At 59.1% G+C, this 57,318-nt stretch carries 54 protein-coding genes (1 of these 54 only partly in view); 23 read left to right on the forward strand and 31 right to left on the reverse strand.

Annotation, left to right across the window (positions count from 1 at the left end; translation table 11 throughout):
- Positions 1–70: 70 nt before the first annotated feature.
- From HY028_07495 to HY028_07515, 5 genes are all read right to left on the reverse strand, one after another.
- Positions 71–445 (reverse strand): flagellar protein FliT, encoded by a 375-nt coding sequence (locus HY028_07495; GenBank protein MBI3344677.1) that lies wholly within the window; start codon positions 443–445, stop codon positions 71–73.
- A complete protein-coding gene (fliS, locus tag HY028_07500) occupies positions 442–876 on the reverse strand; it encodes a flagellar export chaperone FliS (protein MBI3344678.1) in 435 nt (144 codons plus the stop codon). Before fliS ends, HY028_07495 begins: the two co-directional genes overlap by 4 nt.
- A 50-nt stretch (positions 877–926) precedes the next feature.
- On the reverse strand, positions 927–2,987 hold the full coding sequence (gene fliD, locus HY028_07505; protein ID MBI3344679.1) for a flagellar filament capping protein FliD: 2,061 nt from the start codon (positions 2,985–2,987) through the stop codon (positions 927–929).
- Between the two features lie 103 nt (positions 2,988–3,090).
- The gene (locus HY028_07510; GenBank protein ID MBI3344680.1) at positions 3,091–3,447 is read right to left on the reverse strand and encodes a flagellar protein FlaG; all 357 of its coding nucleotides are present in this window, start codon (positions 3,445–3,447) and stop codon (positions 3,091–3,093) included.
- Positions 3,448–3,542: 95 nt separating this feature from the next.
- Entirely contained in the window at positions 3,543–5,018 is a 1,476-nt protein-coding gene (locus HY028_07515; protein MBI3344681.1) for a flagellin, read from the reverse strand.
- A 262-nt stretch (positions 5,019–5,280) separates the two neighbouring features.
- Between HY028_07515 and HY028_07520 the strand changes: the two genes are divergently transcribed.
- The gene (locus HY028_07520; protein MBI3344682.1) at positions 5,281–5,607 is read left to right on the forward strand and encodes a DUF3579 domain-containing protein; all 327 of its coding nucleotides are present in this window, start codon (positions 5,281–5,283) and stop codon (positions 5,605–5,607) included.
- A 324-nt stretch (positions 5,608–5,931) separates the two neighbouring features.
- On the opposite strand, the gene HY028_07525 is transcribed toward HY028_07520, so the two are convergent.
- The 9 genes from HY028_07525 to HY028_07565 all read right to left on the reverse strand — a co-directional run bounded on the left by HY028_07525 (position 5,932) and on the right by HY028_07565 (position 12,596).
- Positions 5,932–6,447: a transposase gene (locus tag HY028_07525; GenBank protein MBI3344683.1), complete on the reverse strand. Its 516-nt coding sequence runs from the start codon at positions 6,445–6,447 to the stop codon at positions 5,932–5,934.
- Positions 6,448–6,609: 162 nt separating this feature from the next.
- Positions 6,610–7,005, reverse strand: coding sequence for a type II toxin-antitoxin system VapC family toxin (locus HY028_07530; protein MBI3344684.1), 396 nt, complete (start codon positions 7,003–7,005; stop codon positions 6,610–6,612).
- On the reverse strand, positions 6,992–7,231 hold the full coding sequence (locus HY028_07535) for a type II toxin-antitoxin system prevent-host-death family antitoxin (protein MBI3344685.1): 240 nt from the start codon (positions 7,229–7,231) through the stop codon (positions 6,992–6,994). The genes HY028_07530 and HY028_07535 overlap by 14 nt, the downstream gene beginning before the upstream one ends.
- Positions 7,232–7,297: 66 nt before the next feature.
- Positions 7,298–9,184 carry a DNA topoisomerase IV subunit B gene (parE, locus tag HY028_07540; protein MBI3344686.1) on the reverse strand — a complete coding sequence of 629 codons (1,887 nt, stop codon included), beginning with the start codon at positions 9,182–9,184 and terminating at the stop codon, positions 7,298–7,300.
- 1 nt (position 9,185) lies between these two features.
- On the reverse strand, positions 9,186–9,719 hold the full coding sequence (locus HY028_07545) for a CNP1-like family protein (protein ID MBI3344687.1): 534 nt from the start codon (positions 9,717–9,719) through the stop codon (positions 9,186–9,188).
- Between the two features lie 9 nt (positions 9,720–9,728).
- On the reverse strand, positions 9,729–10,313 hold the full coding sequence (locus HY028_07550) for a DUF3501 family protein (GenBank protein ID MBI3344688.1): 585 nt from the start codon (positions 10,311–10,313) through the stop codon (positions 9,729–9,731).
- Between the two features lie 52 nt (positions 10,314–10,365).
- On the reverse strand, positions 10,366–10,665 hold the full coding sequence (locus HY028_07555; GenBank protein MBI3344689.1) for a ferritin: 300 nt from the start codon (positions 10,663–10,665) through the stop codon (positions 10,366–10,368).
- Between the two features lie 10 nt (positions 10,666–10,675).
- Positions 10,676–12,013 (reverse strand): Fe-S oxidoreductase, encoded by a 1,338-nt coding sequence (locus tag HY028_07560; GenBank protein MBI3344690.1) that lies wholly within the window; start codon positions 12,011–12,013, stop codon positions 10,676–10,678.
- Between the two features lie 163 nt (positions 12,014–12,176).
- On the reverse strand, positions 12,177–12,596 hold the full coding sequence (locus HY028_07565) for a rubrerythrin (protein ID MBI3344691.1): 420 nt from the start codon (positions 12,594–12,596) through the stop codon (positions 12,177–12,179).
- A 217-nt stretch (positions 12,597–12,813) separates the two neighbouring features.
- On the opposite strand from HY028_07565, the gene HY028_07570 reads away from it, so the two are divergent.
- Positions 12,814–14,136 carry a hypothetical protein gene (locus tag HY028_07570; GenBank protein ID MBI3344692.1) on the forward strand — a complete coding sequence of 441 codons (1,323 nt, stop codon included), beginning with the start codon at positions 12,814–12,816 and terminating at the stop codon, positions 14,134–14,136.
- 95 nt (positions 14,137–14,231) lie between these two features.
- Here HY028_07570 and HY028_07575 read toward each other — a convergent pair whose 3' ends face one another.
- Entirely contained in the window at positions 14,232–14,624 is a 393-nt protein-coding gene (locus HY028_07575; GenBank protein MBI3344693.1) for a hypothetical protein, read from the reverse strand.
- Positions 14,625–14,852: 228 nt separating this feature from the next.
- Here HY028_07575 and HY028_07580 point away from each other — a divergent pair, with 228 nt between their 5' ends.
- Together HY028_07580 and HY028_07585 are read left to right on the forward strand one after the other, a co-directional pair.
- Positions 14,853–16,181: a thioredoxin domain-containing protein gene (locus HY028_07580; GenBank protein ID MBI3344694.1), complete on the forward strand. Its 1,329-nt coding sequence runs from the start codon at positions 14,853–14,855 to the stop codon at positions 16,179–16,181.
- A gap of 90 nt (positions 16,182–16,271) precedes the next feature.
- Positions 16,272–17,372, forward strand: a complete 1,101-nt coding sequence (locus tag HY028_07585) for a c-type cytochrome (GenBank protein MBI3344695.1) — start codon at positions 16,272–16,274, stop codon at positions 17,370–17,372.
- Between the two features lie 92 nt (positions 17,373–17,464).
- Here the strand turns inward: HY028_07585 and HY028_07590 are convergent, their stop codons facing one another.
- The 7 genes from HY028_07590 to HY028_07620 all read right to left on the reverse strand — a co-directional run bounded on the left by HY028_07590 (position 17,465) and on the right by HY028_07620 (position 26,504).
- The gene (locus HY028_07590; GenBank protein MBI3344696.1) at positions 17,465–18,568 is read right to left on the reverse strand and encodes a fructose-bisphosphate aldolase class II; all 1,104 of its coding nucleotides are present in this window, start codon (positions 18,566–18,568) and stop codon (positions 17,465–17,467) included.
- Between the two features lie 63 nt (positions 18,569–18,631).
- Positions 18,632–20,092 carry a pyruvate kinase gene (gene pyk / locus HY028_07595; GenBank protein ID MBI3344697.1) on the reverse strand — a complete coding sequence of 487 codons (1,461 nt, stop codon included), beginning with the start codon at positions 20,090–20,092 and terminating at the stop codon, positions 18,632–18,634.
- Positions 20,093–20,202: 110 nt separating this feature from the next.
- Entirely contained in the window at positions 20,203–21,390 is a 1,188-nt protein-coding gene (locus HY028_07600; protein MBI3344698.1) for a phosphoglycerate kinase, read from the reverse strand.
- A 101-nt stretch (positions 21,391–21,491) separates the two neighbouring features.
- On the reverse strand, positions 21,492–22,502 hold the full coding sequence (gap, locus tag HY028_07605; protein ID MBI3344699.1) for a type I glyceraldehyde-3-phosphate dehydrogenase: 1,011 nt from the start codon (positions 22,500–22,502) through the stop codon (positions 21,492–21,494).
- A 146-nt stretch (positions 22,503–22,648) separates the two neighbouring features.
- Positions 22,649–24,646 (reverse strand): transketolase, encoded by a 1,998-nt coding sequence (tkt, locus tag HY028_07610; protein MBI3344700.1) that lies wholly within the window; start codon positions 24,644–24,646, stop codon positions 22,649–22,651.
- Positions 24,647–24,727: 81 nt separating this feature from the next.
- A complete protein-coding gene (locus HY028_07615) occupies positions 24,728–25,651 on the reverse strand; it encodes a phosphoribulokinase (protein ID MBI3344701.1) in 924 nt (307 codons plus the stop codon).
- Between the two features lie 286 nt (positions 25,652–25,937).
- Positions 25,938–26,504 carry a thioredoxin family protein gene (locus tag HY028_07620; GenBank protein ID MBI3344702.1) on the reverse strand — a complete coding sequence of 189 codons (567 nt, stop codon included), beginning with the start codon at positions 26,502–26,504 and terminating at the stop codon, positions 25,938–25,940.
- A 132-nt stretch (positions 26,505–26,636) separates the two neighbouring features.
- Between HY028_07620 and HY028_07625 the strand changes: the two genes are divergently transcribed.
- From HY028_07625 to HY028_07640, 4 genes are all read left to right on the forward strand, one after another.
- Positions 26,637–27,806 (forward strand): methionine adenosyltransferase, encoded by a 1,170-nt coding sequence (locus HY028_07625; GenBank protein MBI3344703.1) that lies wholly within the window; start codon positions 26,637–26,639, stop codon positions 27,804–27,806.
- Positions 27,807–27,919: 113 nt separating this feature from the next.
- Positions 27,920–29,233, forward strand: a complete 1,314-nt coding sequence (locus tag HY028_07630) for an adenosylhomocysteinase (protein MBI3344704.1) — start codon at positions 27,920–27,922, stop codon at positions 29,231–29,233.
- Between the two features lie 94 nt (positions 29,234–29,327).
- On the forward strand, positions 29,328–30,179 hold the full coding sequence (gene metF, locus HY028_07635) for a methylenetetrahydrofolate reductase [NAD(P)H] (protein ID MBI3344705.1): 852 nt from the start codon (positions 29,328–29,330) through the stop codon (positions 30,177–30,179).
- 94 nt (positions 30,180–30,273) lie between these two features.
- A complete protein-coding gene (locus HY028_07640; GenBank protein MBI3344706.1) occupies positions 30,274–31,623 on the forward strand; it encodes an adenosylmethionine--8-amino-7-oxononanoate transaminase in 1,350 nt (449 codons plus the stop codon).
- 46 nt (positions 31,624–31,669) lie between these two features.
- Here the strand turns inward: HY028_07640 and mrdA are convergent, their stop codons facing one another.
- The 4 genes from mrdA to HY028_07660 all read right to left on the reverse strand — a co-directional run bounded on the left by mrdA (position 31,670) and on the right by HY028_07660 (position 36,166).
- Positions 31,670–33,535 (reverse strand): penicillin-binding protein 2, encoded by a 1,866-nt coding sequence (gene mrdA / locus HY028_07645; protein MBI3344707.1) that lies wholly within the window; start codon positions 33,533–33,535, stop codon positions 31,670–31,672.
- Between the two features lie 51 nt (positions 33,536–33,586).
- Complete coding sequence (mreD, locus tag HY028_07650) at positions 33,587–34,075, reverse strand: rod shape-determining protein MreD (protein ID MBI3344708.1); 489 nt, start codon at positions 34,073–34,075, stop codon at positions 33,587–33,589.
- Positions 34,072–35,052, reverse strand: coding sequence for a rod shape-determining protein MreC (mreC, locus tag HY028_07655; protein ID MBI3344709.1), 981 nt, complete (start codon positions 35,050–35,052; stop codon positions 34,072–34,074). Before mreC ends, mreD begins: the two co-directional genes overlap by 4 nt.
- Before the next feature lie 67 nt (positions 35,053–35,119).
- Positions 35,120–36,166: a rod shape-determining protein gene (locus HY028_07660; GenBank protein MBI3344710.1), complete on the reverse strand. Its 1,047-nt coding sequence runs from the start codon at positions 36,164–36,166 to the stop codon at positions 35,120–35,122.
- A gap of 122 nt (positions 36,167–36,288) precedes the next feature.
- Between HY028_07660 and gatC the strand changes: the two genes are divergently transcribed.
- The 3 genes from gatC (at position 36,289) to gatB (ending at position 39,579) form a co-directional block, all read left to right on the forward strand.
- Entirely contained in the window at positions 36,289–36,576 is a 288-nt protein-coding gene (gene gatC, locus HY028_07665) for an Asp-tRNA(Asn)/Glu-tRNA(Gln) amidotransferase subunit GatC (GenBank protein MBI3344711.1), read from the forward strand.
- A gap of 105 nt (positions 36,577–36,681) precedes the next feature.
- Positions 36,682–38,136 (forward strand): Asp-tRNA(Asn)/Glu-tRNA(Gln) amidotransferase subunit GatA, encoded by a 1,455-nt coding sequence (gene gatA / locus HY028_07670; protein ID MBI3344712.1) that lies wholly within the window; start codon positions 36,682–36,684, stop codon positions 38,134–38,136.
- Positions 38,137–38,142: 6 nt separating this feature from the next.
- Positions 38,143–39,579, forward strand: coding sequence for an Asp-tRNA(Asn)/Glu-tRNA(Gln) amidotransferase subunit GatB (gatB, locus tag HY028_07675; GenBank protein MBI3344713.1), 1,437 nt, complete (start codon positions 38,143–38,145; stop codon positions 39,577–39,579).
- A 285-nt stretch (positions 39,580–39,864) separates the two neighbouring features.
- Here the strand turns inward: gatB and HY028_07680 are convergent, their stop codons facing one another.
- Positions 39,865–40,824, reverse strand: a complete 960-nt coding sequence (locus HY028_07680) for a hypothetical protein (GenBank protein ID MBI3344714.1) — start codon at positions 40,822–40,824, stop codon at positions 39,865–39,867.
- A gap of 151 nt (positions 40,825–40,975) precedes the next feature.
- Between HY028_07680 and HY028_07685 the strand changes: the two genes are divergently transcribed.
- Positions 40,976–41,446, forward strand: a complete 471-nt coding sequence (locus HY028_07685; protein ID MBI3344715.1) for a helix-turn-helix domain-containing protein — start codon at positions 40,976–40,978, stop codon at positions 41,444–41,446.
- Positions 41,447–41,548: 102 nt separating this feature from the next.
- Here HY028_07685 and HY028_07690 read toward each other — a convergent pair whose 3' ends face one another.
- The 3 genes from HY028_07690 to HY028_07700 are packed head-to-tail and all read right to left on the reverse strand — an operon-like array spanning position 41,549 to position 44,749.
- Entirely contained in the window at positions 41,549–42,871 is a 1,323-nt protein-coding gene (locus HY028_07690) for a sigma-54-dependent Fis family transcriptional regulator (protein MBI3344716.1), read from the reverse strand.
- Between the two features lies 1 nt (position 42,872).
- Positions 42,873–44,501 (reverse strand): ATPase, encoded by a 1,629-nt coding sequence (locus tag HY028_07695; protein MBI3344717.1) that lies wholly within the window; start codon positions 44,499–44,501, stop codon positions 42,873–42,875.
- Between the two features lie 14 nt (positions 44,502–44,515).
- Positions 44,516–44,749 (reverse strand): hypothetical protein, encoded by a 234-nt coding sequence (locus HY028_07700; protein MBI3344718.1) that lies wholly within the window; start codon positions 44,747–44,749, stop codon positions 44,516–44,518.
- Between the two features lie 80 nt (positions 44,750–44,829).
- On the opposite strand from HY028_07700, the gene sucC reads away from it, so the two are divergent.
- The 4 genes from sucC to HY028_07720 are packed head-to-tail and all read left to right on the forward strand — an operon-like array spanning position 44,830 to position 49,001.
- A complete protein-coding gene (sucC, locus tag HY028_07705; GenBank protein MBI3344719.1) occupies positions 44,830–46,041 on the forward strand; it encodes an ADP-forming succinate--CoA ligase subunit beta in 1,212 nt (403 codons plus the stop codon).
- Between the two features lie 48 nt (positions 46,042–46,089).
- Complete coding sequence (gene sucD / locus HY028_07710; GenBank protein MBI3344720.1) at positions 46,090–46,983, forward strand: succinate--CoA ligase subunit alpha; 894 nt, start codon at positions 46,090–46,092, stop codon at positions 46,981–46,983.
- Positions 46,980–48,602, forward strand: a complete 1,623-nt coding sequence (locus HY028_07715) for an NAD+ synthase (protein ID MBI3344721.1) — start codon at positions 46,980–46,982, stop codon at positions 48,600–48,602. The genes sucD and HY028_07715 overlap by 4 nt, the downstream gene beginning before the upstream one ends.
- A gap of 60 nt (positions 48,603–48,662) precedes the next feature.
- Entirely contained in the window at positions 48,663–49,001 is a 339-nt protein-coding gene (locus HY028_07720; protein ID MBI3344722.1) for a P-II family nitrogen regulator, read from the forward strand.
- A gap of 112 nt (positions 49,002–49,113) precedes the next feature.
- On the opposite strand, the gene HY028_07725 is transcribed toward HY028_07720, so the two are convergent.
- Positions 49,114–49,908: an outer membrane protein assembly factor BamD gene (locus tag HY028_07725; protein MBI3344723.1), complete on the reverse strand. Its 795-nt coding sequence runs from the start codon at positions 49,906–49,908 to the stop codon at positions 49,114–49,116.
- 54 nt (positions 49,909–49,962) lie between these two features.
- On the opposite strand from HY028_07725, the gene rluD reads away from it, so the two are divergent.
- The 7 genes from rluD to argJ all read left to right on the forward strand — a co-directional run.
- Positions 49,963–50,937 carry a 23S rRNA pseudouridine(1911/1915/1917) synthase RluD gene (gene rluD, locus HY028_07730; GenBank protein MBI3344724.1) on the forward strand — a complete coding sequence of 325 codons (975 nt, stop codon included), beginning with the start codon at positions 49,963–49,965 and terminating at the stop codon, positions 50,935–50,937.
- Positions 50,915–51,688, forward strand: coding sequence for a peptidoglycan editing factor PgeF (gene pgeF / locus HY028_07735; protein MBI3344725.1), 774 nt, complete (start codon positions 50,915–50,917; stop codon positions 51,686–51,688). Before rluD ends, pgeF begins: the two co-directional genes overlap by 23 nt.
- Positions 51,689–51,775: 87 nt before the next feature.
- The gene (locus HY028_07740) at positions 51,776–52,543 is read left to right on the forward strand and encodes a ZIP family metal transporter (protein MBI3344726.1); all 768 of its coding nucleotides are present in this window, start codon (positions 51,776–51,778) and stop codon (positions 52,541–52,543) included.
- Between the two features lie 65 nt (positions 52,544–52,608).
- The gene (gene clpB / locus HY028_07745; GenBank protein ID MBI3344727.1) at positions 52,609–55,191 is read left to right on the forward strand and encodes an ATP-dependent chaperone ClpB; all 2,583 of its coding nucleotides are present in this window, start codon (positions 52,609–52,611) and stop codon (positions 55,189–55,191) included.
- A gap of 504 nt (positions 55,192–55,695) precedes the next feature.
- Complete coding sequence (locus tag HY028_07750; protein ID MBI3344728.1) at positions 55,696–55,929, forward strand: CopG family transcriptional regulator; 234 nt, start codon at positions 55,696–55,698, stop codon at positions 55,927–55,929.
- Complete coding sequence (locus HY028_07755) at positions 55,916–56,188, forward strand: type II toxin-antitoxin system RelE/ParE family toxin (protein MBI3344729.1); 273 nt, start codon at positions 55,916–55,918, stop codon at positions 56,186–56,188. The genes HY028_07750 and HY028_07755 overlap by 14 nt, the downstream gene beginning before the upstream one ends.
- Positions 56,189–56,231: 43 nt before the next feature.
- Positions 56,232–57,318 carry the 5' portion of a bifunctional glutamate N-acetyltransferase/amino-acid acetyltransferase ArgJ gene (gene argJ, locus HY028_07760; protein ID MBI3344730.1) on the forward strand. 134 nt of this gene lie beyond the right edge of the window, so the window shows 1,087 of its 1,221 coding nt (coding positions 1–1,087); its start codon is at positions 56,232–56,234; its stop codon lies beyond the right edge, outside the window.

Raw genomic sequence — 57,318 nt, forward strand, 5'->3', positions numbered from 1 at the left:
CACCTGTTTCTAACGCCTCACGCCTAACTCCTCACGCCTCACCTGTTTCTAACGCCTCACGCCTAACTCCTCACGCCTCACCTGTTTCTAACGCCTCACTAGCGTTTTTCCCATAGGCCTGCTGCGCCCGCCGTCCAATACTAATCCCGGCCAACTCAGCTTGGCAAGTCTGCTGGGCCTGCTCCAGCATCGTCATGATGCGTTGATTGATGGAGAAGGTCTGGGTCAGCACGGGGATCAGCGCTGCATCGTCCAGCGCGTAAAACGCATCGGCAAACAACTCCGCCAGCACGCCGGCCCGCTGGTCTTCCAGTTCCGCCAATCTATCCCACTGTTCCGCCTCGGCTACTGTAAGCATGGCCAGGTTCAACGCGGTCAGCGCGGTCAAACGCTGCGCCTGGCCAGTGTAACTCTGAACCGGCGCTATCGCATAGGTGTTCTTCACGAAGCTGCCTGAACGTGTAATTCGGCGGTCTTCGCTGAGCCGGCGCTATCGGCGATGGCGTCCCACGCGCCTTTAATCTCTTGCAGCAAGCCTGCAACCTCGTCCAGCGGGTGCGCATCATTTTCGTAGTTGGCCCGCAGCAACTGCCGCTCCAGATAATCGTACAGACTGTCCAGGTGTTCCGCGATGTCGCCCGCCGACTTGTCCAGACTCATACGCAGGCCGCCGACAATGGCCATCGCCGCGCTGATCTGACCGGCCTTCTGCGCCAACTCGCCGCGCAGCATGTGGCCCTTGGCGCTGGCGATCTTGTCGAGCGCGCCCTGAAACAGCATTTGGATCAGCCGGTGCGGGCTCGCATAGGCCACACTGCTGCGTGCTTTCACCTCGCTATATTGATTCAAGGCGCTATTCGGTCTGCTATAACTCATGCTCTCATCCTTTTTATTCAAGTGTTTGTCATGCTCAGTTAGGCGCGCACTTAACGCGTGGACGTGCTCGCCAACTGTCGTGTTAGAAAATCGCTGGTGCTTTTCAGCTTGGCCACCAAACTATCCATGGCCGCGAATTGCGCCCGCAGTCTCTGCTCCACACCCACCAGCCGCTGATTGATGGCGTCGCGCTGCTTACCGATACCCGTGATGCTTTTATTGATCCCTTCCGTGCGGCTGGTGATGGGACCCGAGGTCGCCAGTAGGTTATCGGCCAATTTATCCAATTGATAAGCATAACCTTGAGAATAATTTACCGTACCGCGGGAAACGCCGACGGCGCCTCCGATAATCTGTAATCTGAGGCCTTCGACCGCATTGCCTGCGGCCCCGGTCAGAAATTGGCCTGAGCCGGTAGCAGCCGCACCGTTGATAGTGCCGGCCACGTCCTGACCGGCGGTGCCGGCCCCTACAGAGAATCCGAGCGTGGACGCGGTTCCAGTACCCACGGCGGTAAACTCTACAGTGGAGGCTAAACCGTAGCGGCCGGAAACGATCTTCAAGGTATCGGTGGGACTGTCAAAGTTCACTGCTACCGATACGCCCGCATTCTTCAGGGCTCCGTCGCCATTGATTCTGGATTTGATCTCCGCCAGCAGCAAGGCGGCGGTCGTATACGTGCCTTGCGCCAAGGTGACGGTCCCCGACTGTACGCCGTCCACCTTGAGGGCCAGGGTGTTGTTGGTGGCGTCTATCACGAATGGGGTGGTAAAGGTTCCCGAACCGGGAGCGCCATCCGCCAGCGCGGCCGTCGCCGCACCCGCCTTAAAGCCCTGGGTAGCCAAGGCGCTTACCGAGACAGCATAGCTCCCGGGCTTGGTCTTATCGGTTGCGCCGGCATAGCTCACCAACGCGTCGGTGGGCTTGCCGAGCGCGGCAAACAGCCCGGCGATGTCGTTAAAGTTGTTGTCTATCGCCGTTTGTAATTTGGCCGAATCCAGCTTCAGGCTCCCGTCCGTTTGCACGCTTACCCCGATCTGTGAAAGCACGGTGAGACTACCGCCGGAGAATTGCAGCGCATTGGTCAAAATAGAGCGGACCTGCCTTTGTATGGAAAGCGCCGACGGATCGCCTTGCAGGAGCGCGGCCTGCTTGGTGGCGGCATTGTAGGAGGTCAAATCCTTCAGCGTCTTGCTGATGTCGTTGTACGCCTTTACAAAGGCCTCGACGTTGGACTTCACGGAGGCCGTGTCCTTTACGACCGCAAGATTCACCGTAGTCGTGGGCGCCTCCTTCAGCAGATTGAGCGTCACCCCCTGGATGACATCGGTAATGGTATTGTTCGACTTGCTGATACCGATGATGCCATTGACATCAAGCAGGGCGTTTTGCGCGGCCACCGTTTGCACCAGGTTTTTACCGCTCCCGACGACGGCGTTCGGGTCATAGGCCAGTTGCGACAGGCCGCTGGTGTCGGTATGGGTCGTGTCGTCATCGGTCACAGTGACCTTGAGGCTGTTGTTGACACCGGTATCTTTGGAAGTAAACACCAGCTTATTGGGAGTTCCCGCACTGCCGTCGTTAACAATGATCGCGGTCACGCCTATATTCGCGGCGTTGACGGCGTCCCGGATACCGCTCAAGGTGTTTTGCGATGGACTGATCGTCACAGTCTGTGCGGTTTTGTCCGGATTCAGCGCAAAAGGGTTGCTCCCCAGGGTACCGTATTGGAAGGTCAAGGTGCCGGAACCGACTGCACTCGTGAGGTCGGCAAAACCCCCCGAACGCAGGCTGTGCGTCTGCGCCAACTGGGTAACCTTCACGGCATAATTACCCGGTACGGCGGAGCCGCCCGCCGTGGCGGTGTATACGGTAGTATCGGCGGGGGTCGCCTTGAGGGTTTGAAACCTGGATATATCGCTCAAACCGAGCACGGCGGTCTGAAAGGAGGACAGCGCACCTTTAATGTTGCCGTAGGCACTGATCTTGGCCTGAAAGACCGCCTCTTTCTTGTCCAGTGCGGTCAGGGGTAACCGCTCCACCGCCAACAACTGACTGACGATGCTGTTGACATCGAGACCGGAGCCGATACCGGGTGCTGTGATGGCCATAGTTGTATACCTTAAAGAATATAGGCAGTGTCCGTAGTATGCAGGCCGGATTAGCCCGCTCTTACCGCCTATAGCCTAAATAGGCAATTTCCGCGCCAGTTAGTTAGGCCTGGGCCCGCAAGATGATACCTTGACTCTTCTCCAGGCTGCGCGCCAGGGCCAACACCTCTTCAGACGGAATCTGACGGATCACCTCTTGAGTCTCGGAATCAACCACCCTAATGATGGTCCGATCCGTTTCCTCATCGATGGTAAAGTGCAAATCGCGGCGCAAGGTCTGGATATAGCTATTGATGGCGCTTACGGCCTTGCCGATTTCTGTAGTGCGTACTGCCTCAGGCGCCGGCGCATTTTGCCCCTCGACAGACAAACTTTGCCGCGGCTCCACTCTCGCCGGCGCGTTTGCCGGTTTGGGCGCAGACCCCTGCGTCAGAGACGCAGTAGTTAAATTAGTGGGCATAGTAGTTACCTCTGTGTGGCTGTGGCATAAAAGACGTCCGGGACGATGTCATCCCGGACGCTTTCTTCATGCTTATACTGATTACCTCTCGTCCTTTACCGTAGCAGTGACAACACCTGTTGCGGCAGGGCGTTGGCCTGCGCCAGAATCGCCACACCGGCCTGTTGCAGCACCTGGTTACGGGTGAGCGAGGCGGTTTCCGCTGCGAAGTCGGCATCCTGAATACGGCTGCGCGATGCACTCAGGTTTTCCGAGGTCGTCTGCAGGTTGGCGACCGCCGAGCTGAAGCGGTTCTGAACCGCGCCGAGGTCGCCACGCGAGACGTTGACCTGGCCCAGCGCCGCATCGACTATCCCCAAGGCGAGCTGGGCATTCGCGGCGCTGGTGAGGCTCACGCTGGCCAGGGATGAAAATGCGCTGGACTGGGTCGCCGAGGTGAAGACATCCGTGTTGGCGTTGGTCAGGGTGATGGACCCTTTGCTGCTGCTAAGCGACACCACGCCACTCTTGATGGAGGAGTCGGTCGCGGCACCGCCGGTCAACGTTACACCGGAGAAGACAGCGGTCTTGGTGGCACCTGAATTGTTAAAGTCCAGGATGCTGATATCGCGCCCGTCGGTGGTCGACAGGGTCAGACTGGCTTTTGACGAGGTGCTAGTGAAGCTTGCAGTCACCCCAGTGGCGCCCTGCGCACCGTTGATGGCGCCCGCCAGTGCAGTGAGATCGGTGGGATCAGCCACTGCCACTGAGATTGCGCTGCCGTTGAGCGTGAAGCTGACGGTGCCGGCACTCGCGATACCGCTCAATGTAGCACCGTTCGAGGCAGTAGCGGTGACACCGACGCCGCTCGCAGCGCCGTTGATGGCAGCGGCGACAGCCGCGGCATCGGAGTTGGCGGCGTAGCTAATGGCGGCCGTGGTGCCGCCGCCTGTCGTAGTAATCGTCAGGTTGGTTTCGGCGCCGACGGTATTGCCACCGGTAAGGTCTGCCGCAGCCGCCTTGGTGGCACCTACGCCACCCGCGCCAATGACGGTTCCCTGCCCCTGCAGGATATTGCTGCCCAGTGCGGTCGAGCGCGAATCGGAAATCGAGTTGACGGAAATCGTCTGGTTGGCGTTGGCGCCGACCTGGAAGCTCTGAGCGGTAAAGGAACCGTCCAGCAGGTTAAGGCCGTTGAAGGAGGTCTGGCTGGAAACGCGGGTGATTTCCGCAATCAACTGGGCCGATTCTGCATCCAGCGAAGCACGGTCGCTGGCGCTGTTGGTGGCGTTGGCCGACTGCACCGCCAGTTCGCGAATACGCTGCAGGTTGTTGCCGATTTCGCCCAGTGCGCCTTCAGCGGTCTGCGCCAGTGAGATGCCGTCGTTGGCGTTACGGGCGGCCTGGTTGAGGCCGCGAATCTGCGCGGTAAACCGGCTGCTGATGGCGAGACCCGCCGCATCGTCACGTGCGCTGTTAATGCGCAGGCCCGAGGACAAGCGTTGCAGAGAGGTAGCCAACTGAGTTTGTGAGGTATTGAGGTTGCGCTGAGCATTCAGCGACGCAATATTGGTATTAATAATTTGAGCCATTTGAGTTTCTCCTGTTTGGGCTTAGCGCAGTGTCTGGGGTTGAGCTATAAGCTGGTTGACCCGTCTGCTAACTAAGTTAAGTTAATAAAAGCGTCTTTAATGTTCGGCTAGGCCGACCTTTTTCACGTTAGTTAATAACGTTTCCGAGAAGGTTATCGGGTAGGGGGAGGGAAACTTTAGCCCGTGACTGCCACTTTTTTGGCATTCGGCTTGGCACGGCTTATGCTACGTCTATAGAGAGACTGTGTTAGAGGTTATTTTTATGTATACGGAACAAAAAGATACATTGATCGTGGAAAGCGTGAGGGAAGACGGCCGGGTATTCCGCCCCAGCGATTGGGTGGAACGCATCTCCAGTCAACTGGCCACCTACGGCCGCGACCACCGGCTGCACTACTCCGATCACGTACACCCGTGCCTGATCCAGGGCGCGAATTGCCTGGTGGTGAAGAAGTCGCTACAGGACGAAAACCCAAAAGCCTACCAGTTCATCCTCAAGTTCGCCGCCGACAATCAACTGCGCGTCCAGGACGACCGCCGCAGCCAGTCCGCCCTGGTACCCACCGAACGGCGCGGCACCCTCTCGTAGGTCAGGCTGCGAAGCTGCCTGACAAGCCGTCAGGCAGGCTAACGCCAACCTGACCTACAAACCCATGCATGAGCACTTCCCGTAGGTCAGGTTGCCGAAGGCTACCTGACTAACCCATCCACAACCAAAAACCGTCAGGTAATGCTACGCACAACCTGACCTACAAATTCAAAAACTACCGTAGGTCAGGCTGCGAAGCTGCCTGACAAGCCGTCAGGTAGGCTAACGCCAACCTGACCTACAAACCCCTTCATTCGCCAAACCGTCAGGGTACGTAGTTTCGTAGCTCCGTCCGTAGCTTCGCAACGTGACCTACCAGGACCCTCACTCAAAATCCATCCGCTTAATTTCTGCGGGTTCGGCCTCTCCCCAATTCTCGGCATAATACTCCTTGGCGACATACGCCCGGAATGACGACCAAGGGTAATCTAAAGGTAACCCCGCGCAACCGTGTTTTACCGGGTTGTAATGGACATAATCCATGTGCCGTTTCAAATCATCCTCATCACGAATGACGTGGTCCCAAAAGCGCCTTTGCCAGGCGACAAAATTACCCTCGATGCCATGTTCTGCCTTGTAAAGATGAGTAAATCCGAGCTTGAGCGATTGCATAACTGCTGAGAAGTTCCCATCGCCGCCGGGCTTTATCATCCAGTGGAAATGATTATCCATAATCACGTACGCCTCCATTTTATAAGGATTATCCGCTTTGATCTCGCGCATCACCGACAAAAGTAATTCTTTATCAGTATCTTGTTTGAGCAGTGGCTGACGCTGATAACACACGGACGTGATGAACACTATCGAACCAGGGCGGTAATAGCGTCTGATATTTGTCATTAATGAAGTTCCCCCAGAACGTCAGGTAGGCTAACGCCAACCTGACCTACGCGCCTAAGATGGGAATTTCCCGTAGGTCAGGTTGCCGCAGGCTACCTGACGTTTCATCCGACACCAAAAACCGTCAGGGTGTGCTACGCACAACCTGACCTACAAATCTTCTTACCAGATCGTTTTGACCAAACCGGCGCCGGTTAAATTATTGTCACACGTCACCAGCGCAGCGTTTAGGTGTATCGCAGTTGCGACAATAATCCGGTCCGCCGGATCGTTATTAAGGGAAGATGAGAACGATACAGCCAGATCTGCGATTTCAGGGGCAATCTCTTTTACTTGAATGGCTCTGGCGGCCAACACCGTCTTGATAAAACTGAGATAGTCGGTTCCCGGGTCCAGGCGTTTTTTAGAGATCAGCATGGCGATCTCCCATAGGGAAATATCGCTGCAAACGAGTTGCTTCTGTTGTTCGCCTTGAGCAATGGCCCGGCGCGCTGCCGGGCTCAGCCTTTTCGGTTCCAGCGCATCGTAAATGATTGCGCAGGTATCAAAGACTATCATCCAGTACCTGCCACGGGGCATTGATAGGCGAGGTCACGTCACCCACCCTGCACTTCTTGCGCAGCGCTCTTAATTGCTGTAACGCTACCGCTTTAGTCTCTATCGGGGGAACGATGCGTGCGATAACTCGCCCGTGCGAGGTAACCAATAATTCTTCACCCGCGCTCACCTTGGATAAAAAGTCGGGTAGATGCGCCCTAAGCTCGGTTACGTTAATTTTGCTCATGTTACACCTGCTCGCTATATGTACATTGATAATGTACATATAGCGAAACGGCTTGTCAAGCTGGCCCTACACCTCCGCCAAATCCCCCTTCTTTTCCAGCCAGGTCTTGCGGTCGGCGGCGCGTTTTTTGGCGAGCAGCATGTCCAGGAGATTTCGGGTCTCGTCGCCGGTCTCGATGGTGAGCTGAATAAGCCGCCGGGTATCGGGGGCGATGGTGGTCTCGCGCAACTGCTGCGGATTCATCTCGCCCAGCCCCTTGAAGCGCTGCACGCTGATCTTGCCCTTGATGTTTTCAGCGGCGATGCGATCCAGCACGCCGCGTTTCTCGGATTCGTCCAGGGCGTAGAAAATTTCTTTACCGACATCAATGCGGTAGAGCGGCGGCATCGCCACGTGGACATGGCCGTTCGCCACCAGCGGCGCGAAGTGGCGCATGAACAGGGCGCACAACAGGGTGGCGATGTGCGCGCCGTCGGAGTCGGCATCGGCGAGGATGCAGATCTTGCCGTAGCGCAGCCCATCAATATCGCCGGAACCGGGGTCCACGCCAATCGCCACGGCGATGTCATGCACCTCCTGCGAGGCCAGCACCTCGGCCGATTCCACCTCCCAGGTGTTCAGGATCTTGCCCCGCAGCGGCATGATGGCCTGGAATACGCGATCACGCGCCTGCTTGGCCGAGCCGCCCGCCGAGTCGCCCTCCACCAGGAACAGCTCGGTGCGCGCCGGATCTTGCAGGGTGCAGTCGGCCAGCTTGCCGGGCAGCGCCGGACCGCTGGTGACCTTCTTGCGCGCCACACTCTTCGCGGCGCGCAAACGGCCTTGAGCATTGTTGATGGCGAGCATGGCCAGACGCTCACCGGCCTCGATGTGCTGGTTGAGCCACAGGCTGAAGGCGTCCTTGGTGACGCCGGCCACAAACACCGCGCACTCGCGCGAGGACAGGCGCTCCTTGGTCTGGCCGGAGAATTGCGGTTCCAGCAGCTTGACCGAGAGGATGTAGCAGCACTTGTCCCAGACATCCTCGGAGATGAGTTTGACGCCGCGCGGCAACAGGTTGCGAAACTCGCAGAATTCGCGCACCGCTTCGGTCAGCCCGCTGCGCAGGCCGTTGACATGGGTGCCGCCGAGTGGGGTGGGAATCAGATTGACATAACTTTCGGCAATCACCTCGCCGCCCTCGGGTAGCCACGCCACCGCCCAGTCGGCCGCCTCGCTATTGCCTTGGAGGCTGCCGACGAACGGCTCTTCGGGGATGGTCTCGGCGCCTTGCAGCGCTTCATTCAGATAGGCCTTCAACCCGTCTTGATAACACCATTCCTCTTGTTCGCCGTTCGCCTCATCGGTAAAGCTGACACGCAAGCCGGGGCACAACACCGCCTTGGCGCGCAATACATGCTTGAGCCGCGACACCGAAAATTTCGGCGAATCAAAAAATTCCGGATCGGGCCAAAAACGTACCGTGGTACCGGTGTTGTGTTTTCCTACCACACCCACTTCCTTCAACTTCGAGGTCTTTTCCCCCGAGGCGAAGGACATGTGATATTCCTTCCCCCCGCGCCGCACCCACACTTCCAGTTTTTTGGAGAGCGCGTTCACCACCGACACACCCACCCCATGCAGGCCGCCCGAAAACTGGTAATTCTTCTGGGAGAATTTGCCGCCGGCGTGCAGCCGGGTAAGGATCAGCTCGACGCCGGTGACCTTTTCTTCGGGGTGGATGTCCACCGGCATGCCGCGGCCATCGTCGCGCACCTCCAGCGAGCCGTCCTGGTGCAGCGTGACCTCGATGTGTTTGGCATGGCCCGCGATGGCCTCGTCCACGCTGTTGTCCACCACCTCCTGGGCGAGGTGATTGGGGCGCGTGGTGTCGGTATACATCCCAGGCCGGCGCCGCACCGGGTCCAAGCCGGTCAGTACCTCTATGGCAGAGGCGTCGTAGACCGTGGCCATCCTAAAACCCGGGATTGGGCGTGGATGAAAAATCGGGAGGATGTTGCAAACGCTTGAGGATCTGAACCGGTTGCAGCGGGATACGCAGGCTGTCGCATAGATAATAGTTCAACAGATCTCTGCGAAAACGGGCGGGACCCTGGCTCTCGATCTTGCGCCACTCGGATCGCTCCAGCGCCGCCAACGTCAGCTCCGGCGTCCCGTAGCCATAGGTCTTGTATTGATTGGTGGCGCAGCGTAGCCCCTCGCGCAACACATTGGTAGTACCGGTGCGGCTGGTCAGTACTACCGTATAGTGCACCACGCTATCGCCGGCCAACAGCAGGGATTTTGAATCTATGCGATATTCGAAAGCGGAACCCGGCCCATCGACCTTGAACTCCAGCAGATCAGCGTCTTGAGGGTAAGACGGTAGCGCCTGCTGACTCTCCTTCCAGGGCGCGGGCTCATCAAACTCAATCTCGGGGGCCGCAAACAACGGCCTGGTCAGACTGAGTGCGCCGAATACTATTAGACAGAGTGTTTGCTTCACCATGCTCGCCGGCTAATCGAGGTCTAGAGCCAGGGAATCGCGCACCCCGTCAGGAATAGGGTCCACCTGATGGCAATACGCCTCATGCTCTATGCCCACTCCAATAGCCGCTCCCGCCTTGACCGCCGCGGCCATCTCGGGGCTGAGCTGAAACCGCAAAAAATGCACGGAGGAGGTCTTCTCTTCATTCGAGCGCGCGAGATCTTCATCGGCGATCGCCCACACGTGGTCAAACCCAGCCACCTTGACCCACACCCGGTCTTCGAGCCTTATCATCTTGGCCAAGGCCGAGCGGCGTTCGCCGATGTCATCATACTCAAGCATGAAGGTCGCCTTCCAATTGCCGCCGTCAGGAATCAGCGGATTGTAGGCATCCAGCTCCTCGGCAATGCCTTCCGGTTCGAAGATGCGCTCGGCGCGCAGCATCTCCTGCACCTGATACTGCATGGTCAGCCGGTCCTCAAAGTACAAACGGGCGTGCGGGCCTATCTGCACCTGACGGTTCTTCTTATGCTCCATGACCTTGGCGCGGAAGTCATTGCGGATGCGGGCGTAGTGTTCCAGCGAGTAGAGTTTGTCGGGAGATAGTTTTTCCATCGTTACCCTTAGGTTGTCGGATTGTCAGGAGACCGGCCGAATGAATTCGGCCCTACTTATGCTTCTCTAAATCCACTAACGGTTTATCCGTAAACAAATAATCCCGTAACTGTTTATCAAACTTCGGATCGTGGCGCCGGATCCACTCCAGCACCATCGCCGCATGCTCCTTTTCTTCGTCACGGTTGTGCGCGAGGACGGCGCCCAATTCTTTATCCTTACAGACATCCACCCGCTGGTTGTACCAGTCCACGGCCTCCAGCTCTTCCATCAACGAGACAATGGCGCGATGCATGTCGCGCGTCGAGTCGCTGAGCTCAGTTATTGCTTCGTGATAGCCTTCGTTGGACATTTTTTCTCCTTCAGATCCCGTAGGCAATGCGCAGCAGCGTCAACGGATGCGTCGGCGGCTTGCCGCTGTGCATCCCTTCTTCCAGATGATGGCCCGCTATTGGGCAGTCGCTGGTGTAAAAATCCGGTGCGGCCTTGGCGATGCGGTCCATGACGGGGCTGCCGATCTTCATCGCAATTTCGTGATATTCGCGTTTCACCGCATAGGCGCCGTTGTGCCCTGAGCAGCGCTCGATCGGTTCGACTTGGGTATCGGGCACCAGTTCCAGCGCCTCGCGGGTTTTCAGACCGATGTTCTGCACCCGCAGATGGCAGGCGACATGGTAGCTCACCTTGCCGAGCGGGCGCTTGAAGTTCTTATTGAGCATCCCGTCCTTGTGGCGCAGCATCAGGTATTCAAACGGATCGAAGACCGCATCGCGCACCTTGGCGACTTCCGGGTCGTCGGGAAACATCAGGGGCAACTCCTGCTTGAACATCAACACGCAGGACGGGACGGGCGCGACGATGTCCCAGCCTTCGTCCACCAGCTTGGCCAGCACCGGGATGTTGGCCTCCTTGGCGCGCGCGACCGCTTCGAGATCACCGAGTTCAAGCTTGGGCATGCCGCAGCATTGCTCCTTTTCGGCGAGCCGCACCGGGATGCCATTGTGCTCAAAAATCGCAATGAGGTCCTGACCCAGTTGCGGCTCGTTGTAATTGCCGTAACAGGTGGCGAACAACGCCGCCTTTCCGCGGGTAGCGGATGAGGGCCGTGCGCTGACAGGCTTCGAAGCCGTGCGCGGCGCCTCACGTTTACGCAGCGTATCGCTGTGGTATTCGGGAATAAAGGCGTCGGGATGCACGCCTAATGTCTTGTCTAAAATTTTGCGCGCAGCCTTGTTTTTGTTCGCGGCGTTCACCGCTTGCACTACTACCGGTATGCCGGCGAGTTTACCGACGGCGTCGGTGCTGGTGAGGATCTTGTCGCGCGTCCTGACCTCGCCCTTCTTAAACTTGACCGACTTGCCGCGCAACATGAGATGCGGAAAGTCCACGTTCCAGGGGTGCGGCGGCACATAGGGACATTTGGTCATGTAGCACATATCGCAGAGATAGCAGTTATCCACCACCTCCCAATACACCTTCTTGTCCACCCCGTCCAATTCCAGTGTGGGAGACTCGTCAATGGCGTCAAACAGGACGGGAAAGGAATTACACAGATTAAAACAGCGCCGGCAACCGTGGCAGATGTCGAACACCCGCTCCAACTCCTGGAGCAGCGACGCCTCGTTGTAGAACTCCGGATTTTTCCAATCCAGCGGGTGCCGGATGGGCGCCTCCAGACTGCCTTCGCGTTGATCTTCCATATAACCTCAGAGAAAAGATACAAGAGAAAAGATACAAGTTACAAACTATTACCCTAGTCTTGTCCCTGACATCTTTCTTTTGTAACTACCTTTAAACAAATACGGGGCCGTACAAAACGGCCCCGTTTTTACTTGTGACTTGCAACTTGTATCTGCCTTTAACTTACTTGCCTAACGTATCCAGCGCCTTCTGGAAACGGTTGGCGTGGGAGCGCTCGGCCTTGGCCAGCGTCTCGAACCAGTCGGCGATTTCGTTAAAGCCTTCCTGGCGCGCGGCCTTGGCCATGCCGGGGTACATGTCGGTGTACTCGTGGGTCTCACCGGCGATCGCGGCCTTCAGATTGTCCGCCGTGGCGCCGATAGGTAGATCAGTGGCCGGATCGCCGCAGGCCTCCATGTACTCCAGGTGACCGTGCGCGTGGCCCGTCTCGCCTTCGGCCGTCGAGCGGAATACCGCCGAGACATCGTTGTAGCCTTCCACATCGGCCTTGGCGGCGAAATACAGATAACGGCGGTTGGCCTGGGACTCGCCAGCAAAGGCGTATTTCAGATTTTCGTGGGTTTTGCTTCCTTTAAGTTCCATAGGTAAATTCCTCATCTTTAATGGTTAAATCATGACTTTAATATTAAGATCCAAAATTTAGACTTTGTCTAAATCTGTTTACTATCTTACAAGCCCCCGCCAGGAAGTGTCAAGCATCTCGGGTTATACGCCTAATAGATGCATGCAAGGAGATGAACTTGGTATTATTGACACCCACTCTTTTAGCCTACTTATCCACGATCAGTCCTGCAAGCGAATGTTAAACGAAAACAAAACGGACAGCGCAGGCTCCGATGAACATTATCTGGACCACCTTGCCACCATCAATAAAGATCGTGATGTGGTGGCCATCCAAGACATCTACAATACCAGCGGGGCGCTGCTGGTGCGGCAGGGGGCACGGATTGATTATGCCACCGCCAGGCGCCTTACTCAGCATAAATCGTCCAAACCCGTAGAACACCAGCTCCAAATCGAAGGTGGCTTAACCACCGATGGTCTGAACCAGCAGCTGCAGAAATTCCTGGAACAGCATGAGGATCTGGCAACTGTCCAGCGCAGCCTCGGGGCGGACGATGATCTCGCCGTGTTATTTGAGAAACCACTCAGCCCCACCCTACTCCAGAAGCTCACGGTGATGGCCTTGCAACGGCCCACGCTCCTGGAACAGGCGTTGTTCGGGGGCTGGCTGGCGGTGCTCCTGGCGAGAGAGCTCGGTCTGCACCCGGCGGAGATCAGAAAGGCGGGCATCGCCGCCCTCACCCGTGACACAGGCTTCCTCCACCTCCCGCCCGTACTCATCGAGCAAGGACGCGAGTTTAGTCCCCAGGAGTGGCGCGCCATGCAGAGCCACACGGTGGTAGGACAAATTATTCTGGATGACACGGCTGGGATGGATCCCGAAATCGGCCGAGCGGTGCTGGAGCACCATGAGGCCCTGGACGGCTCCGGCTATCCGACCGGCAAGGAAGGGCCGGCGCTCGGTCTGCTCGGGCGGGTCGTTAACCTGGTCGACACGCTGTGCGCCATCCGCCTCAAAAATTTCAAAGACACCGGACGTAATCTACGTGACACCCAGCCTTTTTTGTTAATGAACAGCCATGCCTATGAGCGTAACGTCCATGACGCGATCTGTTCAATCTTGCGTAAATCGGGCCTGGAGCGCACCTCTATAAATCCACTCGGTAACCAGGCCAACCTGCTTGCTCAACTCATCGCGCAGGGCAACACCATGCGTCGCGCCCTTCCCGTTGCGAAAGAATTGAATGACCTACACGCGTGGACGGGGTCCACCGCGAGAAAGCTCGGCAAGGTCGCCCTCCAGACCTACACCCTGATAACCTCGTCGGGGCTCGTGAATGATGAGATCATCAACTGGTTAGATAGCTTGCCGCTGGAACCACAGGCCGATGAAATAGTCTTCCTTAGCGAGATCGAACTGCTGCAGAAGGAGTTACGCTGGCACCTTACTCACCTGCAGCGCGCCCTGGCGGCGTATCTTAACGAAGCCAGCCCGCACGATCCGTCTTATGGTAGGCTCAAGGAGCTGGCCGTGGGGCTAGAAAACAGTGAGGCGTGAGGGGCTTGAAACGTGTAAGGGGTGAGGGGTGAGGAGTCGTACACCCCTACGCTTTTTTTACGCCTCACGCCTAACTCCTCACGCCTCACCTTTTTCTAATGAGGTTTCACCTCTACCAGCAAGGCCCCGGTGATAATTACGAAGGCGCGCACCCAGAGGATCGCCTTGCCCTGGCCGCGGTGGTCTTCGCGGGCCGTTTCATCGCCGCGCAATAACCGCCGCCCCGCCTGAATCTGCATGACGTAGAGCATATAGAGCGAGAGCAGCAGCAAAAAATGCGTCCACAGCAGGAAAGACGTAAGCTCTCCCTCGACGATCAGCCGGCGGTGCCAGTCCTTGCTCATATAAAGGTAGACCGGCATGGCGATATCGAACAGCATGATCGCTACCATGACCGGTATGTGCACGGTGCGCCGTTTGGCCCAGACAAACGCCGCCAGCATCACCAGGTAGGTAAGGAAGGCGGCCAGCACGGTAGCGGCAATCATGCCGCCATGCTACAGGGGCTAGGGGCTAGGGGCTAGGGGGTTTGAAACTTGTGAGGGGTGAGGGGTGAGGGGTGAGGAGTGAGGAGTGAGGTGTCGTACACCCGCCTTACGCCTTACGCCTAACTCCTCACGCCTCACTTGTTTGCAACGCCTCACCCTACAGCCTTGTCGAATTCAGCACAACTCTGTTAAAGTGGATGGGCTTGCATTCGATCGGAAACTCACACTATGGTCAGTATCCCAGCCTCGGCAACCAACCCCCAAGCCAGGACCTCCACCACGCTCATTTTAATAGGCGTCGCCGTGCTGGCCTGTCTGCTCACGCTCTATCAATGGATAGAGTTGGTGCAAATACGCAGCGGCGGCGCGGCGCCGCTCTGCTCGTTCAGCGCCAGCCTCGATTGCACGGGCGTATGGAACTCCAAACTCTCCGGATTCATCCATGAGTCCACCGGCATCCCTATCGCGGGCTGGGGACTCGCCTGGAGTCTGGTCGTGCTGGCCTTGTCTGTCTGGACGTGGCTGCAATCAAGGCGCGGGCAGCCCACCAATGATGCGGTATGGGCGCTGCGGCTGGTGGTCGGCGCCGGTACGCTGATCTCGCTCTTGTTGCTGGCCTACAGCGCCTACCTCAAGGTCTTCTGCCCGACCTGCCTGCTGTTTTATCTCCTGGTGTGGGTGACGGCCTATCTGGTCTTTGTACCGATCAAGGCGCGCGGGGCTGACTGGTTCCAGTCAGCGTTGCTGAGCGGCGGACTGCTGGTGGCCGCGCTCGCCATCCTGATCTACCCGGGGCTGCACACCCCCCGTGAAAATCTCATTACCGCCAGGCTCTCCGACGTAGCCAATGTGAAGCAGTCCAAGACCCCTGCCAGCCCGCTGGAGGAGTTTCTCAATTCGCTGCCGGTCGCCGTGCAACAGGCTGCCAGTAATTCGCTGGAGGTCTACCGCACGTCGCCATTTATTTCCACCCCGCCCGACCCCAAGCGGATCACCTTCGGTACGCTCAACGCGCCCGTGCACATGATCGAGTGGACCGACATCCGCTGCCCGCACTGCAAGAACCTTGAAGAGGCGCTGACCGAGCTACGCAACATCACCCCGCCCGGCTCCTGGAGCCAGGAAACCCGGCACTTCCCGCTCGACAGCGACTGCAATCCGAAAGTCGGCCGCTCAGGTGGCGGGGTCAGTTGCCTGGCCGCCAAGCTGGAGATTTGCCTCATGGGCTCGCCGGAATTCAGCCATGTGCGCGCAACGATGTTTAAGGAACAGGCCAATCTCACCAAGGAACGGATCTGGGAAATCACCACGAAAGACCCGGAACGGCGCAAGGCCCTGGAGAGTTGCGTAGCGTCACCCGAGACCGCCAAAACCTTGAACGAAGATATCGATCTGGCGGAAAAATACCAACTCGAAGGCACCCCCCTGGTGGTCATAAATGGCCGCAAGGGCACCGCGGTGCCGGCTTTCATTCTCGGCGTCATCATGGCCAAAGGGCGCGACGACGATCCGGCCTTCCTGTTACTACCCGCCCCCAGCCGCGCAGTGGCACAATAATTGCCTTTCAAATGCCAGTAAATACCGGTGGCTAGGCCGCCTGTTGGGCTGTGTCTTAGTCTTAAATTGGCTTGAGGATATATATACATTATGAAAAAGAGTCTTAGGTCGCTGCTTTTGCTGATTACCGTGAGTTGGATGGGCGTAAGCCTTGGTGATAACCTGTTAGGCCTTCCGCCGGTGCCGATCTCTGCAGACAATCCGTCTACGCCCGAAAAGATCGCCCTCGGCAAGGCCTTGTTCGAAGACAAACGTTTGAGCGGTGACGGCACGGTCAGTTGCTCGAACTGCCACAATCCGGGCAAGGGCTTCACCGATGGGATGAGCGTGTCCGAGGGCATCAATCGCAGCAAGGGTACCCGCAACGCACCCACCCTGATTAACGCCGCCTATTTCACCTCTATGTTTTGGGATGGCCGCCGCCCCACTTTGGAGGCGCAGGCCCAGGACCCGTTCGTCAATTCGATTGAGCATGGCCTGAAAGATCACAACGCCCTGCTCGACATCGTCCGCAAGGATGCCGCCTACCCCGGCCAGTTTAAGGCCGTGTTCGGGGCGGAGCCCGGCAAAATCACCATCAATCATGTCACCATGGCCATCGCCAGCTATGAGCGCACCCTGGTGAGCGGTGACTCACCCTTTGACCGCTATATGTATGCCGGAGACAAAACCGCCCTCTCGCCTGAGGCGGTGCGCGGATTGGAGATCTATAAAGGCAAGGGCCGTTGTTCTACCTGTCATGTTATTGGCGATAAATACTCGTTGTTTACCAACAACAAATTCCACAACCTGGGCGTGAACTTCAGTAAAGTGGAGCCGCGCATGTTTGAGATCGTCAACGCCTTCCGTGTCGCGGCAGCCAAAGGCCAAAGTCTGGATGAATCGGTGCTCAAGGGTTCGGACTTTTCCCAGTTGGGCCGGGTGCTGGTGACCATCACCCCCACCGATCTCGACAGCAAGGCCATCGGCCAGTTCAAGACGCCCACGCTACGCAACGTCGCCCTGACCGCGCCCTATATGCACGATGGCAGTATTGCGACGCTCGAAGAAGTGGTGGAACTTTATAACAAAGGCAACGAAAAGAATCCGCGCCTCGACCCGTTGTTCAAGCCATTGAACCTGACTCCGCAGGAAAAGACCGATCTGGTGGCGTTTATGAAATCGCTCACCAGCCCTACACTGCCTCAGTAACTCAGCAAGCCATAAAAAAGCCCCGTGGAAAAAACTCCACAGGGCTTTTTGTTTGGCCGAATAAATTCGGCCCTACAACCTACAATATTAAATTAACGTCCGCCGACTGCGGCCTTGGCGCGGGACGCGCCTGCAGTGACGCGCGGATCCAGCTCGCCCTTGGCGTATCTCTTGACCATCGTTTCCATGTTGATGGGTTTGATCTTGGCGGCCTGGCCGGCGCAGCCGAAGGCTTCGTAGCGCAGCTTGCAGATTTCCATCATGGCCTTGGTGGCGGCCTTGAAGAATTTGCGCGGATCGAATTCGGAGGGGTCTTCAGCCATCGCCTTGCGCATCGCCCCGGTGGCGGCCAGGCGCAGGTCAGTGTCAATGTTGACCTTGCGCACGCCGTGTTTGATGCCCTGCTGAATCTCCTCCACCGGCACGCCGTAGGTCTCGCGGATCTCGCCGCCGTATTTGTTGATGATTTCCAGCCAGTCTTGCGGCACGGAAGATGAACCGTGCATCACGAGATGCGTGTCGGGGATGCGGGCGTGGATATCCTTGATGCGCTGGATGGCGAGGATGTCGCCGGTGGGCGGACGGGTGAATTTGTATGCACCGTGGCTGGTGCCGATGGCGATGGCGAGGCTGTCCACCTTGGTGTCGGCGACAAACTGCGCGGCCTCTTCGGGGTCGGTAAGCAGCATGGAGTGATCGAGCGTCTCGTCGGAACCGTGACCGTCTTCCTCACCCATCTTGCCGCTTTCCAGCGAGCCCAGACAACCCAGCTCGCCTTCTACCGACACGCCGCAGGCGTGGGCGATTTCCACCACCTTGCGCGTGACCTCGGCGTTGTATTCGTAGGAGGCCGGGGTCTTCATGTCTTCTTTGAGTGAGCCGTCCATCATCACCGAGGTGAAGCCGCTCTGGATGGAGCGTATGCATACCCCGGGTGAGGCGCCATGGTCCTGGTGCATGACGATGGGGATGTGCGGGTACATCTCCGCCGCCGCCCACATTAAATGACGCAGGAACGGCTCGCCGGCATAGGAACGCGCGCCGGCGGAGGCCTGCATGATGACGGGTGAGTTCACCGCATCGGCGGCCTGCATGATGGAGTGCATCTGCTCCATGTTATTGACGTTGTAGGCGGGCACGCCGTAGCCGTGTTCGGCGGCGTGATCCAATAATTGACGCATGGAAATTAAGGGCATGGTGTGTCTCCTTGACTAAAATCAGGTGTTCATTTTACAGATTATACTCAACAAAATACGGGGCTATAAGTCAATTTTATCCATTATCGGCTCCGCCATTCTCCCGACACAGACGATTTTCATGGCGTTGGTGCCGCCGTGGACACCCATTAGGTCGCCCTTGGTGATGATGGCGAGGTCACCGTCGTGGAGCGCGGCGCGGCGCAGCAACTCGTCTATGGCTTCCTTGTTGACCTGGGCGTGATTGGTGCTGTTGACGTCAAAGCTGACCGGATAAACGCCTCGATACAGAGTCACCTTTCTACCCGTCTCGGGGTGCTTCGTCAAGGCAAAGATCGGGATGCCGGAGCTGATGCGCGACATCCACAGCGGGGTGGAGCCGGACTCGGTCAACGCCACGATGGCCTTCACACCCAGATGGTTGGCGGTGTACATGGTCGCCATGGCGATGGCTTCGTCTATGCGTTCGAAATGGGTGTGGATGCGGTGGTCCGAGACCTGGGCGATCGGCTGCTTTTCCGCCTCGCGGCAGATGCGGTCCATCGCCGCCACGGCCTTGGCGGGATATTTCCCGGAAGCCGTCTCGGCGGACAGCATGACGGCGTCGGTGCCGTCCAGCACCGCATTGGCGACGTCGAACACCTCGGCGCGGGTCGGTATCTGATTCTCAATCATGGATTCCATCATCTGCGTCGCGGTGATGGCGACCCGGTTCATGGTGCGTGCCAGCTTGATGATGTGCTTCTGCACCGGCGGCAGGGCCGCGTCACCGATCTCCACGCCGAGATCGCCGCGCGCGATCATCACCACGTCGCAGGCCTCGATGATCTCTTCCAGGGCGTCAATCGCCTCGGCGCGTTCGATCTTGGCGACGATGCCGCCGTGTCCGCCCGCGGCGCGCAGCAGCGCGCGCGCCTCGTGGATGTCGGTGGCGCTGCGCGGGAACGAGACGGCCAGATAATCGGCCTGCAAGGCCGCGGCGAGTTTGATATCGGCACGATCCTTGTCGGTGAGGGCCTTAGCCGACAGGCCGCCGCCTTGGCGGTTGATGCCTTTATTGTTGGAGAGTTCGCCGCCCACCACCACACGGGTCACTATCTCGGCGGGCCCGACCTCGTCCACCCACAGCACGATGCGGCCGTCGTCCAGCAACAGCGTATCGGCCCGTTTGACATCATTGGGGAGATCTTTATAGGTGATGCCCACGCGCTCCCGGTTACCGCCCAGGGGATCGAAGTTGGCATCGAGGATAAACCGCTGACCTTCTTCGAGAGTGACCTTGCCGTCCTTGAAGCGATCAATGCGGATCTTGGGTCCCTGTAAATCCGCCAGGATTCCGATGGGACGGCCGTAGGCCCGTGCCCGGGCGTTGACCATTTCCACCCGGGCCTTATGTTCATCGGGACTGCCGTGGGAAAAATTGAGACGCACGACATCCAGCCCGGCCTCTATCATCTTGTCCAGGACGTGGGGGTCGTTGGTGGACGGGCCGAGGGTGGCTACAATTTTGGTTCGTCGTGTCATACAACTACAGAGAAAAGATACAAGGGTAAAGAGAGAAGTAACAACTCCGTAATTGCCGCAGGTTCAGGGCTTTTTTTTCCGCTTTTCTCTTTTCCCTTTTCCCTTTTATCTTATTCACGTTGTTTCGCCCGTTCCTCCAATATCGCAACCGCCGGCAGTTTCTTGCCTTCCAGAAATTCCAGGAATGCGCCGCCGCCGGTGGAGATATAGGACAGCTTGGTGTCAATGCCGTACTTCGAAATGGCCGCCAGGGTGTCGCCCCCGCCGGCCAGCGAAAACGCCGGGCTGGCGGCGATGGCCTTAGCCAGGGCCTCGGTGCCCGCGGCAAACTGGTCGAATTCGAACACGCCCACCGGCCCATTCCAGACGATGGTGCCTGCGCCTTTCAAGATCTCGGCAAGACGCGCCGAGGTCTTCGGACCGATGTCGAAAATCATGTCGTCGGATTCCACTTTACTGACGTCTTTCAGCGTCGCCTTGGCCGCTTCGGAAAACTCCTTGCCGCACACCACGTCCGTCGGCACGGGGATCTCCGCGCCGCGCGCCTTGGCCTGTTCGGAGAGCCGCTTGGCCTCGGGGACCAAGTCGGGCTCGTACAACGACTTGCCGACATTGTAACCCGCCGCGGCGATAAAGGTGTTGGCGATGCCGCCGCCGACGATCAACTGATCCACAATCTTGGATAACGACTCCAGGATCGTGAGCTTGGTGGACACCTTGGAACCCCCGACGATGGCCACCATTGGCCGTTTGGGTTCCTTGAGCGCCACATTGAGCGCCTTTAATTCACTGGAGAGCAAGGGCCCCGCACAGGCGATGGGGGCATACTTCGCCACGCCGTGCGTGGAGGCCTGCGCGCGGTGCGCCGTACCGAAAGCATCCATGACGAACACGTCACAAAGGGCCGCCATCTTTTTAGCCAAGGCGTCGTCATTGGCCTCTTCGCCCACGTTGAAGCGCACGTTTTCGCACAACACCGCCTCGCCGTTGGCGATCTCTATGCCGTTGAGCCAATCCTTCACCAGGCGCACCTTCTTGCCGAGGTGTTCGGAAAGGCTCTCCGCGATAGGGGCCAGCGAGTATTTTTCATCGTTCACACCTTCTTCCGGCCGGCCGAGGTGTGACATCACCATCACCTTGGCGCCCACGTTGATGAGGTACTCGATGGTCGGCACCGTGGCGTAGATGCGCGTCTCGTCAGTGATCTGGCCGTTTTTGATCGGCACGTTGAGATCGGCGCGAATCAGCACCCGTTTGCCTTCGAGGTTTCTTAAATCTTCTAGTTTGATGACTGACATGATTGTTTTCCTAGCGAGTAACAGCGAGGCGTAAGGGGTGGGGCGTGAGGCGTAAAAAACTGTTTCCCCTCACTCTTCACCCCTCACTCCTCACTCCTCACTCATTTGGCGTTCACCAACGCCACCGTAACGTCCAGCATCCGATTGGAGAAACCCCATTCGTTGTCATACCATGCGAGCACCTTGACCAGTTTACCTTCGACAACCTTGGTCAGCGTGGAATCGTAGGTGCTGGAGGCCGGGTCATGATTGAAATCCACGGACACCAGCGGCTTGTCGTTGTAATTCAACACACCCTTCAGTTCGCCGTTGGCCGCCTCTTTCATGATGGCGTTGATCTCATTCACGCTGGTCTCGCGCGCGGCGACGAAGGTCAAGTCCACCAGCGACACATTGATGGTCGGCACACGCACCGCGAAGCCGTCGAGCTTGCCTGCGAGCTCTGGCAGCACCAGGCCGATGGCGGCGGCGGCGCCGGTCTTGGTGGGGATTTGCGACATGGTCGCGGAGCGCGCGCGGCGCAGGTCCGAGTGATACACGTCAGTCAGCACCTGATCGTTGGTGTAGCTGTGCACCGTGGTCATCAGGCCATGCACGAGACCGATTTTTTTATGCAACGGCGCCACCAGCGGCGCCAGGCAGTTGGTGGTGCAGGAGCCGTTGGAGATCACGGTATGCGTAGCCTTCAGGGTCTTGTGATTCACCCCGTACACAATGGTCGCGTCCACATCTGTGCCCGGCGCGGAGATGATGACCTTCTTTGCACCCGCTTTGAGGTGCAGGCCGGCCTTCTCTTTGGTGGTGAAGATGCCGGTGCACTCGTGCACCACGTCCACGCCCAGCTCGCCCCAGGGCAGCTTGGAGGGATCGCGCTCCGCGCATACGCGGATGCGGTCACCATTGACGATCATAAAATCGCCTTCGACTTTTACTTCGCCGGGGAATTTTCCGTGCACCGTGTCGTACTGCGTGAGGTGCGCGTTGGTCTCGGCATTGCCTAGGTCGTTCACAGCGACGATTTGAATCTCCTTGTTGCGATTACCTTCATACACCGCTCGCAACACGTTGCGCCCAATGCGGCCGTAGCCGTTGATTGCTACTTTGATTGCCATTTGTTTCTCTCCAAAATATTAAATTGAAATCGTTAGCAGCGTGGCCCTGTCAGGCGAGAGAAAAGAGCAAAGATACAAGAGAAAGTAGGTACTGTGTACAGATGATGAATACTCTTCCGTTTTTCCCTTTTCTCTTGTATCTGCCGCTAGAGCAGATCCTCGATCGCGCTCACCACGTTCTCGACGGTGAAGCCGAAGTGCTTGAACAGGTCCGGCGCCGGAGCTGACTCGCCGAAGGTGTTGATGCCGATGACCTTGCCGTCGAGACCCACGTATTTGATCCAGCAATCCGTCACACCGGCCTCTACTGCCACGCGCGCGGTGAGGTGCTTCGGCAACACCGATTCACGGTAGGCCTGGTCCTGCGCATCGAACACCTGCGTGCAGGGCATGGAAACCACGCGGATTTTGATGCTGCGCTCATAAAGTTGCTTGGCCGCATCCACCGCGAGTCCGACCTCGGAACCCGTGGCGATGATGATGCCCATGAGGGGCGGCTCTTCCGGCTCATACACTACGTAGCCGCCGCGTTCGATATTGGCGATCTGTTCCTCGCTGCGCGGCTGGTGATTGAGGTTCTGGCGCGAGAACACCAAAGAGCTGGGGCCGCCGGTGTATTCAATCGCGGCCTTCCACGCCACCGCGGACTCCACCGCATCGCACGGACGCCACAGGCGCATGTTCGGAATCACGCGAAGCGTGGCTAGCTGTTCGATAGGCTGATGAGTGGGCCCGTCTTCTCCCAAACCGATTGAGTCGTGCGTGTACACGAAGATCACGCGCTGTTTCATGATCGCCGCCATGCGCAGTGCGTTGCGCGCGTATTCGGAAAAGATCAAAAAGGTGGCGCCGTAGGGGATGAAGCCGCCGTGCAGCGCAATGCCATTCATGATGGCGGACATGCCGAATTCGCGCACGCCGTAGTAAATATAATTGCCATCGGACACCGTGTTGCTGATGCCCTTGGAGCCTTTCCAAATCGTCAGATTGGAGCCCGCGAGATCCGCTGAGCCGCCAATCATCTCGGGCAGCAGCGGGCCGAAGCCATTCAACGTATTCTGCGAGGCCTTGCGCGAGGCGACGGTCTCTGCCTTTGCGTTCACGGCGGCGATAAACTCCTGCGCCTTCGCAGCCCAGTCGGCGGGCAGTTCGCCCTTTAGTCGGCGCTCCAGTTCTGCAGCCAATTCCGGAAATGCCTTCTTATAAGCGGCGAAGCGCTGATTCCACTCGGTCTCGGCCTTCGCGCCCTTGGCGCGCGCATCAAAGCCCTGATAATACTCGTCGGGCATCACAAACGGCTCATGTTTCCAGCCGAGATTTTCACGCGTGGCGGCGACTTCCTTCTCGCCGAGCGCCGCGCCGTGGCAGTCGTGGCTCCCGCACAGATTGGGCGCGCCGAAGCCTATCACGGTCTTACAGCAGATCAGCGACGGTTTGTCGTTCACCGAGCGCGCTTCCATGATGGCCTTTTTCACCGCATCGGGATTGTGCCCGTCCACGCCGGGCGCCACGTGCCAGCCGTAGGCCTCGAAGCGCTTGGGCGTGTCATCGGTGAACCAGCCCTCGACGTGACCGTCTATCGAGATGCCATTGTCGTCGTAAAAGGCAATCAGCTTGCCCAGCCCCCAGGTGCCCGCAAGCGAGCAGGCCTCGTGCGAGATGCCTTCCATCAAACAACCGTCGCCCAGGAATACATAGGTGTAGTGGTCTATGATGGGGTGGCCGTCCTGATTAAACTGGCCGGCCAGTACCTTTTCGGCGAGCGCCATGCCAACCGCGTTGGTGATGCCTTGGCCGAGCGGCCCGGTGGTGGTCTCGATGCCGGGCGCGTAGCCGTATTCAGGATGGCCTGGCGTCTTGGAGTGCAATTGCCGGAAACGCTTTATCTCGTCCATGGGCAGGTCGTAGCCGGAGAGATGCAGCAGCGAGTAGTGCAGCATCGAGCCGTGGCCATTGGACAAAATAAAACGGTCGCGGTCCGGCCATTTGGGATTGGCCGGGTTGTGCCTTAAAAAATCGTTCCACAACACTTCCGCGATGTCGGCCATGCCCATGGGCATGCCGGGATGGCCGGACTTGGCCTTCTCCACCGCGTCCATGCTGAGCACACGGATGGCGTTGGCTAACTCTCTACGGGACGGCATGTATTTCTCCTAAAGATCAAAATAAAATTCTTCCCGGAACTCCGGCGGCTGATACCGCACCATTTGCCTGCACAGCGCCGCTTACTTCACGACGCCGGAGGCTGCGGTCAGCATATGGTAAGCGATGAGCAGTTGAGACAACGCCAGCGGGTGCGACTTCAGCGTCTCGCCGGTGGTGCCGGTGATGGCGCCGATGTCGTCGTTGCGCAGATGATGGTGCTCGCCGGGGATGTAGCTCCACAGTAAATCTTCCAGTTGTTTGGCCTTGGCGTCGGTGATCGCCCCGGAGATCTCAAGCCGGTCCACCGGCAGATCCATGTCCCTGTCCAGCACCAGCTTGAGACCGTTGCCGCCCTCCTCCAGCACCTGGGATAGATCCGGGTGCGTGGGGAGTGTGGGGCGCAATATGATGGAGACATTCAGATGACCGCCGGTTTCTTCCTTATGTTCCGGAGGCGGATAAAAACAGATGACCATGTCGGCCCATTTGCGCTGCGGACGGATAAAGGCCTCGGAGTCGGGCTCACGCATCTTCATCTCCTTGCGCACCGCCTCCGCGGTATGTCCGCGCTTGCTGGTGTCGCGCTTCATCTTCCACTGGAAGCGCAGCTCCTCCGGCGGGGCGAGATAAAGCTTCACGTCGTAGCAATCGCGCATGGCCTTGGTGTAGTAGCCCAACAGGCCCTCGACGATGATGAATTCCTTGGCCTCCACATAGTTGGGCGGATCGAAGTCGCCGGTCGAGTGATTGTAATGCGGCTTGAGGATAGGCTGGCCGTCCTTGAGCAGCTTGAGGTGCTGCTCAATGACGTCCAGGTAATTGCAATCGGGATGCAGCGCGGTCATGCCGAGGCGCGCCCGGTCTACACGGTTATATTTATGGTAATCATCGGTGCAGATCGTGGTGACACGATCCTCCCCTAATACCTGCGCGATACCCTTGGTAATAGTGGTTTTACCGGCGGCGGAATCGCCGACAATGCCCAGTACGATAGGTTTTTTCATCTCACTGCCCTATAAATAATAATTCGTGGGGTATCACCCCTGCGAGCGTACCTGCCCGTAGCCCGTTTGCGGCAGGAAATCATTGATTTCACAGCAGGCAACAACACGCGGCATGTCCCCCAGCGACCTTACTAATGCCCGCTAACCGGGGATGGGAGGTCTCTATGGCAGGTATTCAAACGCCCTTAGCGGCCGCATCGAAGCGACCGCGTCTGGTATTTTCGCTTACCTGCAGCGTTTCGGCAATAGCCCGGCGGGGGAAACGTCTATCCGTGAGATCTAATTATTACCCGGCAACCTGCTCTGACCACTTGATCGAACAGCCCATGCTGGGGATTTGTTCGCGCGGGCCCCGGCCGGTCTCGGCGATCTGTTTCATCGCCTCGAACAAATCACGGTGGGCGTCGGGCGGGGCAGTCTCCTTGCGGCTGGCGTCCAGACGGCCACGGTATTGCAACTCGAGTTTGCTGTTATAACCGAAGAAGTCCGGCGTGCAGACCGCGCCATAGGCCCTGGCGACTTCTTGGGTCTCATCCCAAAGATACGGAAACGGGAAGCCATACTCCTTAGCGACCTTCTGCATGTTCCCGAAAGAATCTTCGGGATACTCCTTGGGATCGTTGGACATGATCGCCACACTTTTGACGCCGTAGCTCAGCAATTCCCTGGCATCGCGCACGATGCGCTCGCGCACCGCCTTCACATAAGGGCAATGGTTGCAGATAAACATGACCAGCAGACCCTTATCGCCCTTGCATTCCGCGAGAGTCCAAATCTTACCGTCCACGCCTGGCAAGGCAAAATCCACTGCCGGACGGCCAAAATCACAAACCGGGGTTTCCAGACTCACCATGGCATATCTCCTAATGTTCAGGCCGAATGAATTCGGCCCTACATGAATGATACTGAAAAAAATTCCGTTTAGGGTAAACTATATAATTTTGACACCGATATAATGCCGTAAGATTAGCAGACGAGGAATAACATGGCGCATACACACACCTTCACCTCTGAGTCGGTCTCCGAGGGACATCCCGACAAGATCGCCGACCAGATCTCCGACGCCGTTCTTGACGCCATTCTGGCGCAGGATACCGCTGCGCGGGTGGCTTGCGAGACCCTGGTGACCACAGGGATGGTCATGATCGCCGGGGAGATCACCACCTCGGCCTGGGTAGACATGCAGGCGGTCGCTCGCCAGACCATCAAGGAGATCGGCTATAACAGCTCGGAGATGGGTTTCGATTGGGAATCCTGCGCCATACTGACCTCGATAGACAAGCAGTCGGCCGACATCGCCATGGGCGTGGACGAGACGAAAGAACACGAGCAGGGCGCGGGCGACCAGGGCCTGATGTTCGGTTACGCCAGCAACGAGACCGACGTGCTGATGCCGGCGCCCATCACCTACGCGCACCGGCTGGTGAAGCGCCAGGCCGAGGTGCGCAAGAACGGCACGCTGCCGTGGCTGCGGCCCGACGCCAAGAGCCAGATCACCTTCCGCTATGTGGATCACAAACCGGTGGGTATAGATGCGGTAGTGCTGTCCACGCAACACAGTCCGGATATCTCCCACAAGGCGCTCCAGGAAGCGGTGATGGACGAGATCATCATGCACGTGCTACCCGCCGAGTGGATCACCAAGGACACCAAGTATTTCATCAACCCCACCGGCCGCTTTGTCATCGGCGGCCCGATGGGCGACTGCGGCCTGACCGGCCGCAAGATCATCGTGGACACTTATGGCGGCATGGCGCGCCACGGCGGCGGCGCGTTTTCCGGCAAGGATCCCTCCAAGGTAGACCGCTCGGCGGCCTACGCCGGCCGCTATGTGGCCAAAAACATCGTCGCGGCGGGGCTCGCCGACCGCTGCGAGATCCAGATCTCCTACGCGATCGGCGTCGCCGAACCGACCTCCATCAACATTGAGACCTTCGGCACCGGCAAGATAGATCAGGCCCAGCTCATCAAGCTGGTGCGCGGACACTTCGATCTGCGCCCGCGCGGACTGATCAAGATGCTCGACCTGCTGCGTCCGATCTACCGCGCAACCGCGGCGTACGGCCACTTCGGGCGCGATGAGGAGAGCTTCAGTTGGGAGCGCACCGACAAGGCCGCGGCGCTGCGCGACGCGGCGGGCCTTAAAGCCGCTTAAGGAAACCAGAGTAGGGTGGGCACGTTTTATGTGCCCACGCGGTAGTGACGAATAATATAATGGTGGGCACAGAAGACGTGCCCACCCTACATCTTCAAGAAAATGGAAAACATATGAGCAGCCAACCCGTTACAAACCTTCACCCCGACTACAAGGTCGCCGATATCAATCTCGCAGATTGGGGCCGCAAGGAAATCGCCATCGCCGAGACCGAAATGCCGGGCCTCATGGCGCTGCGCGAGGAATACGCGGGACAAAAACCGTTACAGGGCGCACGCATCGCGGGCTGTTTGCACATGACCATCCAGACCGCCGTGCTGATGGAGACATTGATCGCGCTTGGCGCCGAGATTCGCTGGTCATCGTGCAACATCTTTTCCACCCAGGATCACGCAGCGGCGGCGATGGCGGCAAACGGCATCCCCACCTTCGCCTGGAAGGGCGAGATCGAAGAGGAGTTCTGGTGGTGCATAGACCAGACTATCTTCGGGCCGAATGGCTGGCGCCCCAACATGATTCTGGACGACGGCGGCGATCTGACCCAGGTGATGCATGAGAAATACCCCGACCTGCTCAAGGATGTGCGCGGGCTGTCCGAGGAAACCACCACCGGCGTGCACCGTTTGTATGAAATGATGAAGGCGGGCGCGCTGAAAGTCCCCGCCATCAACATCAATGACTCGGTCACCAAATCCAAGTTCGACAATTTATACGGCTGCCGCGAATCGCTGGTGGACGGCATCAAGCGCGCCACCGACGTGATGATCGCCGGGAAAATCTGCGTGGTGCTGGGCTACGGCGACGTGGGCAAGGGCTGCGCGCAATCTCTGCGCGGCTTGGGCGCCACGGTGTGGGTCACCGAGATAGACCCGATCTGCGCCTTGCAGGCCGCGATGGAAGGCTACCGTGTGATGCGCATGGACGACGTCGCCGATCAGGCCGACATCTTCGTCACCGCCACCGGCAATATCAACGTGATTACCCTGCAGCACATGCGGCGCATGAAGAACAACGCCATCGTGTGCAATATCGGCCACTTCGATTCCGAGATAGACATCGCCTCCTTACGCCAGTACAAGTGGGAAAACATCAAGCCGCAGGTAGATCACGTGATCTTTCCCGACGGCAAACGCCTCATCGTGCTCGCCGAAGGCCGCCTGGTAAACCTGGGCTGCGGTACGGGGCATCCCAGCTTCGTGATGTCCAACTCCTTCACCAACCAGGTGATGGCGCAGATCGAGCTGTGGCAAAATCATAAAAAATACGAGCGTAAGGTCTACGTGCTGCCGAAGACGTTGGACGAAAAGGTCGCGCGCCTGCACTTGAAAAAGCTCGGCGCCAAACTCACCGAGCTTACACCGAAGCAGGCGGAGTATCTGAGCATCTCCGTCAACGGGCCGTACAAGCCGGAACACTACAGGTACTAACGGCAGATACAAGATAAAAGATTCAAGATACAAGTAAAACGACAAACACGGCAACCCTTGTATCTTTTCCCTTGTATCTTGTATCTGTTTCTCTATGCAATCCCAAAAACAACACGAACGGGTCTTCAGCTTCGAATTCTTCCCGCCCAAAAACGAGGACGCCGCCGTCAAGCTGCGTGAAGCACGCAACGCACTCGCCAACCTCAAACCGCGTTTCTTTTCCGTGACCTTCGGCGCGGGCGGCAGCACGCGCGACCGCACCCTGGAAACCGTGGTCGAGGTACGAAAGTCCGGCCTGCAAGCCGCGCCGCACTTGTCCTGCATCGCCTCCACCCGCGCCGAACTGCGCGAACTGCTGAGCACCTATAAACAGCACGGCATCCGCCACATCGTGGCGCTGCGCGGCGACCTCCCCGCGGGAGCGAGCAAGCCCGGTGAACTGCCCTATGCGCGCGACCTGGTCGAGTTTATCCGCGCCGAGACGGGCGATCATTTTCACATCGAGGTGGCCGCCTATCCGGAGTTTCACCCGGAGGCGCACGACGCCGCGCACGATTTACAAAACTTCAAGCGCAAAGTCGAGGCGGGCGCAAACAGCGCCATGACGCAATATTTTTACAACGCGGACGCCTATTACCGCTTTGTGGAAAGCTGTGAAAAGATGGGTATCACATTGCCCATCGTGCCCGGCATCATGCCTATTACCCATTACGTTCAGCTCGCCCGCTTCTCCGACCGCTGCGGCGCGGAAATTCCGCGCTGGCTGCGCAAACGCCTCGAAGCCTTTGGCGACGACGCCGCATCACTGCGCGCCTTCGGTCTCGACGTCGTGAGCGAACTGTGCCGCGCACTGCTCGACGCGGGCGCGCCGGGCCTGCACTTCTACACCATGAACCAGGCTGCGCCCACGATTGCGATTTGGAATAATCTGCGGCTGGGTCAATGAAAGGCAGGTACAAGATAAAAGATACAAGATACAAGAAAAACGACGAACATTTTTCCCTTGTATCTTTTCCCTTGTATCTTGTATCTGTTTTTCCATGACCAACGACGAGTTCTCGCGGCGCGATCTTGCCGTACTATGGCACCCTTGCACGCAGATGAAGGATCACGAGCAGTTCCCGCTCATCCCTGTCAAACGCGCGCAAGGCGTGTGGCTGGAAGACTACGACGGCAAGCGTTACCTCGACGCGATTAGTTCGTGGTGGGTGAACCTGTTCGGTCACTGTAATCTGCGCATCAACGCGGCGTTACGCGATCAACTAGATCAATTGGATCACGTGCTGCTTGCCGGCTTTACTCATGAGCCTGTCATTGAGCTTTCAGAACGATTGATTCGGCTTGCACCCGCAGGGCTCACGCGCTGCTTTTATGCCGATAGCGGCTCGGCTGCGGTGGAGATTGCGCTCAAGATGAGTTTCCACTATTGGCGCAATCTGGGGCAAACCGGGAAAACAAAATTTATTACCCTCAGCAACAGCTACCACGGCGAAACCCTGGGCGCGCTGGCGGTAAGCAACGTGCCGCTCTATAAGGAAACCTATGCGCCGCTGTTGATGGATGTCATCAGCATAACCTCACCGGACTGTTTTTATCGAGAAGCTGGCGAAAGCTGTAGCGACTATTCAAGGCGCATGTTTGCTCATATGGAGCAGGCCTTGGAGAAGCATGCGACAGAGGCCTGTGCGGTTATCGTCGAGCCGCTGGTGCAGTGCGCGGGCGGCATGCGCATGTATGACCCGGTTTATTTAACCCTGCTGCGCGAAGCCTGCGACCGCCACGGCGTACACCTCATTGCCGACGAGGTTGCCGTGGGCTTTGGCCGCACCGGAAAGATGTTTGCGTGTGAACACGCGGCGGTGACACCGGACTTTCTTTGTTTGGGCAAAGGCCTGACCGGAGGCTATCTGCCGCTCTCCGCCGTGCTTACCACGGACAGGATTTATCTGGCCTTTTACGGCGATTACGCCACACGCAAGGCCTTTTTGCACTCGCACAGTTACACGGGGAATCCGCTGGCCTGCCGCGCGGCGCTGGCGACACTGGATATTTTTGAGCAAGACAAGGTGCTGGAACACAATCAGACACTCGCACGGGCGATGCGCGACGCCACCGCACAGCTCTCAAATCACCCGCACGTCGCCGAGGTACGCCAGACGGGCATGATACTCGCCATTGAGATGATTAAGGATAAAGCCACCCGCACACCCTACCCGTGGCAAGAGCGGCGCGGGTTATCCGTGTATCGCAATGCGCTAGAACAAGGGGTTTTGTTGCGGCCGCTCGGCGATGTGATTTACTTCATGCCACCGTATGTGATTACGCCGGAACAGATAGGCCATCTGACCAATGTCACCCGGCAGGCGATCAATGTTGCGACCCAGGATTGACGGAGGCATTGGTTGGGGGCATAAAGTCTCACCCCTAGCCCCTGTCTCATAACGGATTGTCGAGAAAATACCGGTCCATGACCTGGCGCGCCACCGGGGCGGCGGCGGTGGAGCCGTGACTGCCGTTCTCGACGATCACCGCGACAGCGATGCGCGGATCGTCGGCGGGGGCGAAGGCGATAAACAGGGCGTGATCGCGGAGCCGCTCGGCGACCTTCCCCTGCACATATTTTTCATCCTGTTTGACGCCGAAAACCTGCGCCGTGCCGGTCTTGCCGGCGATTGTGTACTGCGCGTCCAGCCCAATCCTGCGTGCCGTACCATGCTCGCTGTGCACCACCCGCACCATTGCATCAACTACGCTCTGCCAATGCGCGGGATTGACGATGGTGACTTGCTCCAGAGGTTCGCCGGCCAAAGGGGTCAACGCATGGCTGACAGAGTCCTCGACCGCCTTGACCAGTGCGGGCGGCCAGCGCTTGCCGCGATTGGCGAGGGTGGCGGTGGCCACCGCCAGTTGCAGAGGCGTCACCAGGGTGTAGCCCTGGCCGATCCCGGCGATCAGCGTCTCGCCCGGATACCAGGGCTGGTTATGGACACGGCGTTTCCATTCCGGTGAGGGGATGAGGCCCTCCAGTTCCCCTGTGACGTCTATGCCGGTCTTGACGCCGAAGCCGAAGCGGGTCAAAAAATCGTGCAGCCGGTCTATGCCGAGAGCATGCGCCAAGGTGTAGAAATACACATCACAGGACTCGACGATGGCCTTGTCGAGGCTGACCGAGCCGTGACCGCCGTGTTTCCAGTCACGATACTGGTGCGCCTGTCCCGTGAGGGTATAAAAGCCAGGGCAGAAAGCATTTTGGTCGAGGCTGATCTCTTTCATCTCCAGCCCGCCCAGGCCGACAAAGGGTTTGATCGTGGAGCCGGGCGGATAAGCGCCACGCAGCGCGCGGTTGTACAAGGGTTGATCGGGTGAATTGTGCAGGGCGTCGTAGCTCTTGCTGTCTATGCCGTTGACGAACGGGTTAGGGTCATAGCCCGGCATGCTGACGAACGCCAGCACTGACCCGTCGCGCGGATTGAGCGCCACCACCGCGCCGCGATTCTGTCCCAGCGCCTGTTCCGCGACAGCCTGTAGGCGGGCGTCCATATTAAGATGGAGGTTTTGCCCGGCCTGGGGCGGTGTGGTTGCCAAGACTCTGAGCCTGCGGCCCTGGGCATTGGTTTCCACCTGCTCGAATCCCACCCGGCCGTGGAGAATCTCTTCGTACGATTTTTCCACGCCGGTCTTGCCTATGTGGGTAGTGCCGCTGTAGTTGGAAGTATCCAAATCGCCGAGCTCTTCTTCGCTGATCCGGCCTACATAACCGATCGCGTGCACACCCAATGCCCCCAAGGGATAATGGCGGGAGAGACCGGCCGCCACATCCACACCGGGAAAGCGCGGGCGGTTGACCGCGAAGCGCGCGACCTCCTCCTCGCTCAGACGAAAACGCAGCGGCACGCCTTTGGCGCTGCGTTTTTGCGCTAGCGCCTTACGGAAGCGCTTGATGTCGGCATCCGTAAGCGCGACGATTTCCCGCAGGGCAACCAGGGTCGCGTCCAGATCGGGGACCTGTTCGGGGACGATCTCCAGGCTGTAGGCCGGCAGGTTCTGGGCCAGCACCACCCCGTTACGGTCGTAGATCAAACCGCGGCCAGGCGGCAGCGCCGCGAGGGTGATACGGTTATTTTGCGAGAGTGTGGCGTAGTGTTCGTGGTAGACGATTTGCAGATACACCAGCCGTACGATGACCAGCGCCATCAAGGAAAGCACAGCCGCGACCGCGACAACCACCCGCCGGTTGAACAACCGGGCCTCGTGGATGCGATCGCGGATCGAGTTTTCGGGGGCTACGCGGGTGTCTATCATTATTGTGTAGGGCCGAATTCATTCGGCCTAGCCATGCGAATGAATTCGCACCTACCCGTTTGTAACATAGCGGCGGCGCAGATCGCGCAGTAGGAAAAACACCCATGGCCATAGCAACATGCTGGTGAGCGCGGGGAGCCAGTATTTCCAACTACGCGGCGGCTGGCCGATGACCCCCTGCACCCAGAGATTCAGCATCTGCTCCATGATGATGAGCAGCATGACCATGAACGCCTGCTGCCACACCGGAAACAGACGCGCCTGACGGTGCAGTTTGATGGCGATGTAAGCCACCACCGCCAGGGCCAGGGCGTGTTGTCCCAGCAAGGCGCCGTTTATTACGTCGAGCAATATCCCCATCACCCAGGCGATGCCGACTCCCACCCGCTCGGGCACAGCCAGACACCAATAAATCAGCACCAGCGCCACCCACTCCGGCCGGTACACCTGGGCGGCGGCGGGCATGGGAAGCAGGGTAAGCAGCAACGCGCTCACCAGGCTCAACGCAATCACCCAACCGCCGGTGTAGCGCGCGCTCACTCAATCGGTCCTTCTGATTCCGGAGGTGGAGAAATCTCTGCAGCAGGTGGGGCCGGATTCACCGGCGCGGGTGGTGCAACCACAGGCGCTGTGGGTACCGGCGGGGGTGTAACCGCAACCTTCGGCGGCGCGGCTTCTGTGACGACCAGCAACACCTCGCGGCTGCGTTCGATATGCGCGGCAGGCACGGCGCTGACGCGCGCGAAGGAGAGGCCGGGCTGGTTTTCCACCGCGACGATGGTGGCGACGGGATAAGAAGGCGGAAAGCGCCCGCCTAAACCGGAGGTGACCAGCAGGTCGCCGACCCGCACGTCGGCATTCTTGGTGATATAAGGAATGTCGAGGCGATTAAATGAGCCGGTTCCGACCGCGAGGGCGCGCAGACCGTTGCGATTGATCTGCACCGGCAGCGCGTGACTGGGATCGGTGATGAGCACCGCGGTGCTGGTGAGAGGTCCGGCATGCAGTACCTGACCCATCACGCCATCGGCGTCCAACAGCGGCTGGCCGGCCTTGACTCCGTCACGCGAACCCTTGTTAAGCAGGATCTGATGCCGGAACGGATCCATGTCCACCTGCAACAGCTCGGCCACCAGCAGGCGTTCGCGGATTTGCAATGACGACTGCAAGAGGTCTCTCAGCCGCTTGTTTTCGGTCTCCAGGGCGGCGAATTTTTGCAACCGGCCCTTGAGCAGCAGATTCTGCTCGCGCAGTCCGGTGTTTTGATCCAGCAGCGCATTGCGGCTGGACAGGTTTTCGCCGGCCCAGTTACCCGCCCTGGCCGTCAGGTCAACGATATATTGCAGCGGATAGACAGCCAGGGAGAGGCCCGCCCGCACCTCGCCCAGCAGGTGCAGGCGATGGTCCAAGGTCATCAGAATAATCGAGGCGGCGCACAAAATGAACAGCCGCAGACCGGTCGCCGGACCGTAAACAAACAGGGGCTTCATGTGACGCTGAAAGAGAGGAGAACTCATCGCTTAATCCGCCCCATTAGCGGCGCCTGACCCTATAGGGTTTGCAGTGGCGCAGATCAAGTATCCGTCAATCGTTCAACAACACCTCGCGGCCGAGCTCGTTGATCATCTCCAGGGCCATCCCGCCGCCGCGCGCCACGCAGGTCAGCGGGTCCTCTGCGATGATCACAGGCAGGCCGGTCTCCTCCATGAGCAATTTGTCCAGATCCCGCAACAAGGCCCCGCCGCCGGTGAGCACCATACCGCGCTCCGCGACATCGGCGCCCAGTTCCGGCGGAGTCTGCTCCAGCGCCGTGCGCACCGCGCTGACGATACCGGACAGCGGTTCCTGCAGGGCCTCGAGGATCTCGTTGCTGTTCAAGGTGAAACTGCGCGGCACACCCTCGGCCTGATTGCGGCCCCACACCTCGATCTCGCGCACCTCATTGCCGGGAAAGGCCGCGCCGATCTTGTGTTTGATGTCCTCTGCGGTCTGCTCGCCGATCAGGCTGCCGTAATTGCGGCGTACATAATTGATGATGGCTTCATCAAAGCGGTCTCCGCCGATGCGCACCGAGGCCGAGTAAACCACGCCGTTGAGGGAGATGATGGCCACCTCGGAGGTACCGCCGCCGATATCAAGCACCATCGAGCCGCGCGCCTCGCCGATCGGCAGGCCCGCGCCGATGGCCGCCGCCATGGGCTCTTCGATCAAATAGACCTCGCGGGCCCCGGCCCCGGCGGCGGCTTCCTTGATCGCACGCCGCTCCACCTGGGTGGAACCGCACGGGACGCTCACCAGCACCCGCGGGCTCGGGCGTAAGAACTTGTTTTTATGTATCTTATGGATAAAGTGCTGCAACATTTTCTCGGTCACAGTGAAGTCGGCGATCACGCCATCTTTGAGGGGGCGGACGGCGTTGATACTGCCGGGGGTGCGGCCCAGCATGCGTTTGGCCTCCATACCCACGGCGAGGATGGTCTTCGGCCCCTGCGAGCCGCGCTCCAGGCGGATTGCAACCACCGAAGGCTCATTGAGAACGATACCCTGGCCACGCACATAGATCAGGGTATTGGCGGTGCCCAGGTCAATAGAGAGGTCGTTGGAGAACAGACCTCGGAAACGTCCAATCATCAGCAGATAATCCTTTATTGAGTAAATGCTCCACTGTATCAATGCAGGGGGATTTGGGCAAGCTGCTAAAGTGTGATAAGGTTTCACGGCCTGAACGCTTGACAATAGCCTGGAATAGATACATGACCTTAGCCGCCTCCGACATAGAAAAGATCGCCCACCTGGCGCGGCTCTCCATCAGCCCGCAAGACATCCCCAGCTACGCGCGTAATCTCTCGAATATCATAGAGTTGGTTGAGCAGATGAGCAGCGTGGATAGCGCGCAAGTCACGCCCATGGCGCATCCGCTGGACATGCCCGCCCGCCTGCGCCCGGACGAAATCACCGAGACCAACCAGCGCGAGGCATTCCAGGCGATTGCGCCTGCGGTCAACGCCGGGCTGTATCTGGTGCCTAAAGTTATAGAATGAGGGAAAAGGGAAAAGATACAAGGGGAAAGGGCATTAAGGAGACGTGTAGGCGTATTGTTCTTTTCCCTTTTTCCTTTCCCCTTTTCCCTGTTATAAATAATACATATGCACACCAAAACCCTAGCCGAATTATCGCGTGCCCTGCAAAAGCGCGAGATCTCCAGTGTAGATCTGACGCGCGCCTATCTTGAGCGCGTCGCGCGGCACAATTCCGCACTCAATTGTTACATCAGCGTCACAGCGGAACAGGCCTTGGCGCAGGCGCAGGCCGCCGATGCGCGCCTTGCAAAAAATGAGGGCGGCGCGCTCACCGGCATCCCCATTGCGCAGAAAGACATTTTTTGCACTAAAGGCGTGAAGACCAGTTGCGGCTCCAAGATGCTCGACAACTTCACCGCTCCGTATGACGCAACCACGGTCGAGCGTTTTAATCAGGCCGGCGCAATCATGCTCGGCAAGACCAACATGGACGAGTTCGCCATGGGTTCCTCCAACGAGACCAGTTACTACGGCCCGGTGAAAAATCCGTGGGATCTCGCCGCCGTACCCGGCGGATCTTCGGGCGGTTCCGCCGCGGCCGTGGCCGCACGTCTTGCTCCTGCGGCGACAGGCACCGACACCGGCGGCTCCATCCGCCAACCGGCGGCGCTGTGCAACCTCACAGGCTTGAAGCCGACGTACGGCAGAGTGTCGCGCTACGGTATGATCGCTTTCGCCTCCAGTCTGGATCAGGGCGGCCCGATGGCCCGCAGCGCGGAGGACTGCGCCCTGCTGTTGCAAGTGATGGCGGGCTTTGACCCGCGTGACTCCACCAGCGTAGATCGTCCCGTGCCCGACTACTCGGCGGCTCTCAATGAATCCATCAAAGGTTTGCATATCGGCCTGCCCAAAGAATATTTTGCCGAGGGTCTCGACCCAAACGTCGCCGCCGTCATTAACACGGCAATCAAGGCATATGAAAAACTCGGTGCGACCGTTAAAGAGATCAGCCTGCCCAACACCCATCTCGCCGTGCCGACCTATTACGTGATTGCCCCCGCGGAATGTTCGTCTAATCTGTCACGCTTTGACGGCGTGCGCTTCGGCTACCGCTGCAAAGACCCCAGGGATCTCGAAGATTTGTACAAACGCTCGCGCGGCGAAGGGTTCGGCGCAGAGGTCCAGCGCCGCATCATGATCGGCACCTATGTACTGTCCGCCGGATACTACGACGCTTATTACCTCAAGGCGCAAAGACTGCGCCGTCTCATCAGCGACGATTTCAAAAAGGCCTTTGCCGAGGTGGACGTCGTCATGGGACCGACATCTCCCACGCCAGCCTTCAATCTCGGCGAGAAGACTAACGACCCAGTGACCATGTACCTGTCCGACATCTACACCATCGCCGCCAACCTCGCCGGGCTGCCGGGCATGTCTATACCGGCAGGTTTCGTGGGCCAGCGTCCGGTAGGTTTACAGATCATCGGCAATTATTTCGACGAGGCGCGCTTGCTGAACGTCGCGCATCAATATCAACAAATCACCGATTGGCATGCACGCATGCCGCAGGGTTTTGAGTAAACAAGTATGGAATGGGAAACCGTCATCGGTCTTGAAATACACGCCCAGCTCGCCACGAAAAGCAAAATCTTTTCCGGCGCGCCGATCGTCTATGGGGCGCCGCCCAACACGCAGGCCTGCGCGGTGGATCTCGGCCTGCCGGGCGTGCTGCCGGTACTGAACGCAGAAGCCGTGCGCATGGCGGTGAAGTTCGGTCTCGCGGTCGGCGCCAGGATTGCGCCGCGTTCGATCTTTGCGCGTAAAAATTATTTCTACCCGGATCTCCCCAAGGGTTACCAGATCAGCCAATACGAACTGCCGGTGGTGGCGCAAGGCAGTATCGAGATTGAACTCGAAGACGGCGGCGCCAAGACCATCGGCATTACCCGCGCACACCTCGAAGAAGACGCCGGCAAATCGCTGCACGAAGACTTCCACGGCATGACGGGGATAGACCTCAATCGCGCCGGCACGCCGCTGTTGGAGATCGTCTCTGAACCCGATATGCGCTCCGCCAAAGAGGCGGTCGCCTACATGAAAAAAATCCATTCGCTGGTGCGCTATCTGGAAATCTGCGACGGCAACATGCAGGAAGGTTCGTTCCGTTGCGACGCCAACGTCTCGGTGCGACCCAAGGGCCAGCATGAATTCGGCACCCGCGCGGAGTTGAAAAACATCAACTCATTCCGCTTTGTCGAGAAGGCGATCAACTACGAGGTGCAGCGTCAGATTGAATTGATCGAGGGCGGTGGCAGCGTGGTGCAAGAGACCCGTCTCTACGACGCGGACAAGGACGAAACGCGCCCGATGCGTTCCAAGGAAGAGGCGAACGACTACCGCTATTTCCCCGATCCTGATTTGCTGCCGCTGGAAATCGAGAGCGCCTTTATTGAGCAGGTCAGAAAATCTTTACCCGAACTGCCGGACGAAAAGAAGCGGCGTTTTATGAGCGAGCACGGCTTGTCGGTCTACGAGGCGGGTGTGCTCACCTCAAGCCGCGAGGTGGCCAATTATTACGAGGCCACTCTGCACGCCGGCGGTGGGGAAGCGAAGCTTTGCGCCAACTGGGTGATGGGCGAATTGCTGGGGGCGTTGAACAAAGACAATCTCGACATCACGGCCAGCCCGATCAGCCCGGAACAACTCGGCGGCATGTTGCGGCGCATCACCGACAACACGATCTCGGGCAAGATCGCCAAGCAAGTCTTCGAGGCCATGTGGAACAAAGAGGGCGACGCCGATACGGTTATTAAAAAGAAGGGGCTCCAACAAGTCACCGACAGCGGTGCGATTGAAAAGGTGATAACTGAAGTGATCGCAAAGTTTCCCGAACAGCTCGCGCAATACCGCAGCGGTCAGGAAAAATTATTCACCTTCTTTGTCGGCCAGGTGATGAAGGCGAGCCAAGGCAAGGCCAACCCGGCGCAGGTCAACGATTTGCTCAAAGAGAAACTTAAACCGTAACAACGCCAATGGCTTATCGTCCGTGAGATCAAGGACTACACCCCGCCCGGCACGGCGCCAAATGCGCTGACGGCTCCCAAGGGTGAAGCAGGACAGGCCAAGATGCATCTGCTTGATACGCGGTGAGCAGGTCAACAACGTGGAAATAGCCGATCTGACCCACCGGAACTGGACTGGCGCTTCGACTATGCGATGATCTGGGGTGTGATGCTGGTGATTGTGATCGGGATGCTGGCGTACTTCCGCCGCAAGCGTTGGATGTGAATCAGATTGAACCCATGGAATTCAGTCCAGCACCAGGCCGTCCGGCATGATACTCAGGTGACCGTGCCGTGAGCGGCGTACGACCGAGATGCCGAGATGCTCGGCGGTGCGTACATTGATGAGCAGGGAGACATCGCTTAACGGGGCAACGGCCGGCCTTTTGTCAGGTTGCAGCAGGCGCTCCAGCGCCATGTCGGCGAGACGCTCCCCCAGGCGCGCATAGTCGGGAAGAAATGCAAACAGGACGCCTCTTTTGGCGTGCGCCGGATTTTCGGAAAACAACACTATCTTATTTTTCCAGGCAAACTCCAGCAAGAAGTCAAGAATCACCTCCCCCTGCGCATCGAACACATCATCGCACAACCAAATTGCATCATGCTGATCGAGCTTTTTCGCCAGCAACCCCCGGTAGGCTTGCATGCGGGCGCTCATGGCCGGTACGCCCACTGGGTAATCGAACAGCTCCAACCCTAACGGCCCGGCAGCCTGACGCCCCTGATCGGCGAGACAGGCATAACTCCCCTCGAAAAATACCCTGTGCACGCGCTGGATCTCCGGTGTAAACGCCTCCATCCGCGACAAAGCCACATCAGGATCGGTGCGAAAGGTGATCCCGGACACGCCGGGGTGGAGCGTAGCGGGATTCAATATCGCCGCCCCGGCGATGACCGGCAAAACGCCATCCAATTTTTCCGCCGCCTCCACACCGCGCCAGCCCAGCGCGATGACGGCGTCAACATGCTGTTCCTGCAACCGCTTCTTTAAGGCGTATAATTCAGTGTTATGTTTGAGAGTAACACGTGTCAGGCGGCCACCCGCCCGCCTTTCGATCCCTTTCACGATTTCTGAAAATACCTCGCTGTAAGACGCAGACGTCCCGGGAATGAGGACCGCGAGCGATACCGGTTCTGCGCTGGCAGGCCCCGTCACGAGCTGTAACACGCCCAAAGCTGGAAGCACATATTTTTTATAAGTCCCCACCGCCGCACGGCCTGTTGACGCCCAGCTACCCCACGTGACCTTGATGCAGCACCCTCATAATGAGCCATTATTGCGCTATACACAACTATTATCAATATCTAATTGCGTGTGGCGCTTTGCATGGGCCGTGCATTATTGGCACATTTCAACTATGAACATTACACGCACCGAGCTGGGCTCCACCCTACGGCGGCTGAGACTGGCCCGTGGACTGACGTTAGCCGATATCGCCTATGCCGCAGGCACCGACCCGGCCAACATATCGAGACTGGAGCGCGGCATGCAGGGCTACAGCGACCAACTGTTGACCGCCATCGCGGACCTCTTCGGCATGCGCATGTGGGAATTATTCAAGGAGGCGGAAGGTCGGCCCGTGCATCAGGTCCGGGAAGAGCACGGCCATTACGGCGCCGTGCCGGCGAAGCAGTTACAACTGGTGAGTCAACGCTATGTCCATGCCTCACCCGCCGCACGCAGGCTGATTGATAGGACGGTCAAGCTGGCGGCCTCCGGCAAGCTGTCCGACCAGGCCGCGGCCAGCCTGCTGACACTGCTGCGCAGCCTCTCGAAAACCGCTGCAAAAAAACCAAAATCGAAAAAGGGTAAGCGGAAACCCCGCTAAGGAACACAAAACACCTCACCGCAGAGGACGCGGAGGAGCCTTTTCAACAACTGGCTTGATATTTCCTCCGCGTCCTCCGTGGTGAAGCTTTTCCACCCTGGTTTAATCCAGGCCGAGCTTCTTTAAGCGATAGCGCAAGGCGCGGAAGGTGATGCCGAGCAGTTTAGCGGCGGCGGTTTTGTTGTAGCGGGTCTGCTCCAGGGCCTTCATGATGGTTTCTTTTTCGATGGTGTCGAGGTAGGGCTCCAGGGTCAGCTTTTCTTTGTCGGGCGGCGGAGTGTAGTCCGGCAGGCGCAGATCATCCACATCTATAGTGTTACCCTCGCACAGGGTCATTGCACGCTCCAGAATATTTTCCAGCTCGCGCACGTTACCCGGGAATGAATACCCGAGTAAAGCATCCAGCGCATCTTGGGTGAGCGTGGGTTTAGGCATGCCAGAGCTGCGCGCCAAACGATCGAGGTTATAGTCAGCGAGCAGGGGAATATCCTGCGGGCGCTCGCGTAGACTGGGCACACGCAGCTCGATCACATTGATGCGGTAGTACAGGTCCTGGCGGAACTCGCCTTTTTTCACCAGACCAGCGAGGTCTTTGTGGGTGGCGCTGAGGATGCGCACATCCACCGGGGTTTCCTTTTCCACGCCGACCGGCCGCACTGCCTTTTCCTGGATGGCGCGCAGCAATTTGACTTGCATATGCAAGGGCAGCTCGGCCACCTCGTCCAGGAACAGCGTGCCGCCGCTGGCGGCCTGAAACAGTCCGATCTTGTCCGCGCTCGCGCCGGTGAAGCTGCCCTTCTTATGACCGAAGAATTCGCTCTCCATCAGTTCGGTGGGGATGGCGCCGCAATTGACCGGCACGAAGGGCCGATCGGCACGCGGCCCCTGTTCATGAATGAGGCGGGCCACCAGCTCCTTGCCGGAGCCGGATTCGCCGCTGATGTACACCGGCGCCTGGCTGCGCGCCAGTTTGACGATGGAGGCGCGGATCAATTGCATGGGCGGGGACTCGCCTAGCAACAGGAAGTTCGAGCGTTGACTGATAGTGGTCCGATTACCGGACAACTTCAAGGCGCTCCCCACCAGGTTGCGCAACACAGGCAGGTCCACCGGCTTGGAGACGAAATCAAACGCCCCGGCCTTCAGGGCCTGGATCGCCGATTCCATATTGCCATGCGCGGTGATCATCGCCACCGGCGTCTCCGGGGCGTTTTTCTGTATGTACTCAACCAGCTCAATGCCGTTGCCGTCCGGCAGCCGCATGTCGGTGAGGCACAAATCAAAACGCTGTTTGGACAATAGACTGCGCGCCTGGGCGAGATTCTCGGCGCTCTGGGTGGCGATGTTCATGCGCTGCAGGGTAAGCTCCAGCAACTCGCGGATATCGGGCTCGTCGTCCACCACCAGGGCCAGGTGTTGCGCCATGTTACGCGACCTGCCTGCGCCGCGGGTCGGCGAAGGTGATGCGGAAACAACTGCCGCCGCCGGGTTGCGCAAAGTAATTAAGGTGCGCCTGGTTGCTCTCGCACAGTTCGCGCGAGAGGTACAGGCCCAGCCCGGTGCCTTCCTGCTGGGTGGTGAAGAACGGTTCGAAGATGTGGTCCAACACTTGCGGGTCCACACCCGGCCCGGAATCAATCACGTCGAGATAGGGCGTCTGCGTGCCGAGGAAAACACTCGGCTGGAGTTTCAGTTTGGGGTGCGCCTGGGGCGGCGAATAACGCAAACCGTTTTGACACAAATTCCACATCACTTGGTGAAGCTGACTGGGGTCCATGCGCACGGTGATCTCCTGCCCATAAGACACTTGCACGATCTCGCCGGCTTCAATGTTGTAACTGCGGCTGAATTCCGCGATGAATTCATCGAGCCAGGGGCCCAACGGGAAATTACTAAGCTGGGAGCGGTCACGGCGGCTCAACGAGAGGATATTTTCAACGATGTTATTCATGCGTTGTGACTGTTCGCGGATGATCTCGATGAACCGCCGATCCTCCCTGTCCAGATGGGGCGATTCCGCCAGCAACTGATTGGCGTGGCTGATCGCCCCTAATGGATTGCGGATCTCATGGGCGATGCTCGCGGTAAGCCTGCCCAGCGAGGCGAGCTTCAGGTGTTGCGCCTGCTGGTTGATGCTCGATGTATCCTCAAGAAAAATCAAGGTGCCGCCGCTCTTTTCGCCGCCCAGGCGGGCGAAGCGGGGCAATACCTCGGGTACATTTTTGGTGGGCTGAAATGCGGCCGGCTCATCCTCCGGCGCGCGGCGCCAGCCGCGCAGCAGGCGGGCGAGCTTGGGGTTGAGATCGTCAATCGTGGACTTGGCCTCGCCGGGCGTTAACCCCAACAGCCCTCTGGCCGACTCGTTGATAAGCTGCACCCGGTCCGCCGCATCCAGCACCAGGATGCCGGTCTGCATGCGCTGGATCACGTAGTCGGAGAGTTGCACCATGGTGGCTAGGTCGGCGCCGCGCTGGGTCGCCAGCGCCTCACTCTCGCGGCTGCGCTTGGCGAGAATCCGGCCCAGCACTGCGGTGGCGAAATAGGCGAGACCGAGCAGGCCGGCCTGCGTGTAACTGCCCTGACTGGGAGAACCCTGCAAGTGCGCGGAGCCCTGCTCGATGAGTGTGGCGAGGCTGGCGGCGGCGGCAAACACGATGGCGGTGCGCCCCCCGCTGAGAATACTGCCGCCGGCGACGGCGACCACCAGCAGCACACCAAGCCCACTATTGACGCCGCCGCTCACGTGCATCATCCATGTAATCAGGGCGATGTCTATCAGCACCTGCCCATAAAGCTGAATGCGAAACGGCGGCCAGCGCAGCGCCCACGCCAGCACCATGACACTGCTGAACAGCAGATAACTTACACTCAACCAAAAAAAGGCCTGCGGATCCGTTTCGCCCAGGGGCGTGGGCGTGCGCTCAATCCACAGCAGGATCAAAATCAGGCAGGCGAGGGTCAGGCGATACAGGACAAAAAGCGCCAGCGGTTTCCAGGTCAGCGCCGGCTTATTGGATACGGCGCTATCGAGATCCTTGTCGAGAAAGTCCAGCATAGTCCCGGAAAACGTCAGTGACTCCCAAATTTGTCACGGTGTTCGACGGAACAATAATAGGCGTCGCCCTGCCTGACTGCCTCGCCCTCCAGCACATGCAGGCCGCAGTGCGCGCAGCGCACCATGTTACCGATGCGCGGAGGGCGCTTGACCCGCGGCGCGTTCCAGGCGCGCAGGTAATTGCGCACCAGAACAAAGGCTATCCAGATCAGCAGCCCCAGCGCAATCAAACGTAGCAGGTTGCTCATACGGCGCTAGCATAGCCATTTTTGCGTAAATCCGCCATTTACTCCACAATAACGGTTTTGCTCCCGATTCACTATTCAAGATGAACCTGCACGAATATCAGGCCAAGCAACTGCTCGCCGCCGCCGCGGTACCCATCACCGAGGGCGCCCCCGCGTCCTCTGTCGAGGAGACGCTCATCGTCGCCCGGCGGTTGGGCGGCGAGAGCTGGATCATCAAGGCGCAGGTGCACGCGGGCGGACGCGGCAAGGCGGGCGGCGTCCGGCGCGTGCATAGCCTGGCCGAGGTGGAGAACGCCGCATCCGCGCTGCTCGGCTCGCGGCTGGTGACCGTGCAAACGCCGCCGCAGGGCCTGCCGGTGCACAGCGTGCTGGTCGAGCGGCCGTGCGCCATCGCGCGCGAGTTGTATCTCGCCCTCACCGTGGAGCGCAGCCGGGAACGGGTGATCATGATCGCCTCGGGCACGGGCGGGATGGATATCGAACAGCTTGCCGCGAAAGATGCGGCGGTCGCTCCCGGCATCCTGCCTCCCGCGACACTGGCACATCCCTATGCGGCGCAGATCCACAGCGCGGAGATACACCCCGTGGCCGGGTTGCAAGCCTATCAATGCCGTGATATCGGCTTCGCACTGGATCTTGGCGATAAACAGATTGCTCAATTTACCAAAATCGCGCTCGCGCTATACCGGCTGTTCCTGGAAAAAGACGCAAGCCTCATCGAGATCAATCCGCTGATCGTGACCGGCGCGGGAGAATTGCTCGCGCTGGACGCCAAGATCACGCTCGACGACAACGCGCTGTATCGCCACCCCGACCTCGGCGTTCTGCGCGATGAGACACAAGAGGATGTGAGAGAGAACAGCGCGCGGCAATTCGGGCTCAACTATATAAGCCTGGACGGCGACATCGCCTGCATGGTGAACGGCGCGGGTCTCGCGATGGCGACCATGGATTTAATCAAGCTGCACGGCGGCGCGCCCGCGAATTTTCTCGATGTCGGCGGCGGCACCACGGCGGACAAGGTGGCCGAGGCGTTCAAACTCATCCTCTCCGACGGTAAGGTAAAGGCGATACTGGTCAACATCTTCGGCGGTATCGTGCGCTGCGACCTGATTGCCGAGGGCATCATCAAGGCGGTCTCGGAGGTGGGCATCACGCTCCCCGTCATCGTGCGTCTGGAGGGCAATAACGCCGAACGGGCGCGCGAGTTGCTGCGCATCAGCAATCTAAAAATCATCGCCGCGAGTGATTTGACCGATGCGGCTATAAAGGCAGTTGCAAGTGTCAAGTAGCACCTGTCTTTACTCGTCCCTGGCCCCCAGCCCCTAACCCCTGTATTTATGAGCATTCTGATAGATAAAAACACCAAGGTCATTTGCCAAGGCTTCACCGGCAAGCAGGGCACGTTTCACTCGGAGCAGGCCATCGCCTACGGCACGCACATGGTGGGCGGCGTGACGCCGGGCAAGGGCGGCGAGCGTCATTTGAACCTGCCGGTGTTCAACACGGTGCGCACGGCGGTGCGGGAGACCGGTGCGGACGCCAGCATGATTTACGTACCCGCGCCGTTTGCCGCCGATGCGATACTGGAGGCGGCCGATGCGGGGATAAAAATCATCGTGTGCATCACCGAGGGCATCCCGGTGCTCGATATGCTCAAGGTAAAGGCCGCGCTCGGCTCGTATGATACGCGGCTCATCGGCCCGAATTGCCCCGGCGTCATCACACCCGGCCAATGCAAGATCGGTATCATGCCGGGGGCGATACACAAGCCCGGACGCATCGGCATCGTGTCGCGCTCCGGCACGCTCACTTACGAGGCGGTACATCAGACCACGCAGAACGGTCTGGGGCAAAGTACCTGTGTAGGCATCGGCGGCGACCCGATTCACGGCATGAATTTTATTGACTGTCTGGAGTTGTTTGAGCACGATCCGCAGACCGAAGGGATTATTCTGGTCGGCGAGATCGGCGGAGACGATGAAGAACGGGCGGCGGACTACATCAAGGCACAGGTGAGCAAACCGGTGCTCGCCTACATTGCCGGCCAGACCGCGCCGCCCGGCAAGCGCATGGGCCATGCCGGCGCGATTATCTCCGGGGGCCGCGGCGGCGCCGCGCATAAATTCGCCGCGCTGGAAGCGGCGGGCGTTACAGTCACGCGCTCGCCCGCGGAGATGGGCAGCGGAATGCTGAAATTGCTGGAGCCTTCGCAACACTCCGCCGCGCGATGAGCATTACCCTAAGGATAGTAGCGGCTCAGCTCAATTTCCGCGTCGGCGACATAGCGGGCAACGTGCAGAAAATCATCGCGGCCGCGGCGCGCGCACGCGATGACTTGCACGCCGATCTGGTGGCATTCCCCGAGCTGACGCTCACCGGATATCCACCGGAGGATCTGCTGCTGCGCCCCGATCTGCAAGCGGCGGTGTTGAGCGGTATCGCCGAATTAAAACGCAGCCTCCGCGGCATTGATGTCCTGGTGGGTTATCCGCACGAAGAGTCCGGCCGCCTCTACAATGCCGCAGCCTTGATCCGTAACGGCGAGATCGTCGTGCGTTATTACAAGCAAGAACTCCCCAACTACGGCGTATTTGACGAAAAGCGTTATTTCACACCGGGCGATAACCCCGGCCTGGTGGACGTCAAAGGTGTACCCGTTGCGATCACCATCTGCGAAGACATCTGGCTGCCGCAACCGATGCAGCAGGCAAGGCAGGCCGGCGCGCGGCTATTGGTCAACATCAATGCCTCGCCGTTCCAGTTGGGCAAGGGCGGCACGCGCGCAGAGCTGCTCAATCAACGCGCCCGCGAGGGCGGCATGCCGATCGTGTATGTCAATCTGGTGGGCGGTCAGGATGAGCTGGTGTTCGACGGTGAATCACTGGCGGTGGATGCTCGCGGCGAACTGGTGTTGCGCGCGCCCGCCTTCACAGAGGGGCTCTATCCGCTCGATATTGCGGTTAACAAAACCATCACCCTCCTGCCCGCCGAGTGCGCCGCGCCCTTGCCGGAGGCGCAAAGCGCCTATCGGGCGCTGGTGCTGGGGGTTCGTGATTACATCGAGAAAAACCGCTTCAGCGGAGTGGTGATCGGCCTTTCCGGAGGGATTGACTCGGCGGTGACCCTGGCCCTCGCGGTGGATGCGATAGGCGCCGAGCGTGTCGAGGCGGTGATGATGCCGTCGCGCTATACCGCGCAGATAAGTATCGAGGATGCCGGAAGTATCGCGCAGGCGCTGGGCGTGCAATACAGTGTCATCTCCATCGAGCCTGCCTTTCAGGCCTTTTTGGAAAGCCTCAAGGAAGAGTTTACCGGCCTGCCCGCCGATGTCACGGAGGAGAACATTCAGGCCCGTTGCCGCGGCGTGATCCTGATGGCGATCGCCAACAAAAAGCGCAGGATCGTGCTCTCCACCGGCAACAAGAGCGAAATGGCGGTCGGTTACGCGACGCTCTACGGCGACATGGCGGGCGGCTTCGCGCCGCTAAAGGATACCCCGAAGATGCTGGTGTACCGCATCGCTGAGTATCGTAACGGCATTCACCCCGTCATTCCGCGCCGGGTCTTCGAGCGCCCGCCCAGCGCCGAACTCGCCCCCAACCAGAAAGACGAAGACGCCTTGCCGCCCTATCCTATACTCGATCCCATCCTGGAGATGTATGTTGAGCAGGACGAGCGCCCGGAGGACATCGTGGCCGCCGGTTTCGACGAGCAGACAGTGCGCCGGGTGATCCAAATGGTCGACCGCAACGAATATAAGCGGCGCCAGGCGGCGCCCGGGGTACGTATCACGCGGCGTGCCTTTGGACGCGATCGGCGCTATCCTATTACCTGGGGTGGACGGCAGTAAGGGATCGGGTATGGAGAATAAGGAATACCCAGCAGAAAAACCGGCACTGAGGATGACAATATGAAAAAACTCGAAGCAATCATCAAACCCTTCAAACTAGACGATGTGCGCGAGGCGCTGTCGGAGATGGGCATCACCGGCATGACCGTAACTGAGGTCAAGGGCTTCGGCCGCCAGAAGGGTCATACCGAACTCTACCGCGGCGCCGAGTATGTGGTGGATTTTCTCCCCAAGGTGAAACTGGAGGTTGTGCTCGCCGCTGAACAGGTGGAACGCGCCATCGAGGCGATCACCAACGCGGCGCGCACCGGCAAGATCGGCGACGGCAAGATCTTCATCACCAACGTCGAGCGCGTAGTGCGCATCCGCACCGGCGAACAGGATCGGGACGCGATCTAGAAGCTCATAAAAAACCATTCACCGCGGAGGACGCAGAGGAATACGATCAAAAGGTGATTTATTTCTCCTCCGCGTCCTCCGCGGTGAATGTTGTTTTTATAGAAAAACCGGCCTACTTCACCACCAGACCCTTTACCTCTGCGATGTCAGGGTGATTGGGCTGATTCAGCTCCAGCACCCGCAGGGCGTCGGCCGATAAATCGTCCATTCCCATGATCTTGTAGGCCTTGGCCATGATGCCCAAAGCATCGGGCACTGCGGGTGTGCGCGGGTAATTTTCCACCACATACTTGGCGCGATTGGCCGCCGCGACGTAGGCCTCCCGTTTCATATAGTATTTGGCCACATTCACCTCATATTGGGCGAGGTTGTTGCGCAGGTAGGCCATGCGCTGCGTCGCGTCTTGCGTATATTTGCTGCTGGGGAAGCGCTTGGCCAGCTCGGCGAAATCCTGAAACGACTGGCGCGCGGCGCCGGGGTCGCGCTGGGTCGGGTCTTGCGGCAGATAGCGCTCCCACAGGCCCTTGGACTGGTTGAAATTCGCAAGGCCCTTGAGGTAATAGGCGTAATCCACAAACGGGTGGCGCGGATGGAGTTTGATAAAACGATCCGCCGCCGCGACCGCCGAGGCGGGTTCGTCGTCCTTATAATAGGCGTAGATGAGCTCAAGCTGGGCCTGCTGGGCATAACGCCCGAAGGGATAACGGGCTTGCAGGCTTTCAAAATACTTGATGGCGATTTCATAATCCCCATCGTTCATCGCCGACTTGGCCTCGGAGTAGAGACGGTTGGCCGTCCAATCCTTGGTGGTGTCTATCTGCTCGGGCAGCAGCGAACACCCCGCCGCCAGCAACAACAGCCCGGCCAGGAATAGTTTGGTGATGCCTGGTGTGATACCTTGTTTCATAGTACGCCCGCTCGATTACTGTCCGTTCGCTCTAGTATACCCCGACTGCCGCTCATGACTAAACCCGAACAACCCCGCGCCACCATCCCCATGGAACTGGCCGGCAAACGTCTGGACCAGGCGTTGGCCGAGCTTTTCCCGGACTATTCGCGCGCGAGGCTGCAGCAGTGGCTGCGCGCCGGCCAGGTGCTGATAGATGGGCATCAGCGGCGGCCGCGGGACAAGGTGCTCGGCGGCGAAGGGGTCGTGATCACCCTAACCCCGCAACAAGAGGTCAGCAACCTCCCGCAGCCGATCGCGCTGGACATCGTCTACGAGGACAGCGCCCTGCTGGTGATCAACAAATCCGCGGGCCTGGTGGTTCACCCGGGGGCCGGCAATCCGCAGGGCACCTTGCTCAATGCCCTGTTGCACCATGCGCCTGAACTTGCCCACGTGCCGCGCGCGGGCATCGTCCATCGTCTGGACAAGGACACCAGCGGTCTGCTGGTCGTGGCGCGTAACCTGGTTGCCCAGAAGGCCCTGGTGGAGCAACTCCAGGCCCACAGCCTGCAACGCGGCTACGAGGCGATTGCAGCGGGCGTGATGACGGCCGGCGGCCGCATTGAGACGCAGCTCGGCCGCGATCCGCGTGCGCGCACGCGCATGAGCGTGGCCAGAGAAGGTCAAGGCAAACTCGCCATCACCCATTACCGCGTCATAGAGCGCTTCCGCGCCCACACCCACATCAAGCTCCAACTGGAGACCGGCCGCACCCACCAGATCCGCGTGCACATGGCCCACATCCGCCACCCGATCATCGGCGATCCCGACTACGGCGGACGTCTGCGCCTGCCGCCCGGGGCGAGCGAGGCGCTCATCGAGGCGTTGCGCCAATTCAAACGCCAGGCCCTGCACGCCGCGAGCCTGGGGCTGATACACCCCGCTACCGGCGAGCTAATGCACTGGTCGGCGCACTTGCCGATGGACATGAGGCAATTGCTTCAAGTCCTGAAGGAAGACAATGATGCCTATCTCTCAGCACCCTGACTTGATCAGCCCCGACTGGCCCGCGCCGCAGCGGGTGCGCGCCTGTAGCACCTCTCGCAGCGGCGGCGTGAGCGGGCCGCCCTTAGCCTCTCTCAATCTGGCCGGGCATGTGGGCGACGCTACGGAAAAGGTCGCGGAAAATCGCGCCCGGCTTAAACAAGCGTTAGACCTGCCTGCCGAACCGGTGTGGCTCAAACAAGTGCATGGAACCCGCGTCGTGGATGCGGCCGGCATCGGTACATCCCTGTACGTCAACGGGACACCCGAGGCCGATGGTTCGTACAGCCGCGAGACCGGCATCGTATGCGCGGTGCTCACCGCCGACTGTCTGCCGCTGCTGCTGTGTGACGAACAAGGCTCGCGCGTCGCCGCCGTGCATGTGGGCTGGCGTGGGCTCGCTGCGGGCGTCATCGAGGAGACCCTGCAACACTTGGGCGACACCCGTCAACTCATGGCCTGGCTGGGTCCTGCCATCGGCCCGTACAGCTTTGAGGTGGGTAGCGAGGTACGCGAGATCTTTGTGGCCCACGATGCAGAGGCGAATCACGCCTTTCGTCCGAGTCCCGCAGGGCGTTGGCTGGCGGACCTTTATCGTCTTACCCGGCAACGTCTCAACGCACAGGGCGTCACGCGGATTTACGGCGGCGGGTGGTGCACCTACAGCGAATCGCAACGTTTTTATTCCTACCGGCGCGACGGCGTGACGGGGCGCATGGCGACGCTGATTTGGTTAGAAACAGATACAAGGTAAAAGGGGAAAGATACAAGCTAAAGTCTTTTCCCTTGTATCTTGCACCTTGTATCTTGAATCCGGCTTTAAGGTATCATGACCCGCTAAATGGAACTCCTTACCTGGATCATTGTTTTCAGCCTGCTGGGCGGCGTGTTGAGCATCATAGCGGCGAGCGCCTTTCTGCTGCTGCCGGAGCGCCTGCTCAGCCGCCTGCTCCCCCCGATGGTGAGCTTTGCGGTAGGCGCACTGCTCGGCGTGGTATTTCTTGATCTCCTGCCCGAAGCCATGACCGCACCGGGCGTGGATGTGCATCAGGTGAGCTTCACCGTGCTCGCCGGGCTGCTGGGTTTTTTCCTGCTGGAAAAAACCGTGCTGTGGCGACACCATCATCACGGTGACGCGCAGGTGTGCGAACACACCTCAAACAAGGCGGCTGGCACGCTGATCCTGCTCGGCGACGGCATCCACAATTTCGTGGACGGCATATTGATCGCCGCCGCGTTCCTCACCGATTTCCATCTGGGCGTACTCACCAGCATTGCAGTAGCCGCGCATGAAATCCCGCAGGAAATGAGCGACTTCGTGGTGTTGCTGCATAGTGGCTTTAGCCGCGCCAGGGCGCTGCTTTACAATGTGCTATCGTCCCTCACCACGGTAGTGGGCGCACTGCTCGCCTATTACAGCCTGTCCTCCCTACAGTACACCATTCCCTATGTGCTGGCCGTGGCGGCGGCGAGCTTTATCTATATCGCCGTGGCGGACTTGATACCCGGCCTGCACGAGCGCACCCAGTTGCGCGCGGCCTTGCAGCAAATCAGCCTGATCGTATTGGGCGTAGTGGTGATTTACGCCGCCGAATGGATGCTGCATTAAACCCTTTAAATAACTCGTTGCGGCCCACATATCAGCGCTGACACGAACGTTATAAGGAAACTCCCATGCGCATGGACAAACTCACCAGCAAATTCCAGATGGCGCTCGCCGAGGCGCAGTCGCTGGCGGTCGGGCGCGACCATCAGTTCATCGAACCCGCGCACCTCATGACCGCACTGCTGGATCAGGAGGGCGGCAGCGTGCGCCATCTATTGACGCAGGCCGACGTCAACGTCAACCGCCTGCGTTCGCAACTGGGCGAGGCCCTGGACCGCCTGCCCAAGGTGGAAGGCGCGGCGGGCGAGGTGCATGTCTCCAATGATCTCGCGCGCCTGCTCAACGTCACCGACAAACTCGCCCAGCAGCGAAAGGATCAGTATATCTCCAGCGAGTTGTTCGTACTCGCCGCGCTGGAAGACAAGGGCGCGATGGGCGAATTGCTGCGCAAGAGCGGGGCGGCCAAGGGCACGCTGGAAAAGGCAATCGAACAGATGCGCGGCGGCAAAAAGATAGACGATCCCAACGCCGAGGAGCAGCGCCAGGCGCTGGAGAAATACACCATTGATCTCACCGAGCGCGCCGAGCAGGGCAAGCTCGATCCGGTGATCGGGCGCGACGACGAGATCCGCCGCACCATCCAGGTATTGCAGCGCCGCACCAAGAACAATCCCGTATTGATCGGCGAGCCGGGCGTGGGCAAGACCGCCATCGTCGAGGGCCTGGCGCAGCGCATCGTCAACGGCGAGGTGCCGGAAGGATTGAAGAACAGGCGCCTGCTCTCGCTCGACATGGGCTCGCTCATCGCCGGCGCCAAGTTCCGTGGTGAATTCGAGGAACGCCTCAAGGCGGTGTTGAATGACCTCGCCAAGCAGGAAGGGCGCATCATCTTGTTCATAGACGAACTGCACACCATGGTTGGCGCGGGCAAGGCCGAGGGCGCCATGGACGCGGGCAATATGTTGAAACCGGCGCTGGCGCGCGGCGAATTGCACTGCGTCGGCGCGACCACACTGGACGAATATCGCAAGTACATCGAAAAGGACGCCGCCCTGGAGCGGCGCTTTCAAAAGGTGCTGGTGGACGAGCCGAGCGTGGAAGACACCATCGCCATCCTGCGTGGCTTGAAAGAGAAATATGAAGTGCACCACGGCGTGGACATCACCGACCCGGCCATCGTCGCCGCGGCGACGCTTTCACACCGCTACATCAGCGACCGCCAGTTGCCGGATAAGGCCATAGACCTGGTGGACGAGGCCGCCTCGCGCATCCGTATGGAGATAGACTCCAAGCCGGAGGAGATGGACAAACTGGACCGGCGCTTGATACAGCTCAAGATCGAACGCGAGGCGCTGAAAAAAGAGACCGACGAGGCCTCAAAAAAGCGCCTCGAAATCTTGCAGAGCGAAATCACCAAGCTGGAGCGCGACTATTCCGAATTAGAGGAAATCTGGAAGTCCGAAAAGGCCGCGCTGGCCGGCACGCAACATATCAAAGAGGCCCTGGATCGCGCACGCATCGAGATGGAGACCGCGCGCCGCGCAGGCGACCTCGCGCGCATGTCGGAACTCCAATACGGGCGCGTACCGGAACTGCAAAAACAGCTCGACATGGCGGCCCAGGCCGAGATGCAGGAGACGAAACTGTTGCGCAATGCGGTGACCGCCGAGGAGATCGCCGAGGTCGTTTCGAAATGGACCGGCATTCCGGTTTCCAAGATGCTGGAAGGCGAGCGCGAGAAGCTGCTGCGCATGGAAGACGCCTTGCACACGCGCGTCGTCGGGCAAGACGAGGCGGTCAAGGCGGTATCCGACGCCATCCGCCGCTCGCGCGCGGGCCTGTCCGACCCCAATCGCCCCAATGGTTCGTTTTTATTCCTGGGCCCCACCGGTGTCGGCAAGACCGAACTGTGCAAGGCGCTGGCCGCGTTCCTGTTCGACACCGACGAGGCCATGGTACGCATAGACATGTCGGAGTTTATGGAGAAACACTCAGTCGCGCGGATGATCGGCGCCCCGCCCGGCTACGTCGGCTATGAAGAGGGCGGTTATCTCACCGAGGCGGTGCGGCGCAAGCCCTACTCCGTGATTCTGCTCGACGAGATCGAGAAGGCGCATCACGACGTGTTCAACGTGTTATTGCAAGTGCTGGACGACGGACGTCTGACCGACGGCCAAGGGCGCACCGTGGATTTTCGCAACACGGTGATTGTTATGACCTCCAATCTCGGCTCGCAGTTCATCCAGGAAACGGCGGGCGAGGAAAATTACGAGGCCATGAAGCGCGGCGTGATGGACATCGTCAGCCAGCACTTCCGCCCGGAGTTCATCAACCGCATTGACGAGGTGGTGGTGTTTCACCCGCTCGCCCGCGAGCAGATCCACGCCATCGCCAACATCCAGATTGACACTCTGCGCAAGCGCCTGCGCGAGCGCGAGATGGGTTTGCAGCTCAGCGAGGCGGCCTTCGATCAATTGGGCGCGGCGGGCTTCGATCCGGTGTACGGCGCGCGTCCTTTGAAGCGCGCCATCCAGCAGACCATCGAGAATCCGCTCGCGCAGCATATCCTGTCCGGCCATTTTGTCCCCGGCGATACCATACGGGTGGATGCGCGGGACGGACAAATGTTGTTTCAAAAAGCCGCTGCGTGAGCGCCCAAGACCCTAGCTCGACATGAGCGCCAAATCCAATCCCGCCACAGCCGGCCTCGCCAATCATCCGGAAGATGGTGCGGCTCACCGCCGTCGCCACAGCTCTAAGTTACTCATAAGTCAGTAATTAAGACTACACTTCATGCTACGTCTCCGCCCCCTATTGAGGGGGCGGGACAGGGTGGGGTAGAGTAAACAGGGTTTTTACTCAGGAGTGTAACGCATAAGAAACAACCCTTCGTGAACCTAAAAACCGGGCGAAAGCCCGGTTTTTTTGGGCCCGAATCATCCCTTCCGCCGCCGGATGGCCATGTAAAAAATTCCGACAAACTCCCCAAAAACCATGCCTCCGCCGGTAATGACGCCGGGTAGAAGTTGGCTAAGGAAATGGAGATGCCCGGCGAATTCTTCATATCGGGAAACAGGGTCCTGCATGCCGTCAGATTAAGACATCAAGGAAACAGCTATTTGACGTCATAGCGTTAAAGCGCTACCATTCACTCTATGAATACAGAAACCAAACGTGCAACCGTTTATTTCGATCCCGATCTCCACCGCGCCTTGCGGCTGAAGGCAGCCGAAACGGACCGATCCTTGTCCAATTTGGTGAACGAGGCCGTGCAATTAAGCCTTGCAGAAGATGCGGAGGACTTGGCCGCAGTCAAGAAGCGGAGGCGGGAGCCCAATCTTGTTTTCGAGGATGTGGTAACGGACCTGAAACGACGTGGGAAGATATAGGGTCCTGATCAAGCCCTCCGCGGTAAAGGAGATAGAGTCCATACCGCAAAAGAAGGATCGGATGCGGATTGTTAACCGCATTCAACAACTGGCAGACAACCCGCGTCCGCCGGGTTTCAAGAAACTCTCAGGTCACGAATATTACCGGATTCGGCAGGGTACCTACCGCATCGTTTATGCCGTCCATGATAACGAGCTTGTCGTCTATGTTGTTAAGGTGGGCCACCGTAAAGATGTATATCGGGCGAAAATAATCTAGGGAAAGTAATGCCGCTCGCCAAAACCATGCAATTGTCTATCCTGTGAGCATCAACCTTAAGGCCCCATCCGTCTTGCACCCGATCGCTGGTATCCGGCTAGGCGCCACCTCGGCGGGGATCAAAAAGCCCGGCCGCCGCGACCTGGTTATCATCGAAATCTGCGAGGGTGCAAGCGTCGCCGCGGTGTTCACGCAAAATGCCTTTTGCGCCGCACCCGTTACTGTCGCGCGCGCGCACCTTTCTTCGGCGCCGCCGCGCCTGCTGCTTATCAACACGGGTAACGCCAATGCGGGCACCGGCGCGCAGGGACTCGGCGCTACCCATAACTGTTGTGAGGCGCTGGCGCGGCTGGCGGATTGTTCTGAACAAGAGGTGCTGCCGTTTTCCACCGGTGTGATTGGTGAACCCTTGCCGGTCGCCAGGATTGTGGAGGGGCTGCCTGCGGCCTATGCAAACTTGAGCGTCACCGGCTGGCACGACGCCGCGCACGGTATTATGACCACCGATACCGTCGCCAAGGGGGTGTCGCGCCAGATTGAGATGATGGGGGCGCTGGTCACTGTCACCGGTATCGCCAAGGGCTCCGGCATGATCCGGCCGGACATGGCGACCATGCTGGCCTACATCGCCACCGATGCGGCGATTTCTCATGACGTCTTGCAACAGTGCCTGAACGAGTCCGTTAAGGTGTCGTTTAACCGCATCAGCGTGGACGGCGACACCTCCACCAATGACGCCTGTGTGTTGATCGCCACCGGCCAGAGTTCGCTCGCCCTCATTGACAGTACCGCCCATCCCGCCTACGGCGACATGCTTCGAGTGATTACTGAGGTTTGTGTGGAACTCGCTCAAGCCATTGTGCGCGACGGTGAAGGCGCGACAAAATTTATTACATTGGAGATCAGCGGCGGCGCGAGCGAGGCGGAGTGCGACGCCGTCGCCTACAGCATCGCCCACTCGCCGCTGGTCAAGACCGCGTTTTTCGCGAGCGACCCCAATTGGGGCCGCATCCTCGCCGCCATCGGCCGTTCGGGGGTCGCCGGTCTCGACATCGAAGGCATCACCATTCACCTTGATGACGTGTGCATCGTGCGCAATGGGGCGCGCGCACCGGACTACACCGAGCAGC

This window comes from Gammaproteobacteria bacterium (genome assembly GCA_016195665.1).
GTDB lineage: Bacteria > Pseudomonadota > Gammaproteobacteria > SURF-13 > SURF-13 > JACPZD01.

Bases quoted from the DNA above. Each gene is read 5' to 3' on its own strand.
- fliS (MBI3344678.1), bottom strand. From the start codon at position 876: ATGAGTTATAGCAGACCGAATAGCGCCTTGAATCAATATAGCGAGGTG.
- fliD (MBI3344679.1), bottom strand. From the start codon at position 2,987: ATGGCCATCACAGCACCCGGTATCGGCTCCGGTCTCGATGTCAACAGC.
- HY028_07510 (MBI3344680.1), bottom strand. From the start codon at position 3,447: ATGCCCACTAATTTAACTACTGCGTCTCTGACGCAGGGGTCTGCGCCC.
- HY028_07515 (MBI3344681.1), bottom strand. From the start codon at position 5,018: ATGGCTCAAATTATTAATACCAATATTGCGTCGCTGAATGCTCAGCGC.
- HY028_07520 (MBI3344682.1), top strand. From the start codon at position 5,281: ATGTATACGGAACAAAAAGATACATTGATCGTGGAAAGCGTGAGGGAA.
- HY028_07525 (MBI3344683.1), bottom strand. From the start codon at position 6,447: ATGACAAATATCAGACGCTATTACCGCCCTGGTTCGATAGTGTTCATC.
- HY028_07530 (MBI3344684.1), bottom strand. From the start codon at position 7,005: ATGATAGTCTTTGATACCTGCGCAATCATTTACGATGCGCTGGAACCG.
- HY028_07535 (MBI3344685.1), bottom strand. From the start codon at position 7,231: ATGAGCAAAATTAACGTAACCGAGCTTAGGGCGCATCTACCCGACTTT.
- parE (MBI3344686.1), bottom strand. From the start codon at position 9,184: ATGGCCACGGTCTACGACGCCTCTGCCATAGAGGTACTGACCGGCTTG.
- HY028_07545 (MBI3344687.1), bottom strand. From the start codon at position 9,719: ATGGTGAAGCAAACACTCTGTCTAATAGTATTCGGCGCACTCAGTCTG.
- HY028_07550 (MBI3344688.1), bottom strand. From the start codon at position 10,313: ATGGAAAAACTATCTCCCGACAAACTCTACTCGCTGGAACACTACGCC.
- HY028_07555 (MBI3344689.1), bottom strand. From the start codon at position 10,665: ATGTCCAACGAAGGCTATCACGAAGCAATAACTGAGCTCAGCGACTCG.
- HY028_07560 (MBI3344690.1), bottom strand. From the start codon at position 12,013: ATGGAAGATCAACGCGAAGGCAGTCTGGAGGCGCCCATCCGGCACCCG.
- HY028_07565 (MBI3344691.1), bottom strand. From the start codon at position 12,596: ATGGAACTTAAAGGAAGCAAAACCCACGAAAATCTGAAATACGCCTTT.
- HY028_07570 (MBI3344692.1), top strand. From the start codon at position 12,814: ATGTTAAACGAAAACAAAACGGACAGCGCAGGCTCCGATGAACATTAT.
- HY028_07575 (MBI3344693.1), bottom strand. From the start codon at position 14,624: ATGATTGCCGCTACCGTGCTGGCCGCCTTCCTTACCTACCTGGTGATG.
- HY028_07580 (MBI3344694.1), top strand. From the start codon at position 14,853: ATGGTCAGTATCCCAGCCTCGGCAACCAACCCCCAAGCCAGGACCTCC.
- HY028_07585 (MBI3344695.1), top strand. From the start codon at position 16,272: ATGAAAAAGAGTCTTAGGTCGCTGCTTTTGCTGATTACCGTGAGTTGG.
- HY028_07590 (MBI3344696.1), bottom strand. From the start codon at position 18,568: ATGCCCTTAATTTCCATGCGTCAATTATTGGATCACGCCGCCGAACAC.
- pyk (MBI3344697.1), bottom strand. From the start codon at position 20,092: ATGACACGACGAACCAAAATTGTAGCCACCCTCGGCCCGTCCACCAAC.
- HY028_07600 (MBI3344698.1), bottom strand. From the start codon at position 21,390: ATGTCAGTCATCAAACTAGAAGATTTAAGAAACCTCGAAGGCAAACGG.
- gap (MBI3344699.1), bottom strand. From the start codon at position 22,502: ATGGCAATCAAAGTAGCAATCAACGGCTACGGCCGCATTGGGCGCAAC.
- tkt (MBI3344700.1), bottom strand. From the start codon at position 24,646: ATGCCGTCCCGTAGAGAGTTAGCCAACGCCATCCGTGTGCTCAGCATG.
- HY028_07615 (MBI3344701.1), bottom strand. From the start codon at position 25,651: ATGAAAAAACCTATCGTACTGGGCATTGTCGGCGATTCCGCCGCCGGT.
- HY028_07620 (MBI3344702.1), bottom strand. From the start codon at position 26,504: ATGGTGAGTCTGGAAACCCCGGTTTGTGATTTTGGCCGTCCGGCAGTG.
- HY028_07625 (MBI3344703.1), top strand. From the start codon at position 26,637: ATGGCGCATACACACACCTTCACCTCTGAGTCGGTCTCCGAGGGACAT.
- HY028_07630 (MBI3344704.1), top strand. From the start codon at position 27,920: ATGAGCAGCCAACCCGTTACAAACCTTCACCCCGACTACAAGGTCGCC.
- metF (MBI3344705.1), top strand. From the start codon at position 29,328: ATGCAATCCCAAAAACAACACGAACGGGTCTTCAGCTTCGAATTCTTC.
- HY028_07640 (MBI3344706.1), top strand. From the start codon at position 30,274: ATGACCAACGACGAGTTCTCGCGGCGCGATCTTGCCGTACTATGGCAC.
- mrdA (MBI3344707.1), bottom strand. From the start codon at position 33,535: ATGATAGACACCCGCGTAGCCCCCGAAAACTCGATCCGCGATCGCATC.
- mreC (MBI3344709.1), bottom strand. From the start codon at position 35,052: ATGAGTTCTCCTCTCTTTCAGCGTCACATGAAGCCCCTGTTTGTTTAC.
- HY028_07660 (MBI3344710.1), bottom strand. From the start codon at position 36,166: ATGATTGGACGTTTCCGAGGTCTGTTCTCCAACGACCTCTCTATTGAC.
- gatC (MBI3344711.1), top strand. From the start codon at position 36,289: ATGACCTTAGCCGCCTCCGACATAGAAAAGATCGCCCACCTGGCGCGG.
- gatA (MBI3344712.1), top strand. From the start codon at position 36,682: ATGCACACCAAAACCCTAGCCGAATTATCGCGTGCCCTGCAAAAGCGC.
- gatB (MBI3344713.1), top strand. From the start codon at position 38,143: ATGGAATGGGAAACCGTCATCGGTCTTGAAATACACGCCCAGCTCGCC.
- HY028_07685 (MBI3344715.1), top strand. From the start codon at position 40,976: ATGAACATTACACGCACCGAGCTGGGCTCCACCCTACGGCGGCTGAGA.
- HY028_07690 (MBI3344716.1), bottom strand. From the start codon at position 42,871: ATGGCGCAACACCTGGCCCTGGTGGTGGACGACGAGCCCGATATCCGC.
- HY028_07695 (MBI3344717.1), bottom strand. From the start codon at position 44,501: ATGCTGGACTTTCTCGACAAGGATCTCGATAGCGCCGTATCCAATAAG.
- HY028_07700 (MBI3344718.1), bottom strand. From the start codon at position 44,749: ATGAGCAACCTGCTACGTTTGATTGCGCTGGGGCTGCTGATCTGGATA.
- sucC (MBI3344719.1), top strand. From the start codon at position 44,830: ATGAACCTGCACGAATATCAGGCCAAGCAACTGCTCGCCGCCGCCGCG.
- sucD (MBI3344720.1), top strand. From the start codon at position 46,090: ATGAGCATTCTGATAGATAAAAACACCAAGGTCATTTGCCAAGGCTTC.
- HY028_07715 (MBI3344721.1), top strand. From the start codon at position 46,980: ATGAGCATTACCCTAAGGATAGTAGCGGCTCAGCTCAATTTCCGCGTC.
- HY028_07720 (MBI3344722.1), top strand. From the start codon at position 48,663: ATGAAAAAACTCGAAGCAATCATCAAACCCTTCAAACTAGACGATGTG.
- HY028_07725 (MBI3344723.1), bottom strand. From the start codon at position 49,908: ATGAAACAAGGTATCACACCAGGCATCACCAAACTATTCCTGGCCGGG.
- rluD (MBI3344724.1), top strand. From the start codon at position 49,963: ATGACTAAACCCGAACAACCCCGCGCCACCATCCCCATGGAACTGGCC.
- pgeF (MBI3344725.1), top strand. From the start codon at position 50,915: ATGCCTATCTCTCAGCACCCTGACTTGATCAGCCCCGACTGGCCCGCG.
- HY028_07740 (MBI3344726.1), top strand. From the start codon at position 51,776: ATGGAACTCCTTACCTGGATCATTGTTTTCAGCCTGCTGGGCGGCGTG.
- clpB (MBI3344727.1), top strand. From the start codon at position 52,609: ATGCGCATGGACAAACTCACCAGCAAATTCCAGATGGCGCTCGCCGAG.
- HY028_07750 (MBI3344728.1), top strand. From the start codon at position 55,696: ATGAATACAGAAACCAAACGTGCAACCGTTTATTTCGATCCCGATCTC.